Annotated in this window: 48 protein-coding genes, 1 tRNA gene, 2 pseudogenes and 3 riboswitches (1 of these 54 running past the window's edge); of the genes and pseudogenes, 18 read left to right on the top strand and 33 right to left on the bottom strand. The window is 68.1% G+C overall.

Annotated features, from left to right (window positions below):
* The 23 genes and pseudogenes from ahcY to flhD form a co-directional block, all read right to left on the bottom strand.
* Nucleotides 1-217: the start of an adenosylhomocysteinase gene (gene ahcY / locus ACTJKF_RS20080; RefSeq protein ID WP_440625454.1), read on the bottom strand. 1,202 nt of this gene lie to the left of the window's left edge; 217 of the gene's 1,419 nt are visible here — the first part of the coding sequence; it begins with the start codon at nt 215-217; the stop codon falls past the left edge of the window.
* A gap of 34 nt (nt 218-251) precedes the next feature.
* Nucleotides 252-368, bottom strand: a riboswitch (S-adenosyl-L-homocysteine riboswitch).
* Between the two features lie 85 nt (nt 369-453).
* Nucleotides 454-1,188, bottom strand: a complete 735-nt coding sequence (locus ACTJKF_RS20075; RefSeq protein WP_440625452.1) for an RNA polymerase sigma factor FliA — start codon at nt 1,186-1,188, stop codon at nt 454-456.
* 22 nt (nt 1,189-1,210) lie between these two features.
* Nucleotides 1,211-2,029 (bottom strand): nucleotide-binding protein, encoded by an 819-nt coding sequence (locus tag ACTJKF_RS20070; RefSeq protein ID WP_440625450.1) that lies wholly within the window; start codon nt 2,027-2,029, stop codon nt 1,211-1,213.
* Nucleotides 2,022-3,806, bottom strand: coding sequence for a flagellar biosynthesis protein FlhF (gene flhF, locus ACTJKF_RS20065; protein WP_440625448.1), 1,785 nt, complete (start codon nt 3,804-3,806; stop codon nt 2,022-2,024). The genes ACTJKF_RS20070 and flhF overlap by 8 nt, the downstream gene beginning before the upstream one ends.
* Nucleotides 3,803-5,905, bottom strand: a complete 2,103-nt coding sequence (gene flhA / locus ACTJKF_RS20060; RefSeq protein ID WP_440625446.1) for a flagellar biosynthesis protein FlhA — start codon at nt 5,903-5,905, stop codon at nt 3,803-3,805. Before flhA ends, flhF begins: the two co-directional genes overlap by 4 nt.
* The gene (gene flhB, locus ACTJKF_RS20055) at nt 5,902-7,101 is read right to left on the bottom strand and encodes a flagellar biosynthesis protein FlhB (RefSeq protein WP_440625444.1); all 1,200 of its coding nucleotides are present in this window, start codon (nt 7,099-7,101) and stop codon (nt 5,902-5,904) included. Before flhB ends, flhA begins: the two co-directional genes overlap by 4 nt.
* A gap of 288 nt (nt 7,102-7,389) precedes the next feature.
* Nucleotides 7,390-7,770 carry a DUF805 domain-containing protein gene (locus ACTJKF_RS20050; protein WP_440625442.1) on the bottom strand — a complete coding sequence of 127 codons (381 nt, stop codon included), beginning with the start codon at nt 7,768-7,770 and terminating at the stop codon, nt 7,390-7,392.
* A 362-nt stretch (nt 7,771-8,132) separates the two neighbouring features.
* Complete coding sequence (locus tag ACTJKF_RS20045; protein WP_440625440.1) at nt 8,133-8,630, bottom strand: VOC family protein; 498 nt, start codon at nt 8,628-8,630, stop codon at nt 8,133-8,135.
* Nucleotides 8,631-8,801: 171 nt separating this feature from the next.
* Nucleotides 8,802-10,034 carry a DUF3443 domain-containing protein gene (locus ACTJKF_RS20040; RefSeq protein WP_440625438.1) on the bottom strand — a complete coding sequence of 411 codons (1,233 nt, stop codon included), beginning with the start codon at nt 10,032-10,034 and terminating at the stop codon, nt 8,802-8,804.
* Nucleotides 10,035-10,050: 16 nt separating this feature from the next.
* On the bottom strand, nt 10,051-10,554 hold the full coding sequence (locus ACTJKF_RS20035; protein WP_440625437.1) for a DUF2844 domain-containing protein: 504 nt from the start codon (nt 10,552-10,554) through the stop codon (nt 10,051-10,053).
* Nucleotides 10,555-10,827: 273 nt separating this feature from the next.
* The gene (cheZ, locus tag ACTJKF_RS20030; RefSeq protein WP_440625435.1) at nt 10,828-11,559 is read right to left on the bottom strand and encodes a protein phosphatase CheZ; all 732 of its coding nucleotides are present in this window, start codon (nt 11,557-11,559) and stop codon (nt 10,828-10,830) included.
* A gap of 2 nt (nt 11,560-11,561) precedes the next feature.
* Nucleotides 11,562-11,957, bottom strand: a complete 396-nt coding sequence (gene cheY / locus ACTJKF_RS20025) for a chemotaxis response regulator CheY (protein WP_006754880.1) — start codon at nt 11,955-11,957, stop codon at nt 11,562-11,564.
* A gap of 67 nt (nt 11,958-12,024) precedes the next feature.
* Nucleotides 12,025-13,116: a protein-glutamate methylesterase/protein-glutamine glutaminase gene (locus ACTJKF_RS20020; RefSeq protein WP_440625433.1), complete on the bottom strand. Its 1,092-nt coding sequence runs from the start codon at nt 13,114-13,116 to the stop codon at nt 12,025-12,027.
* Nucleotides 13,113-13,866 (bottom strand): annotated as a pseudogene (gene cheD, locus ACTJKF_RS20015) (chemoreceptor glutamine deamidase CheD). The gene ACTJKF_RS20020 and the pseudogene cheD overlap by 4 nt, the downstream one beginning before the upstream one ends.
* The gene (locus ACTJKF_RS20010) at nt 13,863-14,849 is read right to left on the bottom strand and encodes a CheR family methyltransferase (protein ID WP_440625431.1); all 987 of its coding nucleotides are present in this window, start codon (nt 14,847-14,849) and stop codon (nt 13,863-13,865) included. Before ACTJKF_RS20010 ends, cheD begins: the two are co-directional and overlap by 4 nt.
* Before the next feature lie 3 nt (nt 14,850-14,852).
* The gene (locus ACTJKF_RS20005) at nt 14,853-16,814 is read right to left on the bottom strand and encodes a methyl-accepting chemotaxis protein (RefSeq protein ID WP_440625429.1); all 1,962 of its coding nucleotides are present in this window, start codon (nt 16,812-16,814) and stop codon (nt 14,853-14,855) included.
* A 37-nt stretch (nt 16,815-16,851) separates the two neighbouring features.
* Nucleotides 16,852-17,376 carry a chemotaxis protein CheW gene (gene cheW, locus ACTJKF_RS20000; RefSeq protein WP_440625427.1) on the bottom strand — a complete coding sequence of 175 codons (525 nt, stop codon included), beginning with the start codon at nt 17,374-17,376 and terminating at the stop codon, nt 16,852-16,854.
* A gap of 48 nt (nt 17,377-17,424) precedes the next feature.
* Nucleotides 17,425-19,659: a chemotaxis protein CheA gene (gene cheA / locus ACTJKF_RS19995; protein WP_440625425.1), complete on the bottom strand. Its 2,235-nt coding sequence runs from the start codon at nt 19,657-19,659 to the stop codon at nt 17,425-17,427.
* A gap of 33 nt (nt 19,660-19,692) precedes the next feature.
* Nucleotides 19,693-20,070 carry a response regulator gene (locus tag ACTJKF_RS19990; RefSeq protein ID WP_440625423.1) on the bottom strand — a complete coding sequence of 126 codons (378 nt, stop codon included), beginning with the start codon at nt 20,068-20,070 and terminating at the stop codon, nt 19,693-19,695.
* Between the two features lie 161 nt (nt 20,071-20,231).
* Nucleotides 20,232-21,251 (bottom strand): flagellar motor protein MotB, encoded by a 1,020-nt coding sequence (gene motB / locus ACTJKF_RS19985; protein WP_440625421.1) that lies wholly within the window; start codon nt 21,249-21,251, stop codon nt 20,232-20,234.
* A 13-nt stretch (nt 21,252-21,264) separates the two neighbouring features.
* A complete protein-coding gene (gene motA / locus ACTJKF_RS19980; protein WP_440625419.1) occupies nt 21,265-22,125 on the bottom strand; it encodes a flagellar motor stator protein MotA in 861 nt (286 codons plus the stop codon).
* 191 nt (nt 22,126-22,316) lie between these two features.
* Nucleotides 22,317-22,871, bottom strand: a complete 555-nt coding sequence (flhC, locus tag ACTJKF_RS19975) for a flagellar transcriptional regulator FlhC (protein WP_440625418.1) — start codon at nt 22,869-22,871, stop codon at nt 22,317-22,319.
* Between the two features lie 94 nt (nt 22,872-22,965).
* Nucleotides 22,966-23,286: a flagellar transcriptional regulator FlhD gene (gene flhD / locus ACTJKF_RS19970; RefSeq protein WP_440625543.1), complete on the bottom strand. Its 321-nt coding sequence runs from the start codon at nt 23,284-23,286 to the stop codon at nt 22,966-22,968.
* 665 nt (nt 23,287-23,951) lie between these two features.
* On the opposite strand from flhD, the gene ACTJKF_RS19965 reads away from it, so the two are divergent.
* Nucleotides 23,952-25,016, top strand: a complete 1,065-nt coding sequence (locus ACTJKF_RS19965; RefSeq protein ID WP_440625416.1) for a glycosyltransferase family 4 protein — start codon at nt 23,952-23,954, stop codon at nt 25,014-25,016.
* Nucleotides 25,017-25,126: 110 nt separating this feature from the next.
* Here ACTJKF_RS19965 and ACTJKF_RS19960 read toward each other — a convergent pair whose 3' ends face one another.
* On the bottom strand, nt 25,127-25,423 hold the full coding sequence (locus ACTJKF_RS19960) for an H-NS histone family protein (protein WP_006489320.1): 297 nt from the start codon (nt 25,421-25,423) through the stop codon (nt 25,127-25,129).
* 300 nt (nt 25,424-25,723) lie between these two features.
* Between ACTJKF_RS19960 and aqpZ the strand changes: the two genes are divergently transcribed.
* Nucleotides 25,724-26,464, top strand: a complete 741-nt coding sequence (aqpZ, locus tag ACTJKF_RS19955) for an aquaporin Z (RefSeq protein ID WP_440625414.1) — start codon at nt 25,724-25,726, stop codon at nt 26,462-26,464.
* 115 nt (nt 26,465-26,579) lie between these two features.
* Here aqpZ and ACTJKF_RS19950 read toward each other — a convergent pair whose 3' ends face one another.
* Complete coding sequence (locus tag ACTJKF_RS19950; protein ID WP_440625412.1) at nt 26,580-27,413, bottom strand: Cof-type HAD-IIB family hydrolase; 834 nt, start codon at nt 27,411-27,413, stop codon at nt 26,580-26,582.
* 208 nt (nt 27,414-27,621) lie between these two features.
* Nucleotides 27,622-28,503, bottom strand: a complete 882-nt coding sequence (locus tag ACTJKF_RS19945; protein WP_440625411.1) for a BadF/BadG/BcrA/BcrD ATPase family protein — start codon at nt 28,501-28,503, stop codon at nt 27,622-27,624.
* A 141-nt stretch (nt 28,504-28,644) separates the two neighbouring features.
* Here ACTJKF_RS19945 and ACTJKF_RS19940 point away from each other — a divergent pair, with 141 nt between their 5' ends.
* Nucleotides 28,645-29,247, top strand: a complete 603-nt coding sequence (locus tag ACTJKF_RS19940) for a DNA-3-methyladenine glycosylase I (RefSeq protein WP_440625409.1) — start codon at nt 28,645-28,647, stop codon at nt 29,245-29,247.
* A 316-nt stretch (nt 29,248-29,563) separates the two neighbouring features.
* Here the strand turns inward: ACTJKF_RS19940 and rpsU are convergent, their stop codons facing one another.
* Nucleotides 29,564-29,776 (bottom strand): 30S ribosomal protein S21, encoded by a 213-nt coding sequence (rpsU, locus tag ACTJKF_RS19935; protein ID WP_006401410.1) that lies wholly within the window; start codon nt 29,774-29,776, stop codon nt 29,564-29,566.
* Between the two features lie 520 nt (nt 29,777-30,296).
* On the opposite strand from rpsU, the gene ACTJKF_RS19930 reads away from it, so the two are divergent.
* The 5 genes from ACTJKF_RS19930 to vioA all read left to right on the top strand — a co-directional run bounded on the left by ACTJKF_RS19930 (nt 30,297) and on the right by vioA (nt 37,190).
* Complete coding sequence (locus tag ACTJKF_RS19930; protein WP_440625406.1) at nt 30,297-31,454, top strand: flagellin; 1,158 nt, start codon at nt 30,297-30,299, stop codon at nt 31,452-31,454.
* Between the two features lie 133 nt (nt 31,455-31,587).
* Nucleotides 31,588-33,084, top strand: a complete 1,497-nt coding sequence (fliD, locus tag ACTJKF_RS19925) for a flagellar filament capping protein FliD (RefSeq protein WP_440625405.1) — start codon at nt 31,588-31,590, stop codon at nt 33,082-33,084.
* Between the two features lie 25 nt (nt 33,085-33,109).
* Nucleotides 33,110-33,409 (top strand): flagellar protein FliT, encoded by a 300-nt coding sequence (locus ACTJKF_RS19920; RefSeq protein ID WP_440625403.1) that lies wholly within the window; start codon nt 33,110-33,112, stop codon nt 33,407-33,409.
* Nucleotides 33,410-33,665: 256 nt separating this feature from the next.
* Nucleotides 33,666-36,020 (top strand): tetratricopeptide repeat protein, encoded by a 2,355-nt coding sequence (locus ACTJKF_RS19915; protein WP_440625401.1) that lies wholly within the window; start codon nt 33,666-33,668, stop codon nt 36,018-36,020.
* 27 nt (nt 36,021-36,047) lie between these two features.
* Nucleotides 36,048-37,190 (top strand): dTDP-4-amino-4,6-dideoxy-D-glucose aminotransferase VioA, encoded by a 1,143-nt coding sequence (gene vioA / locus ACTJKF_RS19910; protein ID WP_440625400.1) that lies wholly within the window; start codon nt 36,048-36,050, stop codon nt 37,188-37,190.
* A 10-nt stretch (nt 37,191-37,200) separates the two neighbouring features.
* Here the strand turns inward: vioA and ACTJKF_RS19905 are convergent, their stop codons facing one another.
* From ACTJKF_RS19905 to ACTJKF_RS19890, 4 genes are all read right to left on the bottom strand, one after another.
* Nucleotides 37,201-37,863 carry an acetyltransferase gene (locus ACTJKF_RS19905; protein ID WP_440625398.1) on the bottom strand — a complete coding sequence of 221 codons (663 nt, stop codon included), beginning with the start codon at nt 37,861-37,863 and terminating at the stop codon, nt 37,201-37,203.
* A 103-nt stretch (nt 37,864-37,966) separates the two neighbouring features.
* Complete coding sequence (locus tag ACTJKF_RS19900; RefSeq protein ID WP_440625396.1) at nt 37,967-39,901, bottom strand: tetratricopeptide repeat protein; 1,935 nt, start codon at nt 39,899-39,901, stop codon at nt 37,967-37,969.
* Between the two features lie 39 nt (nt 39,902-39,940).
* Nucleotides 39,941-40,684, bottom strand: coding sequence for an acetyltransferase (locus tag ACTJKF_RS19895; RefSeq protein WP_440625395.1), 744 nt, complete (start codon nt 40,682-40,684; stop codon nt 39,941-39,943).
* A 387-nt stretch (nt 40,685-41,071) separates the two neighbouring features.
* A tRNA-Arg gene (locus ACTJKF_RS19890) sits at nt 41,072-41,147 on the bottom strand.
* Between the two features lie 261 nt (nt 41,148-41,408).
* Here ACTJKF_RS19890 and ACTJKF_RS19885 point away from each other — a divergent pair.
* A complete protein-coding gene (locus tag ACTJKF_RS19885) occupies nt 41,409-42,308 on the top strand; it encodes a c-type cytochrome (RefSeq protein ID WP_440625393.1) in 900 nt (299 codons plus the stop codon).
* Nucleotides 42,309-42,402: 94 nt separating this feature from the next.
* On the opposite strand, the gene ACTJKF_RS19880 is transcribed toward ACTJKF_RS19885, so the two are convergent.
* Nucleotides 42,403-44,490, bottom strand: a complete 2,088-nt coding sequence (locus ACTJKF_RS19880; RefSeq protein WP_440625392.1) for a UvrD-helicase domain-containing protein — start codon at nt 44,488-44,490, stop codon at nt 42,403-42,405.
* Between the two features lie 503 nt (nt 44,491-44,993).
* Between ACTJKF_RS19880 and ACTJKF_RS19875 the strand changes: the two genes are divergently transcribed.
* The 7 genes from ACTJKF_RS19875 (at nt 44,994) to ACTJKF_RS19845 (ending at nt 54,435) form a co-directional block, all read left to right on the top strand.
* Nucleotides 44,994-46,046 carry an oxidoreductase gene (locus ACTJKF_RS19875; RefSeq protein WP_440625390.1) on the top strand — a complete coding sequence of 351 codons (1,053 nt, stop codon included), beginning with the start codon at nt 44,994-44,996 and terminating at the stop codon, nt 46,044-46,046.
* Between the two features lie 200 nt (nt 46,047-46,246).
* Nucleotides 46,247-46,615 (top strand): hypothetical protein, encoded by a 369-nt coding sequence (locus tag ACTJKF_RS19870; RefSeq protein WP_440625389.1) that lies wholly within the window; start codon nt 46,247-46,249, stop codon nt 46,613-46,615.
* 132 nt (nt 46,616-46,747) lie between these two features.
* Nucleotides 46,748-46,851: riboswitch (glycine riboswitch) on the top strand.
* A gap of 32 nt (nt 46,852-46,883) precedes the next feature.
* Nucleotides 46,884-47,017: riboswitch (glycine riboswitch) on the top strand.
* An 85-nt stretch (nt 47,018-47,102) separates the two neighbouring features.
* Nucleotides 47,103-48,221: a glycine cleavage system aminomethyltransferase GcvT gene (gcvT, locus tag ACTJKF_RS19865; protein ID WP_440625387.1), complete on the top strand. Its 1,119-nt coding sequence runs from the start codon at nt 47,103-47,105 to the stop codon at nt 48,219-48,221.
* A gap of 136 nt (nt 48,222-48,357) precedes the next feature.
* A complete protein-coding gene (gene gcvH / locus ACTJKF_RS19860) occupies nt 48,358-48,738 on the top strand; it encodes a glycine cleavage system protein GcvH (protein ID WP_440625386.1) in 381 nt (126 codons plus the stop codon).
* Nucleotides 48,739-48,800: 62 nt separating this feature from the next.
* A complete protein-coding gene (gcvP, locus tag ACTJKF_RS19855) occupies nt 48,801-51,728 on the top strand; it encodes an aminomethyl-transferring glycine dehydrogenase (RefSeq protein WP_440625384.1) in 2,928 nt (975 codons plus the stop codon).
* Between the two features lie 151 nt (nt 51,729-51,879).
* Nucleotides 51,880-53,016: an alginate lyase family protein gene (locus ACTJKF_RS19850; RefSeq protein WP_440625383.1), complete on the top strand. Its 1,137-nt coding sequence runs from the start codon at nt 51,880-51,882 to the stop codon at nt 53,014-53,016.
* A 30-nt stretch (nt 53,017-53,046) separates the two neighbouring features.
* Nucleotides 53,047-54,435, top strand: a complete 1,389-nt coding sequence (locus ACTJKF_RS19845; protein WP_440625381.1) for an L-serine ammonia-lyase — start codon at nt 53,047-53,049, stop codon at nt 54,433-54,435.
* Nucleotides 54,436-54,505: 70 nt separating this feature from the next.
* On the opposite strand, the pseudogene ACTJKF_RS19840 reads toward ACTJKF_RS19845, so the two are convergent.
* Nucleotides 54,506-54,712 (bottom strand): annotated as a pseudogene (locus ACTJKF_RS19840) (VapC toxin family PIN domain ribonuclease); the annotation flags it as partial.
* A gap of 84 nt (nt 54,713-54,796) precedes the next feature.
* Here ACTJKF_RS19840 and ACTJKF_RS19835 point away from each other — a divergent pair.
* Nucleotides 54,797-56,500: a thiamine pyrophosphate-binding protein gene (locus tag ACTJKF_RS19835; RefSeq protein WP_440625380.1), complete on the top strand. Its 1,704-nt coding sequence runs from the start codon at nt 54,797-54,799 to the stop codon at nt 56,498-56,500.
* Nucleotides 56,497-57,615 (top strand): glycosyltransferase family 9 protein, encoded by a 1,119-nt coding sequence (locus tag ACTJKF_RS19830; RefSeq protein ID WP_440625378.1) that lies wholly within the window; start codon nt 56,497-56,499, stop codon nt 57,613-57,615. Before ACTJKF_RS19835 ends, ACTJKF_RS19830 begins: the two co-directional genes overlap by 4 nt.
* The last annotated feature ends 56 nt before the right edge of the window (nt 57,616-57,671 follow it).

Raw genomic sequence — 57,671 nt, 5'->3', positions numbered from 1 at the left:
GCGTCTCGATCAGCACGCCGGTCTGGATCGTCATGTGCAGCGAACCTGCGATGCGCGCGCCCTTCAGCGGCTGCTGCGCCTTGTATTCGTCGCGGATCTGCACGAGGCCCGGCATTTCGGTCTCGGCGATGTTCAGTTCCTTGCGGCCCCAGCCGGCAAGCGCCATGTCGGCGACGACGTAATCGGTGGAAGCCTTGGAATCGATAATGGCGTTCATCACGCCCTCCTTTCTAAAAAAGTTCTAGAAATTGGTGACGTGAGCGCCGTTCAGGAAGCGGGGCCGGCGCGAATCTCGCCGCACGGCTGCTTGGTGAAGCTCTCCGAGCCTGGCGGACGCAGGATGGTCCGTCGCAACGCTCCTCGGAAAACGGGAGCGATTGTAGCAAATCGGCGCGGGAATTGTGCGCCGCGCGCGCCACGCGCGGCGTCGGCGCGCGTGGGCGCAAGAAAGGGTCAGTTCTCCGCGCCGACCCACGCCTGTTCGCGCAACCGTGCGCGCAGGCGCGCGACGGCCTGGCTGTGCAGCTGGCACACGCGCGACTCGCTGACTTCGAGCACCGCGCCGATCTCGCGCAGGTTCAGCCCGCGCTCGTAGTACAGCGACATCAGCAGCTTCTCGCGCTCGGGCAGCCGTTCGATCGCTTCGACGAGCGCCTCGCGCAGGTGGTCGTCGAGCAGCGCCGACAGCGGATCGGCGTGATCGACGCGATAGCGGTCGAGGAACGGCTCGTCGTCGGCCGCGCGATCGAAATCCTCGTAGTAGATGAGCTGGCTGCCGTGCAGGTCCTGCAGCATCCCCTGGTATTCGTCGAGCGGCATCTTCAGGTGCTCGGCGATCTCGGTCTCGCTCGCCGAACGGCCCAGGTGCTGCTCGACCTGGTGCACCGCGTGCTCGACCTCGCGCGACGTCTTGCGCAGGCTGCGCGGCAGCCAGTCGTTGCTGCGCAGCTCGTCGAGCATCGCGCCGCGGATGCGCTGGGTCGCGTAGGTCTCGAACTGCGCGCCCTGGTCTTCCTTGTAGCGGCCGGCCGCGTCCATCAGGCCGATCATGCCGGCCTGGATCAGGTCGTCGAGGTCGACGCTCGCCGGCATCTTCGCGACGAGCTGCAGCCCCAGGCGCCGCACGAGCGGCGCGTATTGCGCGAGCACGTCGGCCTGGGTCATTTTTCCCTGAGCGTTGTACATCATGGCTCTCTCCTTCCGGTGGCGCTCACGCGGCGTGGGCCGCACCCGCCTCGTACGACGGCTTGCCGCCCGCATGCACGGCGCGGCCGGCGCCCGAACCCGGACGCATCGGCCAGTACAGCAGGTCGGCGGCAATCTGCCGGTAATCGCGCGCGGCCGCCGACGACGGGAACGCGTCGACCGCGGTATGCATCAGGTCGCGCGCATGCTCGACGAGCGGATCGGCGCTCACGCAGCCGGCGTCGGCGATCGACACCGTCAGGTAGCGGCTCGCGACGCCCGCGAGGTTGTCGAAGGCGGTCTTCGCATCCGCGTGGCTGCCGACGTGATTGGTCAGCACGCGGAACTGCGCGACCGCGTGCGAGAAATGCAGGCGCTTCATGCACGCGTAGGCCTCGGTGATCGCCTGCGCGGCGACCCGCGTGACGATCAGCACGTCGTGCGCCTCGCGCGCGAGCGCGGAGAGCGCACCGTCGGCGCCGAGCTGCGCGTCGACCAGCACGATGTCGGCCTGGCCGTCGATGAAGTCGCTCAGTTGCGAGTCGCTGTAGCCGTCGCGTGCGAGCCGCGCGGCCGCGCACAGGCCGAAGCCGGCGGCGACGCGCGTGCGTTCGCCGTCGCGCAGCCACGCGCCCGCGAGCGTCGCCGCGGCCGACTGCACGTCGGCGCGCTCGTCGACGACGAGCACGTCCTTGCCGAGCGAGGCCAGCGCGGCCGCGACGTTGACGACGGTGGACGTGCAGCCGACACCCGCCGGCCCGCCCGTCACCGCGACGATGCGCGACGCGCGCCCGGCCAGCAGGCGCCGCAGCCCTTCGGCCTGGTCGATGATCCGTTTATCCAAATCGCACCTCGTGCAGCTCGGCGGTGGAACGTGCGGTCAGTGCGGAAAGCAGCGCCGGCATGTCCTCGTCCTGCGGCACGAAGGGCGAGCCGTCGCGCGGCACACAGAACGCGCTCTTCAGCAGGAATTTGGTCGACGCGACGTACAGGTTTTCCGGCACCTTCTGGCCGGTCGACACGTAGTGGACCGGCAGCTTGTAGCGGATCACGGTGTCGAGCACGCCACCGAGGTGGGTCGCCTCGTCGAGCTTGGTCAGGATGCAACCGGCGAGGTCGGGATGTTCGCCCGCGCTGCGGTACGCCTGCACGACTTCGTTCAGCGTGTCGCCGTGGCTCGTCGCGTTGAGCAGCAGCAGGCGCTGCACCGGCGCGTTCGCGCCATGCAGCATCGCGATCTGGTCGGACAGCGCGCGGTCGCGCTGGCTCATGCCGATCGTGTCGATCAGCACGATGTGCTTGTTGCGCAGCTCGGACAGCGCGAGCGCGAGGTCGCCCGCGTCCTTCACCGCGTGCACCGGCACGCCGAGGATCTTGCCGAAGATGCGCAGCTGCTCGTGGCCGCCGATCCGGTAGCTGTCGGTGGTCAGCAGCGCGACCTTGCTCGCACCGAAGCGCATCACGCAGCGCGCGGCGAGCTTCGCGGTGGTCGTCGTCTTGCCGACTCCCGTCGGCCCCATCAGCGCGAACACGCCGCCGCGCTCCATCAGCGCGTCCTCGCTCTCGAGCACCGGCAGGTTTGCCGCGAGCACCGACTGCGCCCAGTCGGCAGCCTGCTCGAAGGTCTGCGTGCCGTCGCCGGACGGCAGGTTGTCGACCAGCATCCGCACCAGCTGCGCGGAGAAGCCGGCCGAAAACAGGTGCCTGGTCAGCGCGCCATGCACCGGGCTGCGGCGCTGGCGGTCGTGCCACATCAGGCTGTCGAACTGCTCTTCCATCATCCCGCGCATCGCGCCGAGCTCGTGCATCACCGTGTCGTTGACGATGCTCTCGACGCGCGCCTTCACCGCGTCGGCCACCGCGGCGGCCGCATCGGCGGACAGGCGCGTGCGTTCGGCCGCGCGTTCGATCGGTCTCGCGGCGCTCGCTTCGCTTGCGCGGGCAGCGGCGGCCGCGCCCGGCATCCGGCGCTCGGCGTCGCGCACGATGTCGCGCGCCCAGCCGGCCGGCGTCGCGGCGGCGGCGTCCGGCTGCGTGCGGGCCGGTGCTTGCGCTGCGGCCGGCGCCGCCTGCGCGCGGGCGATCAGCGCCTCGCGCTGCTGCGTCAGGCGCTTCGCGTGCTCGACGAGCCACGGCGCGGGTTCGGACGATGCGGCCGGCGTGCCTGCCGGCGTTGCATCGGCAGTGACAGCAGGCGTAACCGGCGACGGCGCTGCCGCGTCGAGCGCGTGCGCATCGGCGTCGAACGCGGCCGGTTCCGCAGCCGGCTCCGTCGCTTCGGCACGCGCGCCGAACACCGACGAGAACACGTCCGGAAGTCCACCGTCGCCGGCCGCATACGGATTGACGGCCGGGCGCGCGGGCGCGGCGCCGGGGCGCGACACGATGCCGGGAACGGCGGCGGCCGGCACTGATTCCGGCGTGCGCGACGCGAGCATGCGCGCTCGAGCAGCGGGCGGCGGCGTGACCGCGGCGAGGTCCGAGTCGGCGAGTGCGACGATTTCGACGCTGCCGTCATCGAGCGTGCGGTTCGACAGCACGACGGCGTCGGCGCCCAGTGCCTCGCGAACGAGACGAAGCGCGTCGCGGCTGGTCGCGCCGGTGAATTTGCGAATGTTCAAGCGGAACCCCCGATGACGTTAACGACTTTGATCGTGCGTGTGTCCGGCACTTCGGCGTACGACAGCACTTTCAGTTGCGGCAGGCTGCGGCGCAGGAAACGCGCGAGCATCGCGCGCAGCGCGTGCTGCACCAGCAGCACGGGCGGCAGCCCGAGATTCTGTTGACGCAGCATCGCCTGCTGCGTGCCGGTCAGAAGGTTGTGCGCGAGGCCGGGCTCGAGGCCCGGGTTCGCGCCGGTGGCGAGCGCCTGCGACAGCACGCGCTCGAGATTCGAATCGAGACCCATCACCTGCATCTCGCCCGCGCCCGGATACCACTGCTGCGTGATCGCGCGGCCGAGCGACAAGCGCACCGCGGCGGTGATCTCGTACGCGTCGCCGCGGCCCGCGTGTTCCGACACGGCCTCGAGGATCGTGCGCATGTCGCGGATCGGCACGCCTTCCTCGAGCAGGTTCTGCAGCACCTTCTGCAGCGTGGTCAGCGAGACCGTCTTCGGCACGAGGTCCTCGACGAGCGACGGCGCATCCTTGCCGGTGCGCTCGACGAGCGACTGCACTTCCTGGCGGCCGAGCAATTCGGCCGCGTGCTGGACGACCAGATGGTTCAGGTGCGTCGCGACGACCGTGCTCGCATCGACCACCGTGTAGCCGTACACCTGGGCCTGCTCGCGCATCGCGACGTCGATCCACACGGCCGGCAGCCCGAACGCCGGATCCTGCGTCACGGCACCCGGCAGCGCGGCCGTCACCTGGCCGGGGTTGATCGCGAGCCACTGGCCCGGGAACACTTCGCCCGCGCCGATCTCGACGCCCTTCAGCGCGATCCGGTACGCGTTCGGCCGCAGCTCGAGGTTGTCGCGGATGTGGATCACCGGCGGCAGGAAGCCGATTTCCTGCGCGAATTTCTTGCGGATGCTCTTGATGCGCTTGAGCAGCTCGCCGTCGCTGTTCTTGTCGACGAGCGGAATCAGCCGGTAGCCGACTTCGAGGCCGAGCGGGTCGATCAGCTGCACGTCGTCCCAGGTCGCCTCGTGGCTGTCGCCCGGCAGCGCGGCAGGGGGCGCGATCTCGGTCACGTCGCCGGCCGCCACGCGGGCCGCCGCGCGCTTGGCCTGCGAGCGGGCCAGCCAGATCGCACCGCCGCCGAGCGCAAGGAACGCGAAGTGCGGCATGCCCGGGATCAGCCCCATCAGCACGATGATCGCGCCGGTGATGTTGAGCACGCGCGGGTTGGTGAACAGCTGGCCGGTGATCTGCGTGCCGATGTCCTCGTCGGTCGCGACGCGCGACACGATCACGCCGGCCGCGGTCGAGATCACGAGCGACGGGATCTGCGCGACGAGGCCGTCGCCGATCGTCAGCAGCGTGTAGTTGGTGCCGGCCGCCGCGAAACTCATGTCGTGCTGGACCATCCCGACGATCAGGCCGCCGATCACGTTGATCGCCATGATGATCAGGCCCGCGATCGCGTCGCCGCGCACGAACTTCGACGCGCCGTCCATCGACCCGTAGAACTCGGCTTCCTGCGACACGGCGAGGCGGCGCTTGCGGGCCTGCTCTTCGTTGATGAGGCCCGCGTTCAGGTCGGCGTCGATCGCCATCTGCTTGCCGGGCATCGCGTCGAGCGTGAAGCGCGCGGACACTTCGGCGATCCGCCCCGCGCCCTTCGTGATCACCATGAAGTTGATGATCATCAGGATCACGAACACGACGATGCCGACCGCGAAGTTGCCGCCGACGAGGAAGTGACCGAACGCCTCGATCACCTGGCCGGCCGCGTCCGGCCCCGTGTGGCCCTCGAGCAGCACGACGCGCGTCGACGCGACGTTCAGCGACAGGCGCAACAGCGTCGAGAACAGCAGCACGCTCGGGAACGCCGCGAAGTCGAGCGGCTTCATCGTGTACATGCTGACGAGCAGCACCATCACCGACAGCGCGATGTTGAACGTGAACAGCAGATCCAGCAGCAGCGGCGGCAGCGGCAGGATCATCATCCCCAGGATCATGCAGATGAGGATCGGGCCCGCAAGCGCGCGCAGGTTGGTGCCCGCGAACGGGTTCGGGCGCTTGGCGAACAGGCCGGCGGTCGGGGTGCTCATGCTGCGCTCCCTTGGTTGCCGAGCGCGTCTTCGGCTTCTTCACGCTCGTCGTCGGACGCAACCGATGCGCCCTTGTCGAGTTCGGCCGGCACGTCGAGATCGACCGGTGCGGCCGGGAACGCGCCGCCTTCCGCGCGGAAGCGCTTGAGCTGGTAGACCCACGCGAGCACTTCGGCGACGGCCGAGTACAGCGAGCCCGGAATCTCGCGTTCGATTTCGACGTTGTGATACAGCGCCCGCGCGAGCGGCGGCGCTTCGAGCAGCGGCACGTTGTGCTCGGCCGCGAGTTCGCGGATGCGCGCGGCGACGAGGTTCACGCCCTTCGCGACGACCTTCGGCGCGCGCATCTCGCCGTCCGTGTATTGCAGCGCGACGGCGAAGCGCGTCGGGTTCGTGACGACCACGTCGGCCTTCGGCACGGCGGCCATCATCCGGCGCCGCGCGATCGCGCGCTGCTGCTGGCGGATCCGGCCCTTCACGTGCGGATCGCCTTCGTTCTCGCGATGCTCGCGCTTCACTTCTTCCTTCGTCATGCGCAACTTCTTGTTGTACTGCCAGATTTGGTAAGGCACATCGAGCGCGGCGACCACCAGCATCCCGGCGACCGTCGTGCCGCAGCACACGGCGACCAGATGCAGCGCATCGGCGAGCGCCGAGCCGAGCGGCTGGGTCGCGAGGCCGAGCAGCTCGTCCTTGCTGCGCCAGATCGCGATCCCGCCGATCCCGCCGACGACCAGCGTCTTCGCGAGCGACATGCCGAGCTGGATCGGCCCCTGGATCGAGAAGATGCGGCCGAGGCCCGAGATCGGGTTCAGGCGGTCGAACTTCAGCTCGAAGGTCTTCTGCGAGATCAGCCAGCCGCCCAGCGCCATCGGCGCGAGCAGCGCGGCCAGCCCGGTGAGCGCGAGGAGCGGCAGCAGCGCGGCGAGACCTTCGATGCTCGCGCTGCCGGCCGCCGACAGCATCCGGCGCGTGTCGAACGCGGTGGCGCGGTCGAACGCGAACGCGCCGCGCAGCATCGCCTGCAGATGGTCGCCCGACGGACCCGCGAGCAGCCACGCGCCGTAGAACCCGGCCGCGAGCAGCGCGAACGAAGCCAGCTCGCGCGAACGCGCGACCTGCCCCTCCTCGCGCGCCTTCTCGCGGCGCCTCGGAGTGGCGGCTTCGGTTCTGTCGAGATCGCTCTCGTCTGCCACGGGGCCTCCTGTCGGGTACGGCGAAATGCCGTTTTCCAGTGACACCGATTATTCATGCGCACGTCAAACGCCGATCGGTCGAGCAAAGCCGGGAAAGGGGGGTATTTCGGGGAATCGGGCGAGCCGGTGTGGCGGGAGGCGACGGGCGGGTACGGCGCGCGGAGCGGCGGTGGAAATCGCGTTCGCGGGTGAGGCGGTGAGGTGGTGAGGCGGGGAATCAATGCAGCCGTGAAGCGATCGTCGGCCCGCCCCCGGCGCGACGGCGTCGCGCGCCGGAGCGGGCGGCGCTCAGATGGCCGGAATCGGATCCGTGCCGAAGCGGTTCGGGCCGTCGGTGCCGCGCGAGCACATCCACACGAGCAGCATGATCCCGCCGACGAGCGGAATGAACGCGATCAGCAGGACCCAGCCCGAGCGGCCCGTATCGTGCAGCCGGCGGACGGTGACGGCGAGGCTCGGCAACACCAGCGCGAGCGACGCGACCGCCGCGACGATCATCAGCAACAGCGAGATGGCGCTCGCGTCGCGACCGACCATGGCGATCGCCTGGCACAGGATCGACACGACGCTGGTGAGCAACGCGAAATACCAATATTCCGCGCGGCGCGCGCGCCCCTCGAATGTCGCGTATTGATTGAATGCGGAACGAACAGCTTCACTGAAATTCATTTTATTGCCCTCACGTTTTATATCGGCGACCCCGAAAACAACGCGGGCATTATAAATTTGAATTTCGGCGTGTTGCATCCCTTTTCACGAGTCGGCTGGATCGCATGCCGGCTCTCGCACGTCTGGAATTTGCGCGGTAGCGGGACACCGCATCGTCGATGCGCCTGTCACGTTATTTTTATAATTGGATGCCCCGACAAAAATATCAGCCCGATAATCCACGAATTGATTACACCAGCGTGAAACGCAGCGCGATAAATAATCGAATCCATCATTCCGGGCTCATTTACCGACCGGTCGGGAAACTCGTCGGGTGCCGGACGCCCACGCCGACAACACCCCCACCCCGGCCGGCGCTCGCGCTAGCCGGCCGCCGCCTGCTCCAGCGCGCGCAGGTCGAGCTTCTTCATCCGTATTACCTGCGCCATCACGCGCTCGGCGCGAGCCGGATCGCCCGCCATCAGTTCGGGCATCTGCATCGGCACCACCTGCCACGACACGCCGAAGCGGTCGCGCAGCCAGCCGCACTGCTGCGCGCGCTCGTCGCCGCCTTCGGCCAGCGCGGCCCAGTAGCGGTCGATCTCGCGCTGGTCGCGGCAGTTGACGACGAACGACACGGCCGGCGTGAGCGGAAACGCGGGGCCGCCGTTCAGCGCGAGAAACGCCTGCCCGTCCAGTTCGAACGACACCGTCATCACCGCGCCCTCGGCCTGGCCCGACGCCTGCGCGCCGGATTTGCCGTAACGGGCGACGTGCACGACGCGCGCGTCGTCGAACACCGAGACGTAGAAGTGGGCGGCCGCCTCCGCATCGTGGTCGAACCACAGAAACGGCGTGATGCGTTGAATACGCTGGCTCATGGCGCTGTCTCCTCGATGTCGTGCCGGCACCGGTGCCGGTCTTATATCGTAGGCGCTGAACCGGCGCGGTGCGGCGATCGCGTGCATCGTGCGCGCCGCGGCCGCGCCGCAGGCGGAATAAAAAAGGGGGCGAAACGCTCGCCCCCTTTTTGCTGCCGCGTTCGTGCGCGATCAGAACGCGACGTAAGCCTGCGGGCCGCCGCTCGACGTCTTGTCCATCCCGAAGTAGATCGTCTTGCCGTAAAAGTGCGGCAGGCCGAGGTCGAGCGACGTCAAACTATACGGGCCCGCGATATCGTTAAATGCAAATGTCGACGGATTCGAGAACAACTTGTCTGCATCCTGAACGAGCATCGATACGCCACCTGTCGTGCCGTTCTGTCCAGTCAGCGTCGCCGTATAGGTAGCCGCTGACGTCGGGCAGTAGAAATCCTTGGCAAGCGAGTTAGGCGAGCATGGCGTCTGCTTCGAATCATTGAAGAAATACGCATTCGAACCCGTGTCGAAGAACGCGGCCACGTTATTACCGAGGAACGTCGTACTGACGTCGCCTCCGGATGTCGAGGTCAGCACCGTCGACGCCCCGAGCGCGTTGTTGCTCTGCGTGCCAATCCCAAAGGTCAGCAGACCCGTTGCGCTGCCCTGCCCGCTGTTCGAGATGGCCGGCATCTGCACGATCACGCCGTTGTTGTCGGTCGCGAAATGATGGACCGGGTTGGCCACTTGCTGCGCGACCGGCACCAGCGCCACCGTGCAACTCGAATTGCCGCTCGGGCACGCGTAGTAATTGTTGTACGTCGGCGACGTCAAAGTCGCGCAGTTCGGGCCGCAATCGACCGGTGCCGGCCCGATGCCGAGGATGCCGTTCGCGCCGAGATCGGCTGCCGTATTGGCCGACACGCTACCGTTCGTGCACGAGCTCGGCACGCCGGCCGTGCCGAGGTCCCCGATGATCTGCACCGGCAGCGACCTCGCCTGCTCGGTGCCGATCGACAGGTCGACGGTCCGCACGGAGCCCCACGTGTAGCTCGTCACGAATGTGCCGCACTCGGCGACCGGCGCGCCACCGCTCGTCGTCTGCGGCAGGTTGTTCAACACGCCCGACGACAGCGCGCTGCTGACCAGCCGCAGCCCGTACGACGCGGTATCGACGAGCACGTTGTTGACCACCTGGCAGTTCGACGTGCCCGGCACGCAGATCTTCACGTTGACGGTCGGGATGTTGATCACGCGCGCGACGCCGGTGCCGACCGTGATCACGGCCGTATTCGCGGTATTGCCGTCCGACACGGGGGTGCCGCCATTGTTGTCATCGCCGCCGCCGCATGCGGTCACGAGCAGCACCGTGGCAGCCGCCAGGCCCAGCAGGCCGAGCCAGCGCTTGAAGGTACGAGGAATGTTCAAGATCGCTCTCCCGCGGTCACTGGATGTCGGTGCCGGTCAGGCCGGCCGGCAACGTGGCCGGCAGCCATGCCTGCCCCGCGAAGGCGCCCATGTGGCCGCCGGTGCGAATCACCAGGCCGTTCGTATTGACCGACACGGGCGCGCGCCAGCCGCGCGCCGCATGCGCGGCCTCGACGCCGGCGGTGTACTGCGGGAAATAGCTGCCGAGCAGCGACGCCAGGTCCGGCATGCTCGGCCCGCGCCACGCGAGACCGAACACGGTGCCCGCGGCGGACGTGTATTCGTGGATGACGGTGCCCGATCCGAGCGTGATCTCGCGGACGGTGTAGGCGGCGGTGTTCGCCTGCGCGCCGTCGGCCGAGCGCATCGCGCGCTGCATCGCGCGCACCGACGCGGCGTGATCGTCCGCCGGCGGCGACATCGGCGCGCCGCCCAGTTCGGCCTGTGCGTGGACGCTCCACAGCACACCCATTGCGGCCGTCGCGTGCGCGACGGCCCAGCCCAAGCGTTTCAGCTTCACGTTCCCCCCCAAGGGACTGGCTTCGCTGCCCGGCGGCGCCACCATCGGACCCGGCGCCACGGGGCAACGAATGAAAGTCTTAAGAATGACGCTTCGTTGCTGCCGACGCGTAGTATGCCTGCGGAGTGTATCGGCGTGTCAATCCGTCGCCGCATGACGTGCGAGGGGGCCCGCTCGCGGCGGGCGGACGGAAGGCGGCGCAAGCCGCGCGCACCGGGGCGCTCCGCGACAGGGAGCGGCCGGTGCCGTGCGATGCGATACGACGGACGAGGGTCAGAAGCCGAGGCTCGCGAGCAGATCGTCGACCTGCCCCTGGTCCTGCACGACGTCGGACTTGCCTTCCGGCGCGATCTGCGGCCCGTTCAGCAGCGACTCGGGGCTGCCGGTCGCGCTGATCTGCTCGGCCGCGAGCGCGGCGGCCGTCGCCGCGAACTGCTCGCGCCGCTCGGGCGCGATGTTCTCGACCAGCACGGTGAGCAGTTGCTGCTCGATCAGATAGACCATGTCCATGATCTTCTTGATCACCTGCCCGGTCAGGTCCTGGAAATCCTGCGCGAGCATGATCTCGAGCAGCTGCGCACTCGTCGCCGACGTCGCGGCGGGCAGCGCGTGCAGGAACGCGCGCGTGTCGTCCATCAGCTCGCGCACTTCCGCGTGCTCGATCGGCGCCGCATACCACGTCGACCAGCGCGCATCGAGCGCCTCGGCCTCGTTCTGGATACGCTCCTGCACCGGCTTCGCGATCTCGATCGCGTTCAGCACGCGCTCGGCCGCCTGCTCGGTCATCGTCGCGACGTAGCGCAGCCGGTCGCGCGCATCGGGCACGGCTTCCGCCGCGCGCTCGACATGCTTGTCCAGCCCGAGCTCGCGCATCGAATCGCGCAGCGTGCGCGTGACGTGGCCGATGCGCGCGAGGATCCGGTCGCTCGCGTAATCGGCGCCTTCGGCATGGCCGTCGGCGCTGAACGCCGCGCCGGCGAGCGCCGCATGGATCGGCTCGTTCACGTTCAGCTCCCGGCCTTGGCCATCTTGTCGATGATCTTGTTCAGCTTCTCGTCGAGCGTCGCGGCCGTGAACGGCTTCACGACATAGCCGCTCGCGCCCGCCTGCGCGGCCGCGATGATGTTCTCCTTCTTCGACTCGGCGGTGACCATCAGCACCGGCAGATGCGTGAGCGTCGCGTCCGCGCGGATTTCCTTCAGCATCGCGAGGCCGTCGAGGTTCGGCATGTTCCAGTCCGAGATCACGAAGTCGAAGCCGCCGCCGCGCAGCCGTGCAAGGCCGGCCGCGCCGTCCTCGGCTTCGTCCACGTTGGTGTAGCCCAGTTCCTTGAGCAGGTTGCGGACGATCCGGCGCATCGTCGGGAAATCGTCCACCACCAGGATTTTCATGCTCTTGTCCATCGTCGTTCCTTTGCAGATTCGTTACAGTCGGGCCGCGCAGCATCGCACGCGTCCCGTGACATTTGTTTCAGACGCGCTGCACGCGGTCGCCCATCGTCGCGAGGCGCGCCATCACGCGCCGGCTCATCTCCGCGAGCGGCGCGATCTCGTCCGCGCCGCCGAGCGCGATCGCCTCGCGCGGCATCCCGAACACGATGCAGCTCGCCTCGTCCTGCGCGAACGTGTGGGCGCCCGCGCGCTTCATGTCCAGCAGGCCGGCCGCGCCGTCGCGGCCCATCCCGGTGAGGATCACGCCGATCGCGTTCTTGCCCGCGTGCTGCGCCGCCGAGCGGAACAGCACGTCGACCGACGGCCGGTGACGGTTCACCGGCGGCTCGTCGGACAGCTGCGCGATGTAGTTCGCGCCGCTGCGCGCGAGCAGCAGGTGCGCATGGCCCGGCGCGATGTACGCATGGCCCGGCAGCACGCGCTCGCCGTGCTCGGCTTCCTTCACCGCGATCCGGCACAGGCCGTTGAGTCGTTGCGCGAAGGACTTCGTGAAGCCGGGCGGCATGTGCTGCGCGATCAGCACCGCCGGCGCGTCCGGCGGCAGCGGCGTCAGCACCTCGCGGATCGCCTCGGTACCGCCCGTCGACGCGCCGATGATGATCAGCTTCTCGGTACTGACGAGCGGGTTGTTGATCATCGGCGCGGCCGGCGTGCCGCCCGCCGCGCGTGCGGCGGCTTGCGGCTGCGGCGCCTGGCGCACGCGGGCGCGCGACGCCGCGCGGATCTTGTCCGCGAGCTTTTCCGCGTAGTCCAGCATGCCGTCGCGAATCCCGACGCGCGGCTTCGTCACGAAGTCCACCGCGCCGAGTTCGAGCGCGCGCAGCGTGATTTCCGAACCGCGCTCGGTCAGCGACGACACCATCACGACCGGCATCGGCCGCAGGCGCATCAGCTTCTCGAGGAAGTCGAGCCCGTCCATGCGCGGCATTTCGACGTCCAGCGTCAGGACGTCCGGGTTGTGCTGCTTGATGAGCTCGCGCGCGACGAGCGGATCGGGCGCGGTCGCGCACACCGTCATGTCGGGCTGGCTGTTGATGATCTCCGTCATCAGGCTGCGGATCAGCGCCGAGTCGTCGACGCACAACACTTTGATCTTCTGCACTGCGGTCATGCCTCCTGCTTTCTCGAAAGATTGGCCGCGTACGGGCTGCCGGTCTTCGTATTCGTCGCCGGTGTGCCGGCGCCGGTGCCGCTGCCGGTGCGCGCGCCGAACAGCTCGATGCGCGGGCGCGCCGNNCGCGGCCGGCCGCTGCGCCGCGAACAGCTCGACGTGCGCGCGCGGCCGCGCGGCGCGCACGCGGTCGGCCTCGCGCGCCAGCGCGGCTTCGCGCTCGGTCACGCCCGGCACCTGCAGCCGCAGCTTCTTCACCATCGCGCGGCCCGTGTGCGGCATGAACGCGACCTTGCGCGGATGCACGCCCTGCAGATCCTCGGCGGTGATACGGATGCGTTCGAGCGCGAGATAGCGGCGCACGAAATCCGCGTTGCGGTCGCCGATGTTGATGGTCGTCATCCCGGCCAGCACGGCCGCGCCGCCGAACACCTTCGCCTCGATGCGCTCGCGGCGCCCGCCCGCCTTGATCAGTTCGTTGATCAGCACTTCCATCGCGTACGCGCCGTAGCGCATCGATTCCGACGCGGCCGCGCCGGCATCGGCGCCGTCGTCGGGCAGCATGAAGTGATTCATCCCGCCGATGCCCGCGAGCGGGTCGTGCAGGCACGCGGCGACGCACGAGCCGAGCACGGTCATCAGCACCATGTCCTCGGACGTCGTGTAGAACTCGTTCGGCAGCAGCTTCACGCCGGGGCGTTCGAAGTGGTTGTCGAAGTAGCGATTGGTCGCGATCGGCAGCGCGCTCATCCGCGTTCTCCGTAAGCCGGCGCGGCGCCCGCGGCACGCGCATGGGCGCGCGCCGGCATCGTCGTGGCCGGTGCCGCGCCGCGCGCACGCGCGCCCGACGCGACATCGCGCGTCAGTTCGTACACGGTCTGCCCGCGCAGCCGGAATGCCTGCGTCACGTACGTGAAATTCTCCGAATGGCCGGCGAACAGCAGCCCGCCCGGCTTGACCAGCGGCTCGAAGCGCGACAGCACCTGCCCTTGCGTCGGCTTGTCGAAATAGATCATCACGTTGCGGCAGAAGATCGCGTCGAACGGCTTCGCGATCCCGTAGTCGGCATCGGTCAGGTTCAGTTGCTCGAAGCGGATCATCGCGCGCAACTCGGGGCGCACCTTCACGCGGCCGGCCTGCGCGCCGGTGCCCTTCAGGAAGAAGCGCCTGAGCCGCTCCGGGCTCAGGTGCTTGACCTGGTCATACGTGTAGATGCCGGCCTCGGCCTTCGCGAGCACCTGCGTGTCGAGATCGGTCGCGAGGATCGATGCGCCGCGCGCGGCCGATTCGCCGAGCGCCTCGATCAGCGTGATCGCGATCGAATACGGCTCCTCGCCAGTCGACGCGGCCGAGCACCACACCGATACCGGAGCGGGCCGCGCCTTCACGAAGTCGGAAAGAATCGGGAAGTGGTGCGACTCGCGGAAGAACGCGGTCAGGTTCGTCGTCAGCGCGTTGGTGAAGGCCTCCCACTCGAGCGGATCGTCCTCCTGCTCGAGCAGGTCGAGATAGTCGCGGAACGTGTCGAGGCCGCGGGCGCGCAGCCGGCGCGCAAGCCGGCTGTACGCCATGTCGCGCTTGTGCTCGGACAGCGAGATGCCCGCGCGTTGATGGATCAGCGCGCGGATGCGTGCGAAATCCGCGCCGGTGAACGCGAAGTCGCGCCCCGGCTCGCCCGCGCGGGGCGAGGCTTCCGGTGCATCGGATCGAAACGGTGCGCGCGCGGACGGCATGGCTTAGAAGGTCTCCCAGTCGTCGTCGGACGTGCCGGCGGCCGCCAGTGCGGGCTTCTCGCCGCTCAGCGCCGGACGCACCAGGGCGGCCTTGTCGGCAGGCTTGTGCGCGGGCGCGGGCGCGGCGGCGGTCTTCGACAGACGCGGGCCGTAACCGCCACCCGCGGCCGGGGCTTCCTTCGATGCGCGCGCGGCGGCACCCGCCGAGCGCGGCGCTTCGTGGCTCGTGGCCGATGCCGCGGCACGCGGCGCGGCTGCCGCGCGACGTGCGGCAGGCTGTGCCGCCGCTTGCGGTGCCGGCAATGCGGCCGGTGCGGCGTCGTGCCGAGGCTCCGACGGCAATGCCGGTGCCGCTGCCGGCATCGGCGCGGCCGGGCGCGCGGTGCTGCGCGCCGGCGCGAGCGCGATGCCGCCCGCGACGCGCCACGCCGACACGATCGCCTTCATCTGGCGTGTCTGCTCCTCGAGCGATGCCGCGGCCGCGGCCGCCTGCTCGACGAGCGCCGCGTTCTGCTGCGTGACCGAATCCATCTGGCCGACCGCGCGATTCACCTGCTCGATGCCGGTCGACTGCTCGTCCGACGCGGCGCTGATCTCGCCCATGATGTCGGTCACGCGGCGCACGGCCTGCACGATCTCGTCCATCGTCGAGCCGGCCCGCGCGACGAGCGCCGATCCGCTGTCGACCTTCTCGGCCGAATCGCCGATCAGCTGCTTGATTTCCTTCGCGGCGCTCGCGCTGCGCTGGGCCAGCGAGCGCACTTCGCCCGCGACCACCGCGAAGCCGCGGCCCTGCTCGCCCGCACGCGCGGCTTCGACCGCCGCGTTCAGCGCGAGGATGTTGGTCTGGAACGCGATGCCCTCGATCGTGCCGATGATGTCGACGACCTTGCCCGAGCTCGCCGCGATGTCCTGCATCGTCGATACGACCTGGCCGACCACCTCGCCGCCCTGCGTCGCGATGTCGGACGCGTTCACCGCGAGCTGGCTCGCCTGCCGCGCGTTCTCCGCGTTCTGGCGCACGGTGCCGGTCAGCTGCTCCATGCTCGACGCGGTTTCCTGCAGCGACGCGGCCTGCTCCTCGGTGCGCTGCGACAGGTCGGTGTTGCCGGTCGAGATCTCGCGCGCGCCGACGTCGATCGACTCGGTACCGCGATGCACGGCCTGCACCATCGTCGTCACGGCGTCCTGCATCCGCTTGATCCCGCCGAACAGGCGGCCGATCTCGTTGGTGCTGAACACGTTCACCGGCTGCGTGAGGTCGCCGCCCGCGATGCGCTCGAAGTGCGCGATCGCATCCTCGAGCGGCTTCACGATCAGCCCGCGCAGCGCGAAGCGGATTGCGATCATGACGACGAACGCGATCGCGATGCCGGCCGCGATCAGGCCGATCATCATCGAGATCTGCGACTGCATCGCGGTCTGGCGATTTTCCGCGCGGGTCTGCAGCGCCGTGATCACGGCCGACGCGGCCTGGTCGTACGCGACGAACATCGGGCTGATCTTGGTATCGGCGATCGCGTGATACGCGGCCATGTCGCCCGCGCGCGCCGCCGTGAATTCCGGCTCGACGCCTTCCTTCACGATCGCCGTGTAGCGCGCGGTGAGTTCGTCGACGAGCGCCTGCTCGACGCCGAACTTCGGGGTCGCCTGGAACGCCTGCCAGTTCTGGTTCGACTTCGCGAACAACACCTGCGCGCGGTCGAGCACCTTGCTGGCCTCGGCCGTGTTGCCGGCTTCGGCCAGCGTGCGGAAGCGGTCGAGCGCCACGCGCGCGCGCAGCAGGTGCGCGGACGTGTCGTCGAGCGTGTGGATCGCCGGCAGGTCGACGTGCGTGATCTGGTCGAGCGAGCGGCTCGCGTGACTGAGCGCGTAGAGGCCGAGCCCGCCGACCGCGGCGGCCAGGCACACGAGGATGAGTCCGATCGCCGTGAGCGTCGTGCGGATCGACCAGTTATGCAACATTGCGGATTCTCCCGAAGTTCCCGTGCATGCGGCGCGCTTATGCGCCGAGCGTCTCGATCAGCGCCATTTCCCGGCTCGACATCAGCTTCTCGATGTCCATCAGGATCAGCATCCGGCCGTCGACCGTGCCGAGGCCCGTCAGGTACTCGGTCGTCAGCGTCGCGCCGAATTCCGGCGCCGGCATGATCTGGTCGGTCTGCAGCGTCAGCACGTCGGACACGCCGTCGACCACCATCCCGACCACGCGGTTCGACACGTTCAGGATGATCACGACGGTCTGGTGGTCGTACTCGACGCGGCCGAGATGGAACTTGATCCGCATGTCGACGATCGGCACGATGATCCCGCGCAGGTTGATCACGCCCTTGATGAAGTCCGGCGCGTTCGCGATGCGCGTGACGCTGTCGTAGCCGCGGATTTCCTGCACCTTCAGGATGTCGATCCCGTATTCCTCGTCGCCGAGCGTGAACACGAGGAATTCCTGGCCCGTCGCGTCACCCTGCGCGGCGTCGCGGCGGCCGGGGGTCGCATTGGCCGCGTTCGCCGCGGCCGGATTGATCATTTGGACTTCAGCGGACACGTTTGCCCCCAATCGGTTGAATGGCGAGAGTCAGAAAATGGCAAGCTCGGCGCCGGCTCGGGCGCCGTGCGTCGCACGGGTTTCGCGGTTCAGCGCCGCGACGTCGACGATCAGCGCGACGCTGCCGTCGCCCAGGATGGTCGCCGCCGAGATGCCGTGCACCTTGCGGTAGTTCGTTTCGAGGTTCTTCACGACCACCTGCTGCTGGCCGACCAGCTCGTCGATCAGCATCGCGAAGCGGCGCCCCTCGGTTTCCATGATCGTGACGATCCCCTGGGTCGGATCGGTGCGCGCCTCGTCGACCGAGAACACTTCGTGCAGCGCGACGAGCGGCAGGTATTCGCCGCGCACGCGCACCACGCGCTCGCCGTTGCCGACCGTGTAGATGTCGTCGATCGACGGCTGCAGCGACTCCATCACGAAGTTCAGCGGCAGGATGAAGATCTCGCTGCCGACCTTCACCGACATCCCGTCGAGGATCGCCAGCGTGAGCGGCAGCACGATCCGCGTGGTCGTGCCGCGGCCGGCCTGCGACGTGATCTCGACATGGCCGCCCATCGACTGGATGTTGCGCTTCACGACGTCCATCCCGACGCCGCGGCCCGACACGTCGGTCACCGTCTCGGCGGTCGAGAAGCCCGGCGCGAAGATCAACTGCCAGACTTCGTCGTCGCTGATGTTGTCGGACACCTGCATGCCCTGCTTCGCGGCCTTCGCGAGGATCCGCTCGCGGTTCAGGCCCGCGCCGTCGTCGCTGACCTCGATCACGATGTTGCCGCCGTGATGCGCGGCCGACAGCACGAGCTGGCCGACGCCGTCCTTGCCGGCGGCGACGCGCTTGTCGACGGTTTCGATCCCGTGGTCGAGGCTGTTGCGCACCAGGTGCGTGAGCGGGTCGATGATCCGCTCGATCAGGCTCTTGTCGAGCTCGGTCGCCTGGCCGAACGTGACCAACTCGACCTGCTTGCCGAGCTTGCCGGCGAGGTCGCGCACGAGCCGCGGGAAGCGGCTGAACACGTAGTCCATCGGCATCATCCGGATCGACATCACCGCTTCCTGCAGGTCGCGCGCGTTGCGCTCGAGCTGCGCCATGCCGTTGAACAGGCGGTCGTGCAGCGCCGGATCGAACGCGCTCGCCGTTTCCGCGAGCATCGCCTGCGTGATCACGAGCTCGCCGACCAGGTTGATCAGCTGGTCGACCTTCTCGACGCCGACGCGGATCGAGCTGCCTTCGGCACCCGCGGCGGCGGCGGCCGGGCGCGGACGCTTGTCGTCGTGGTGCGCGGCGGCCTGGGCAGCCTGGGTGGCCGGTTCGGCGTGCGGCTGCGGCGCCGGCTGCGCGGCTGCGCCCGGCTGTCCTTGCGGTACGGCGGCGGCGGCCGGTGCGGCGCCGGCGGCTTGCGCGAATACCTCGACCCGGGCGGCCGGCTCCGGCGCGGCGGCCGGTTCGGCAGCGGCCGGCGCGGCCGGCGCGGCGGCAGGCGCCGCCGGTGCGGCCGGCGCGGTGCCGCGCGCAATGCGGATCTGGCTGTCGTCGATCACGAAGCAGCACACGGCGACGATGTCGTCGGACGACACGTCCGATTCGAGCCACAGCGTCAGGTCGGCGCCCGCTTCCTCGCGGCTGACGATCCGGCCGAGATTGCCGAGTTCCTCGGTGAGCAGCGCCTGGTCCTTCGTGTCGACACCGATGAGCGTGATCTTCAGGTGCGGGCCATCCGTGCCGGCGCCGGCGTCGGCCGCCGGATGCGCGACCGCGACGGCTTGTTCGACCACGTGATCGGGCACGCCGCCGTTGGCGGCCGGCTCGGGCGCCGCCGCGACGGCAGCCGGCGCGGCCGGCGCGGCGTCGACGGCCGCCGGCGCACCCGCGCCGCTCTCGGCCTTCAGGCGCTCGAGCTTCGCGCAGATCGTCGCGGCAGCCGCCGCATCCGGTTCCGCGCTCGCGCGATAGTCGACGAGCTGGTCGGACAGCACGTCCTTGGTTTCGAGAAACGCGTCGACCATTTCCTTGGTCAGCATCAGCTCATGGTTGCGCGCGCGGTCGAGCAGCGACTCGAGGATGTGGGTCGTCTCGGTCAGCGCGGAAAAGCCGAACGTCGCCGCGCCGCCCTTGATCGAATGCGCGGCGCGGAAGATCGCGGCCAGGTCCTCGGGATCCGGCGAATCGACGTCGAGGTTCAGCAGCAGCTGCTCCATCTGCGCGAGCAGCTCGTCCGCTTCATCGAAAAAGGTCTGGTAGAACTGCGTGATGTCGAGAGTCATGCCCGGTCACCGGTTGGATTCGTCGCGTTCATGTCAGGAAGCCGTCTGCTCGGACAGCGTCGCGACCAGGTCGACCAGCACGGCCGGGTCGATCGGCTTTTCGATCCAGCCGGTCGCGCCCGCGTCGCGCGCGGCGTCCTTGAAGGCGTCGCTGCCTTCGGTCGTCAGCACGAGGATCGGCGTGTCCGCGTACGCGGTGAGCTTGCGCAGCGCGGCGATCACCTCGAGCCCGTTCTTGCGCGGCATGTTCTGGTCGGTCAGCACCAGGTCGTACGGCACGGTCGCCGCCATGTCGAAGCCGGCTTCGCCGTCGGGCGCCACCGTCACGTCGTAGCCGGCCTGCGCAAGCGTCGCCTGCAGCAGCGCGCGCATCGTCGCGGAGTCGTCGATGGCGAGAATGGTTCGGATCATGCCGGCCTCCGCAGGACCGCTCCGACGGCATGGCAGGGCATTCGCGGCGCATCGTCGCGCGCGTGCGCAGCCGGCCGCGGGCGGCTGACCGCCCCCTCGGGGGGCAGCGAACAAAGTGAGCGTGGGAGTCGTTTCATGCGTGTCTCGGAATCTTGGAAACGTCAGGGTTTCGGCGCGACGGCGACGGCGCTCGCAAGCGCCGGTCGCACGCCCATCGACGGAGCGCCGAGCTGCTGCGCCAGCTGCTTCGAGCCCGCCGCGTCGGCCGACAGCGTCGTGGTCGTCGCGTCGTCGCGCATCAGCGCGTCTTCGGATTTGCGGTTCAGCACGATCACGCTGATCCGGCGGTTTTCCGGATCGAGCGGATCGGCCTTGTTCAGGTTCTGCGTCGACGCGAGGCCGAGCACGCGCAGCACCTTCACCTCGTCCATGCCGCCCGCGATCAGCTCGCGGCGCGACGCGTTCGCGCGATCGGCCGACAGCTCCCAGTTGCTGTAGCCGCCTTCGCCGCCCGCGTACGGCACCGCGTCGGTGTGACCCTGGACGATGATCCGGTTCGGCACGTCGTTCAGCGTCTTGCCGATCTCGCGCAGGATGTCGCGCATGTACGGCTCGACGTGATCGCTCGACATCGCGAACATCGGCCGCTTCTGCGAATCGACGATCTCGATGCGCAGCCCCATCAGCGTCGAATCGATGCGGATCTGCTGCTTGAACTGGCGCAGCGTCGGGTTCGCCTCGATCGCCGCCATCAGCTTGATCTGCAGGTCGTGCAGGCGCGTCTGCTCGAGCCGGTCCTGCGCGCCCTGCGCCTGCGAACGCGTGTGGTCGTCGCCGGCCTTCGCGACACGGTCGGCGAGCTGTGTCGTGCCGTCGGTGCGGCGCAGCGTGCCGGCGTCGACGCTCGACAGGTCGCGGCCGCCGCCGTTGATGATGCTGGAGTCCTGCGAATTGCGATCGCCGCTGCCGAGCAGCGCGGCCTTCAGCGGCGTGTTGAAGTATTCGGCGATCCCCTTCAGCTGCACCGGCGTGACCGAGCTCAGCAGCCACATCAGCAGGAAGAACGCCATCATCGCGGTCATGAAGTCGGCATACGCGAGCTTCCATGCGCCGCCGTGATGGCCCTTCTTCTGCGGGGCCACCCGTTTCACGACGATCGCGCGATCCTTGCTCTTGCTCATCGAATGCTCCGCGTCACTTCGCCTTCACGCGGCGCACGTGCTCTTCGAGCTCCGTGAACGACGGCCGCTCGGTCGAGAACAGCACCTTGCGGCCGAACTCGACCGCGATCGCCGGCGCATAGCCGTTCAGGCTCGCGAGGATCGTCACCTTGATGCACTGGAACATCTTGGTCGACTCGGCCACGCGTTGCTCGGCGAGGCTCGCGAGCGGCCCGATCAGCCCGTACGACAGCAGGATCCCGAGGAACGTGCCGACCAGCGCCTGCGCGATCATCGCGCCGAGCACCGCGGGCGGCTTGTCGGCCGACGCCATCGTGTGCACCACGCCCATCACGGCCGCGACGATCCCGAACGCGGGCATCGCGTCGCCGACGCGCATCAGCGCGTGCGCGGGGCCTTCGCCTTCCGCGTGGTGCGTCTCGATCTCCTCGTCCATCAGGCTCTCGATCTCGAACGCATTCATGTTGCCGCCCACCATCAGGCGCAGGTAATCGGTCAGGAATTCGACGATGTGACGATCGGCGAGGATCTTCGGGTATTGCGTGAAGATCGGGCTCTTGTCCGGATCGTCGATGTCGGCTTCGAGCGTCAGCGTGCCTTCCTTGCGTGCCTTCGCGAGCAGCACGTACAGGAGCGCCATCAGCTCCATATAGACGTCCTTGGTGTACTTCGAGCCCTTGAAGAGCGTCGGCAGCACGCGCAGCGTCCCCTTGATGGTCTTCATGCCGTTGCCGAGGATGAACGCGCCGACGCCTGCGCCCACGATCATCAGGATCTCGACCGGCTGGACCAATGCGCCCAGATGTCCGCCTGCCAGCGCGTAACCGCCGAAGACGGACAACAGCGTCACGAGTGTTCCCACGATAATCAGCACTGCCTGTCCCTCACGAAAGACCGGCGGGGAGACCGCCGTTAATCAGGTTTACGGCAGTCGGCAGGAAAACTTTCGCGGCCACGCCGCAGCGGCACGGCGGTGTTTACCAGCAAGCCCCGGCCGGTTCGCGCGCCGCGCGGCGGCCGCCCGGCTCCCGTGCGCGCCGCGTCCGGCCCTGCCCGGCCCGGCGTTCAGGCCGCGTCGGCGACCAGCTCGGCGCGCGCGGCGGCGGCCTTGCGGGTCTTGCCCGCGCGCGACGGCGGCTGGCACAGGCCGCACACGAAACCTTGATGCGGATCATGCGCATGCGCGACGAAATGGCCGCCGCAGCGCGTGCACGGGGTCATCTGCAGCATGCCCGAGTCGAAGAAGCGCACCAGCGTCCATGCGCGCGTAAGACTCAGCGCGGCCTCGTCGCCGGACAGGTTCACGTGCTCCAGATAGAGCCGGTACGCCTTCACGATCGACTGGATCGGCTCGCAGCGGCCGTGGTCCTGCATGAACCGGTAGATGTTGTAGAACAGCGACGAGTGGATGTTCGGCTGCCACGTCATGAACCAGTCGGTCGAGAACGGCAGCATCCCCTTCGGCGGCGACGCCCCCTTCAGCTCCTTGTACAGCTTGATCAGGCGGTCGCGCGACAGGCTCGTCTCCGCCTCCAGCAGCTGCAGCCGGGCGCCCAGTTCGATCAGTTCGATGGCGAGGGTGATTTCCTTCACCTCGATCACGACGCTTTTGCTTGCCATGGTGAATAACCGTCCGCTTGACGTTGTTCGGATGAGTGGCCAATACGCCGCCCGCCGGCGCGGCACGCCGGGACGAACGCAAGGCGGGGAAAGATCAGCGGACGCTTTCGACCGGCTGGCCGGCCATCAGGATGGCCGAATGCGCGTGCGTGACGACATCGCCGCGGCCTTTGTCGGCGAGCGAGGACAGCAACGCGTGATCGTCGAAGCGGAAACGGCACAACATCTGGTTCGATGCGGCGAGCTTCACGGTCTGGGCGAGCGTGAGGTTCGCGAGCACGTCGGCGAGTTCCTGGGACACGCCCATGCGGAACATGCCCATCGCCTTGTCTTCCCGCAGCAGGCGTTGCGCAAGCAGGAGGTACGACAGGTTGACCTCTTTGATCTCACTGAGCATTTCACTGGTGGCGCTCATGATTCCCCCGTTAAGAGCTTTGCTTTGGCCTTTCATTTTGTGAAAACGTTTGCTCGATCAGGCACCAGTTGGCACCACGTCGGCACGTTTATCAGTCTTACAGGGCGAATTTTGGCCAAACGGCATTGACGCCGGTATCAGCGAAGTGGCGTATGCCATGCAGGATTTGTCTGTAAACCGTGTAGGAATTTTTCCGACAAGGCGAATTGAAAAGGGGACAAAAAGCGGGGCGTGTGGCGCGCGAATTCGTCGGTGATGGGGTTCCAAATTGGACGAATACGGCTCAGGACCGGCCGGCAAGGCTGCCGGCGAGTGAATCGGTAAAAATTATAGTGGTTTTTCACGATAGCGCAACAATAGTTGCATCTGTCTCGCTTCATGTTTCCGCACCCTTTTTATCCGGGTTTTCGCGTATTTCATGGTGTAACAAGCCTTAAGTGTTTGAAAAAACACTCGAACCCCTCAAGGCGATATCGATAATGGACTCCCATGGGCAGCGGCGGGAGCCGCGCCGGCCCGCCCCGCAGCTTGCCGCCCGGCGTCCCGCGCACCCCGCCAGGACCCGGCCACGCACCGCACACACCGTGCGTCGGCGAGTTCCGCAACCTTGTATCGGACCAGCATCCGCACTCGAGCCCCCCGCTGGTCGACACTGGAGAACGCCCATGCGTATTGCCCAGATCGCGCCGCTTTACGAAGCTGTCCCGCCGAAACTCTATGGCGGCACCGAGCGCGTCGTGTCCTACCTCACCGAGGCGCTCGTCGAACTCGGCCACGACGTGACGCTGTTCGCCAGCGGCGACTCCGTCACGTCCGCCCGACTCGAGGCAGCCTGGCCACGCGCGCTGCGGCTCGACCCTTCGATCCGCGACTCGATGGCGCCCCATATGCGCCTGATCGAGCAGGTGGCGCGTGTCGCGCACGAATTCGACGTGCTGCACTTCCACCTCGACTACCTGCCGTTCGCGCTGATGTCGCGCCTCGACACGCCTTACGTGACGACGCTGCACGGCCGCCTCGACCTGCCGGAACTGCAGCCGGTGTTCGACGCGTTCCCGGACTCGCCGGTCGTGTCGATCTCGAATTCGCAGCGCAAGCCGCTGCCTCAGGCCGCCTGGGCCGGCACCGTGTATCACGGGCTGCCCGACACGCTGCTCACGCCGCAACCGGCCGTGAAACCCGAGTACCTGGCGTTCCTCGGCCGGATCTGCCCCGAAAAGCGCGTCGACACCGCGATCCGGATCGCCGCGCAAAGCGGGCTGCCGCTGAAGATCGCCGCGAAGGTCGACAAGGCCGACGCGGACTACTTCAAGGAAGTGATCGAGCCGCTGCTCGGCGAGGCGCACGTGGAATTCATCGGCGAGATCAACGAGGCCCAGAAGCCGGCATTCCTGTCCGGCGCGAAGGCGCTGCTGTTCCCGATCGACTGGCCGGAACCGTTCGGCCTGGTGATGATCGAGGCGATGGCCTGCGGCACGCCGGTCGTCGCGTTCAACCGCGGCTCGGTACCGGAGGTGATCGAGGACGGCGTGACCGGCTTCATCGTCGAGGACGTGCAGGGTGCGGTCGGCGCGCTGCACCGGATCGACAGCCTGTCGCGCGATGCGATCCGCGCACGCTTCGACACGCGTTTCAGCTCGAAAGCGATGGCGCGACGTTATGTTGAAACCTACGAATCGCTTTGCACGGCGGCAAAACAGCCGACGCTGCGCCGGGTCGCCGGCGCCTGACGTCGAAATTCGCCAGGAAATATTCGGTAAAATTCGCGCGGAAATCGGCGCGTAAAACCCAAAGGCGCGAAAGAGCCGCATCGTCGATGCGGCTCTTTCTTTTTGCGCGGTCATTCGATCAGGAAACGGTCCCGGTTTTTTCCGACGATCCAATTCGGCGGCTTGCCGCGGCCGCTCCAGGTCGCACCCGACTTCGGGTCGCGGTATTTCGGGGGCAGCGGCGCCTTTTTCGGCGGACGGCCGCGCCGCGCTCGCTCCGCGAAGCCCAGGTCCTGGGCCGTCAGCCCATATTCGGCAATCATCCGCTGGACGTCGGCGATCACCGCTGCCACTTCCTGGCGGCGCACGTCATCCGCCTGGGCTTGCAGATCGGCGATCTGCGCCTTGAGTTTCGCGTATTGAGACATTTTTCGACTCCCTTTTTTCCATGATGCGGCTCCGGCGAGTCCGGCCGGAACGCCAACACCCGTTACGTCATCCGCACTGCCGCCCTGCTCTTCGAAATTAATGCTGCCATCTTTAACCGATTCGGCTATATCGAGAATGCGGACTTATTCTAATAAAGGCCATTCGCCGGTCATTCAAATTTAACAATCGTTGACCCTCCGGACGCCGTTTCATTTCCTATAATCCAGACCAATTCGGGGCGACGAAATAAATCAGCCGGTCGTCCGTTAGCCTTCAACCCACTTGAACGAGGTCCTTACATGAATCTTTCTCAGCGCTTGGCTGCAGAGGCATTCGGCACGTTCTGGCTGGTGCTCGGCGGGTGCGGAAGCGCCGTGCTGGCTGCCGCCTTTCCGGGCCTCGGCATCGGCTTTGCCGGTGTTGCACTCGCATTCGGCCTCACTGTGCTGACGATGGCATTCGCGATCGGCCATATTTCGGGTTGCCATTTGAATCCGGCCGTGAGCGTCGGCCTGACGGTTGCCGGCCGCTTCCCGGCACGCGATCTCGCGCCGTACATCGTCGCGCAGGTGATCGGTGCCACGCTCGGCGCGTTCGTGCTGTACCTGATCGCGACCGGCAAGCCGGGCTTCGATGTCGTCGGCAGCGGCTTCGCGACGAACGGCTTCGGCGAGCGCTCGCCCGGCCACTACTCGCTCGGCGCGGCGTTCATCTGCGAAGTCGTGATGACGGGCTTCTTCCTGTTCGTGATTCTCGGCGCCACCGACAAGCGCGCGCCGGCCGGCTTCGCGCCGATCGCGATCGGCCTGTGCCTGACGCTGATCCACCTGATCTCGATCCCGGTCACCAACACCTCGGTGAACCCGGCCCGCTCGACCGGCCCCGCGCTGTTCGTGGGCGGCGAAGCGATTGGTCAGCTGTGGCTGTTCTGGGCGGCACCGATCATCGGTGCGGCAATCGCCGGGATCGTCTACCCGCTGATCGCGGGGCGTGACGATGCCGTCGGCCTGCTGCCCGCATCCGCTCGCACAAGCGAATAAACACTACGGGGTTATGCGAGCAGAGCAGCGAGCCTCACGCTGTCGAACAACATCGAGGCAGATTGTTTGGACGGGCGCCGCTGGCGCCCGTTTTTCATTTCCGCTCGATGTCCGCTCAGGAGGCGGCGACGCCGTCGACGGTGCCCTCGAGCGCGAACAGCGTGCGCAGGTGGCGGGCGACGCCCGCGTCGAAGTTGTTGCCGATCCGCGGGATGTGCGGCAGGTGCGCGACCAGATCGGGATTCGCGTTGTTCATCATGAATGCGTGACCGGCCGTTTCGAGCAGGTCGATGTCGTTCATGTTGTCGCCGAATGCGATGCAGTGGCCGGTGTCGACGCCGAGCCGCGCGAGCACCGCGCGCAGCGCGCGGCCCTTCGACACGTTGGCGGTCATCACTTCGAGACAGTCGGGCAGCGAGTACGTGACGTACAGCGCGTCGCCGAACTGCACGCGCATCTGCTCGGCGACCACCGCCAGATCGGCCGGCTCGCCGATATAGAGCACCTTCGCGATGTCGGCGCCGTCGTGCGCGGCCATGTCGATCACGTCGTAGCGGAAGCCCGAATCCTGGTGGAATTCGAGCAGATGCGGCGCTTCGCGGTCGATCAGCCAGCCGCGGTCGGTGAACAGGTTGACGATCACGCGCCCGTGCGCGCCGGTCACGCCCGGCTGCACCAGGCCGCGGACAATCGCCGGATCGATGTCCTGCGCATGGATCGCCGTGTCGTCCGGCGCATGCACGCGCGCGCCGTTCGACGTGATCAGGTACGGCCGGATGCCCAGCACGTCACGGATGCCGGTGACGTCCGCGTAGTGGCGCCCCGTCGCGATCACGAACTGCAGGCCGTCGCGATCGAGCCGACGGACGGTTTCGATCGTGTACGGATCAAGCTGGTGGTCGCTGTTCAGCAGGGTGCCGTCGAGGTCGGTGGCGATGACTTTGTACATGGGGACGGGTGAATGGCGCGCAGGATGCTGCGGAGCCGCCATTTTAACGTCGTGCCCGGACGCGCGTCGGGCGGTTGGGGATCGGGGCCGGCGAGCTCGGGCCGGGCGTTCGGCCTGTAGTCCGCCGGGGGTTCGGATGGCGCAGCTTGCTTGGTCGGCTTTGCAGATCCGCCCCCCGGCCTGCTCACGACACGCCCGCGAGAACCGTTCACCCTGCTTCAGCTGCCTTCAACGCCTGCAGCGCGAGCGTCAACGCGCCGTGCGCGGAATCGTCGAGCGGCGCGCGCAGCCGGGCCGCGTGACGCGCCGGCACGGCCGGGGCAAGTGCATCGGCCAGCCCACCGCACAGCGCGACCGGCAGCGCCTGCGGCGGATCGAGCGCGTCGATCATCTTGCCGATCTCTTCGCCCGCCTGCGCGATCAGCGCGGCCGCATGAGGATGGTCACGGTGCGCGAACACGATCGGCGCGAGGCGCGCGTAGATCGTCTGGTTCGCATCGCACGACCACTGGACGAGCGCGTCGCGATCGTGCGCCCCCGTTTCCGCGAGCAGCGCGCCGGCGAACGCGTCGCGCGGCGCGCGGCCATCGAGCGCCTGCTGCGCGTAGGCGAGCGCGCGCATGCCGAGCCATGCGCCGCTCGCCTCGTCGCCGGACGGAAAGCCGAAGCCGCCCGCGATGCGGCAGTCGCCCGCCGCGTCGAGCGCCGCCGCGATGCTGCCCGTGCCGAGCGCGACGATGAGCCCCGGCGCGCCGCCATGCGCACCGACGACGGTCGTATAGGCATCACTCTCGATCGCAAGCGCGCCGAGCGGCGCCTGCGCGCGGAACGCGGCGAGCCACGCGGCATTGTTGACGCCCGCGAGCCCGCAACCGAGCGCGCACTGCGACCAGTCGAACGCGAGCCCCGCCCGCGAGAATGCATCGGCGCAGGCCGCGCCGATCGATGCCCATGCGCGCTCGATGCCGAGGCCGAGCCCCGACGGGCCGCCGCGCCCCTGTGCGAGCTCGCGCCCGTGCCGGTCGGCCAGCACCGCGCGGGTGCCGGTGCCGCCGCCGTCGATGCCGATCGCAAAAAGTAATGCCGTCATGCGTTGATCCTGCTGATTCGAACAGGCGCCAAGCTTAACCGGATCGGCGCCGCGCGCCCATCTGCCGTTCGGCCGGCTATCCCGGCGATGGGGCATCCGCTATGCTGGCGCGATCGAATCGACACTGGAACGAGGCTGACGATGTCGCAGCGGTGTAACTGGGTAAAGACGGAAGCGGACGCTCACTATCACGATACCGAGTGGGGCGTGCCGTCGCATGACGATCGCCACCTGTTCGAAATGCTGATTCTGGAGGGCGCGCAAGCCGGGCTGTCGTGGTCGACGATCCTCAACAAGCGCGCCGGCTATCGCGAGGCATTCGCCGACTTCGATGTCGACGTGGTCGCGCGCTTCACGCCGAAGCGTATCGAGAAACTGCTCGAGAACCCCCGGATCGTGCGCAATCGCGCGAAGGTCGAATCCGCGGTGACCAATGCACGGGCCGTGCAGCGCATTCGCGACGATCACGGGTCGCTCGCGGCCTTCCTGTGGTCGTTCGTCGACCACACGCCGGTCCAGAATGCCTGGCAGTCGTATCGCGACGCGCCCGCGTCGACCGCCCAGTCGGACGCGCTCAGCAAGGCGCTGAAGGTATACGGCTGCAAGTTCGTCGGCTCGACGATCTGCTATGCGCTGATGCAGGCAACCGGGATGGTCAACGACCATGAGGTCGGCTGCCCGTGCCATGCGCGATGCGCGACGCTCGGCGGCAAGCAGCCCGCGCGGCAACGCAAGGCGGGCTGACGGCCCCGGAATCCTCCCGGCCGGCCGACTTGCCGCACCGGCGCGCAGAGCGTCAGAGCGTCAGTGCGTCAGTGCATCAGCGCGCCACCGGATGAGCCGCGCACGGTGGGTTCGTGCCGCGCAGATCGATTGCCGGGTGACAATGCCCGCAGCCTTGCACGTTGGTCACCGGCGGCGCCACGCCGCCATCGCCCGACGATGCGCTCGTCACCTTTGCGCCTGGATCGGCAACTTTTTCCGGCCCCGAAAAGCAAAACGGCGGAGCGGCTTCTTTCGAAGCACGCTCCGCCGTTTCGCGGCGAACCGTCAGACGCTCTTAGTGGAGCTTCTTCGGCAGCATCTGGCTGCGCAGGCGCTTGTGCAGGCGCTTGACGGCTGCTGCCTTCTTGCGCTTGCGGACTGCGGTCGGCTTTTCGTAGGACTGGCGTTCGCGCAGTTCAGCGATCAGGCCATTTTTTTCGATAGCACGGCGAAAGCGGCGAATCGCCACTTCGAACGGCTCGTTTTCTTTCAGAAGAATCGTCGTCATGTCGTTCCTAAATTGCTTAAACGGTCAAAAACGTAGCGGCCAAGCGCCACGCACCGGCCATCCGAGCGTCCCCCACAACAGGCGAAACGAGCGGAAATACGGCCTCGGAGGCCGGAAAAGAGAGGCGGAAAGCACCGCGAGTACGCTTCACAACCGCGTGCAGCGCCGCGTTTGACTGCCAGCAAGAATGCCGAGACGGCACAGGCGTGACAGAAAATCTCAATTCAGCCCGCCATCATAGCAGGGAATCACAGACAAAACCACCCTTTTGTCGGTCGCGGGTGCACAGCGTCGCGACTGCATGTTCAGGCCCGTCTCTGCCCCCAGTTAATCCACGGGCGCGCCGGGCCGATCCGAAATGACAAAGAAGGATAAAAAATCGGGCCGAATCTCAACGCGCCCCTCAAGTTTTGTTTTGGGCCGCCGAAATCCTGCTCTGAGGCGGCCAGCAATGAACGAGTGCTTCCGCCGACGCCAAAAACGGCTTTTCAGGGCTTTCGGCTTAAACAGGAGATTTTCCATGCTCGGAATCAACAGCAACATCAACTCGCTGGTTGCACAGCAGAACCTCAACGGCTCGCAAAACGCCCTGTCGCAGGCAATCACCCGCCTGTCTTCGGGCAAGCGCATCAACAGCGCGGCGGACGACGCAGCAGGCCTCGCGATCTCGACCCGGATGCAGACGCAGATCAACGGTCTGAACCAGGGCGTGTCGAACGCCAACGACGGCGTGTCGATGATCCAAACGGCATCGAGCGCACTGTCGTCGCTGACGAACAGCCTGCAGCGTATCCGCCAGCTGGCCGTCCAGGCGTCGACGGGCACGATGTCCACGACCGACCAGGCAGCACTGCAACAGGAAGTTGCGCAGCAGGTCCAGGAAGTTAACCGTATCGCGTCGCAAACGACGTACAACGGCACGAACATCCTGAACGGCAACGCAGGCATCGTGTCGTTCCAGGTCGGTGCGAACGTCGGCCAGACGATTTCGCTGGACCTGAGCCAGAGCATGTCGGCGGCACAGATCGGTGGCGGCGTCGTCCAGACGGGCCAGACGGTCGGCACGGTCACGGGCCTGAGCCTCGACTCCACCGGCAAGTACACGTCGTCGGGCGCAGCGATCACGGCTGTCAACGTGACGTCGGACGGCAAGGGCGGCTTCACGTTCACCGACCAGAACGGCACGTCGATCACGGGCGCAACGGCAGCGGCAATCTTCTCGACGTCGACCGCCGCCGCGACCAACGGCACGACGGTCACGCAGATCTCGATCAGCGCGGGCGCAACCAGCACCAGCATGTCGGCAGCGTCGCTCACCGCGATCTCGAACGCAGTCACGCAGATCGACGCCGTCAACAAGCCGGCAACCGTGTCGGGCCTCGACATCAGCACGGTCAGCGGCGCGAACGTCGCAATGGTCTCGATCGACAACGCACTGCAGACGGTGAACAACCTGCAGGCAGCGCTCGGCGCGGCACAAAACCGTTTCACGGCAATCGCCACGGCGCAGCAGGCAGAATCGACCGACCTGTCGTCGGCACAGTCGCAGATCACCGACGCGAACTTCGCGCAGGAAACCGCGAACATGTCGAAGAACCAGGTGCTGCAGCAAGCAGGCATCTCGGTGCTCGCACAGGCGAACTCGCTGCCGCAGCAGGTCCTGAAGCTCCTGCAGTAATCGCGTAGCAACCGACGGCCGGGCCCGCGCATGACGCGCGGCCCGGCCGCAAGCGCTTGGCACGCGGGGCATCGCCCCGCGGCTAGGTCTTCATCCAGAATTCCACGGACCATCCGCCGCACGGAGCACCACGATGTCGACGATCAATTCCGCCAACAATTCGGCCAACACCCAGCTGCAGCAGGCGGCCCAATCGATCATCAGCGGTTCGACCGGCAACTCGTCGATGGACGTGAACTCGCTCGTGACGGCACTCGTCAACGCGAAGACCGCCGGTCAAGCCGCCGCGCTCAGCGCGCAGCAAGGCAGCGACAACACCCAGATTTCCGCGTTCGGCGCCCTTTCGGCCGCGCTGAGCGCACTGCAGGCCAGCCTCGCGACGCTGTCGAACGGCTCGCTGCAGAACACCTTCACCGCGACCGCGAGCGGCACCGGCCTCACCGCGACCGCGGGTGCCGGCGCAGTGGCCGGCAGCTATTCGGTCGGTGTCACGCAGATCGCGACGTCGCAGTCGCTGTCGTCGGCCGCGTTCGGTTCGTCGACCGCGCTCGGCACCGGCACGATGACGCTGTCGCTCGGCAGCCAGTCGTTCACGGTCGACGTGAACAGCACCAACAACACGCTGTCCGGCATCGCCGCCGCGATCAACAACACCTCCGGCAACCCCGGCATCGTCGCATCCGTCGTCAACGGCAGCGACGGCGCGCACCTCGTGCTCAGCTCGACGCCGACCGGCGCGGCCAGCACGATCAGCGTCGCGCTCAGCAACGTGTCCGGCGACAACGGCCTGTCCAGCCTCGGCGTCACGTCGACGGCCAGCACGACGGGCGGCCAGTCGACGATCACGTCCGCGAACGGGAGCGCCGCCTGGAAGCAGAGCACGGCCGCGCAGGACGCCGCGTTCACGATCAACGGCATCGCCGGCACGAGCGCGAGCAACACCGTGACGAGCGCGATCACCGGCGTCACGCTGAACCTGACCAGCGCCGCCGTCAATGCAACGCAGCCGCAGACGCTGACGGTCGCCACCGACACGAAATCCCAGGCCGCCGCGATCAACAACTTCGCGACGCTCTACAACACGCTCGTCACGACGATGGGCTCGCTGTCGAGCTTCACGTCCGGCGCGGCGTCGCAAGGCCCGCTGCTCGGCGACTCGACACTGAACACGATCAAGAACGCGCTCGCGTCGATCGTCGCGAGCGGCGTGAAGGGCAATGGCTCGACGACCAACCTCGCGTCGATCGGCGTCACGCTGCAGGCCGACGGCACGCTGCAGGTCGACAGCACGGCGCTCAACGGCGCGCTGCAGAACAATCCGACGGGCGTCGCGTCGCTGTTCAACTCGACGAACGGGATCGGCCAGCAACTGACGACCAACATCACGAACTACACGCAGACGAACGGGCTGATTGCCGCGCGTACCACGGCACTCAAAAACGACCTGACGAACGTCTCCACGCAGCAGTCGAACCTGTCGAACTACGTCGCACAGCTGACGACCCAGTACCAGGCGCAGTTCACCGCGCTCAACAAGCTGATGGCGACGATGAACAGCAACTCGCAATACCTGACGCAGTTGTTCGGCGGCGCAAACAGCGCCGGCGCGATGTCGACCAACAAGGGCTGACCGCCAGCCCGCCCGGAGAGTCCAGATGGAACAGACCGAACTGATCGCGCAACTCGAGGCGCTCACCGACGCGCTCGAACACGCAGCCGCGATGGCCGACTGGGTTCAGGCGGCACGCATCGCCGATGCCCGCGCGCCACTCGTCGCGCAGCTCGCGGTCGACCAGCCGCCCGAGGCTGTCGCCGCGATCCGCCGCATGCAGGCCCGCAACGACCGCGTCTTCGCCGACGCGCAACGCGCGCAACAGGAGCTGACCGACGAATACCGGGCGGCGATGGGACGCGTACAGGCCGTCGGCCAGTATCAGAGCATCGCGAGCCGGTAAGCCGCCGCGCGACCTGCGCGCCATCCGGGCGCGCACAACCCGACAACAAGAACTACACGCTGATGTGAGGGCGTGCTCGTTCGCCTCCGCCCGCCTCGCGCGGGCGTTTTTTTTGGCGCGCCGCCGGGTGCGCCGCCCGCGCCGCGGCCGCCCGTTCAATCGGCCAAACTGACCGGGCTTTTACCGTCAACTCGGGGCATCGTCGCGGCGGCACGCTGCCGATAATGGTATCGACCGACTTTCCGCAGATTTCATCATGCTCTCGTTCGAACTGCCCGCCTCCACCCCGCTTACGCCCGAACAGCAGCTTGCGCAGGACATCGCGCTCGTCCTGGACAACGCGCTCGAGCGCCAGCGCGCCGGTGCTTTCGACGACGCGCGCACGCTCTACGAAGCAATCCTCGACGCGGTGCCCGCGCATGGGGCGGCGCACTACAACCTCGCGGTCCTGCTGGTCGATACGGGCCGGCCGATCGACGCTGTGCCGCATTTCGAAGCCGCGCTCGGCGCGGACCCGGCCAACGGTTATTACTGGGTCAGCTACATCCACGCGCTGCACCGCAGCGGACAAGCGGCCGCCGCGTGGATCGCGGTCGAGATCGCGCAGCAGCGCGGCGTGCACGGCCCGGCGCTCGACGCACTGATTGCGCAACTCGCCATGCCCGACTCGGTATTCGCGACTGCCGCGGTTCCGGCTGCCGAAGCGGGCAGCACCGCAACGGCGATCGTCGCGGAAACCGTCGCGAATGCGGCCGCGAGCGACGACGCCGGCAAGTCTCTGCGTCGTGCCAGCCAAACCCTGCTGCAGAAGCATTCTGCCCTGTACGCCAAGGGCAAGTATGCGCAAGCGACTGCGCATGCGCAGCGACTCGTCGCCGAATACCCGGACGACGGCGCCTGCTGGCGCGCGCTGTCCGCCTCGCTGCACCGGGGCGGCCGCTTCGCGGAACTGATCGAGGCCGGGCTGCGCACGGTCGCCCTGCTTCCGGATGAAGTGCTCGTCCGCATCCTGCTCGCCGATACGCTGCGGGTGATGAACCGTCTCGCGGAAGCCGAGGCGCAGTGTCAGCGTCTGCTCCAGCTTCAGCCGGATCACCCGGAGGCGGTGCGGATCCACGGGCTCGTGCTGTTCTCGCTGCGCCGCACCGACGAAGCGATCGCGGCCTGCCGGCGCGCGGTGGAACTTGCGCCCGGCGTCGCGGCACCCTGCGGCTCGCTCGGATTCGTGCTGCTCGAACAGGGGGCGACACAGGAAGCGCTCGGCTGGCTGCGGCGCGCAATCGAAATCGACCCGACGGACAGCGTGACCCACAGCAGCATGCTGTTCTGCATCGCCCACAGCAGCGACTTCGATCCGCAAACGCTCGTCGCCGAACACCGCCGGTTCGGCCAGCGCTACGACAGCCGCAAGCGCAAGCGCACGGCGGCCGCCTTCCCGAACCCGCGCAACCCGGCACGCAAGCTGCACGTCGGTTTCGTGTCGGGCGACCTGTTCGGCCACGCGGTCGCCTCCTATGCGTTGCCGGTGATCGAGCAGCTCGCATCCGATCCCGGCATCGCGATGCACTTCTATCACAATCACGTCGACGAGGATTCGACCTCGGAACGCTTCAAGGTCCACGCGACGAACTGGCGCAATGTCTCCGGAATGAGCGACGAGGCGTTCCTCGAGCGCTTGCGCAATGACGGGATCGACATCGCGCTCGACCTGTCGGGCCACACCGGCCGCAACCGTCTCGTCGCGCTCGCGCAGCGCGCGGCGCCGGTGCAGGCGTCGTGGATCGGCTACCCGGCCACGACCGGCCTCAGCGCGATGGACTACTACCTGACGGACCGCTTCGTCGCGCCGCCCGGCGCATTCGAAGACCAGTTCGTCGAGCGCCTGGTGCGGCTGCCCGCGATCGCACCGTTCATGCCGCCGCCGAACTGCCCGCCCGTGAACGTGCTGCCGGCGCTGCACAACGGCTATACGACCTACGCCAGCTTCAACCGCCTGAACAAGCTGAGCCCGCACGTGATCGAGGTCTGGGCGCGCGTCCTGCACGCGGACCCGACCGCGCGCATGACGCTCGGCGCGATCGGCAGCGACGGCGACCAGCAGACGCTGACCGAATGGTTCGCCGCCGCCGGCATCGATGCCGGCCGCCTGACGTTCCGCCGGCGCTCGAACATTCCGGTTTACATGCAGCAGCATCACGGCGTCGACCTCTGTCTCGACGCGTTCCCGTACACCGGTTCGACGACGACGCTGAATGCGTTGTGGATGGGCGTGCCGACCGTGACGATCCCCGGCGCGACGATGGCCGGACGCGGCAGCGCGGGCTGGCTGCAACACGTCGGCCTCGACGCCTACATCGCGACCGACGAGGACGATTTCGTCGCGAAGGCGCTGGCGCTCGGTCACGACACCGCCGCGCTGCAGGCGCTGCGCGCGGACCTGCGCGCGCGCTGCGGCCAATCGGCCGCGTTCCGGCCCGCCGTGGTCGCGGCCGGGCTGTCGTCGGCGCTGCGCACGATGTGGACCCGCTGGTGCGCGAACGAGCCGGCGACCGCATTCGACACGCCGCTGTTCGAGGACACCGCCACCGCACAGGCTGCGGCCGAGGCCTGAAGCCACGCCAGATCGAGAGAGACCATCATGACCGCCAGCCTGCCCGCGTCGTCCGTCGCGCAATTGCCGCACGAACGCATCTACGTCACGCAACCGCACCTGCCTCCGCTCGCGGAATTCCTGCCGTATCTCGAGCAGATCTGGACGAGTCGCATGCTGACCAACGGCGGTCCGTTCCATCAGCAGTTCGAGCGCGCGCTCTGCGAGTATCTCGGTGTCCCGCACCTGTCGCTGTTCGCGAACGGCACGCTCGCGCTCGTGACCGCGCTACAGGCGCTGCGCATCACCGGCGAGGTGATCACGACCCCGTACTCGTTCGTCGCGACCGCGCATTCACTGCTCTGGAACGGCATCAAGCCGGTATTCGTCGACGTCACGCCCGGCACGCTCAATCTCGACCCGGCACGCATCGAGGCGGCGATCACGCCGCAGACCACGGCGATCATGCCCGTGCATTGCTACGGCAACCCGTGCGACGTCGACGCGATCCAGAAGATCGCCGACAACTACAACCTGCGCGTGATCTACGACGCCGCGCATGCATTCGGCGTGCAGAACGCCACGGGCAGCGTGCTGACCCACGGCGACCTGTCGGTGCTGAGCTTTCACGCGACGAAGGTCTTCAACACGTTCGAAGGCGGCGCGATCATCTGCCCCGACGCGAAGACCAAGCAGCGGATCGATCACCTGAAGAACTTCGGTTTCGTCGACGAAGTCACGGTCGTCGCGCCCGGCATCAACGGCAAGATGAGCGAAATCAACGCCGCGTTCGGGATGCTGCAGTTGCAGCACATCGACGGCGCGCTCGCGCGCCGCCGCGAGATCGACGCGCTGTACCGCACGCTGCTGGCCGACGTGCGAGGCATCCGCTGCGTGCCGCTCGGTGGCCAGACCGTCGCGAACCACGCGTATTTCGCGATCCTCGTCGACGAAGACTATCCGCTCGACCGCGACGCGCTGTACCAGAAGCTGCGCGACTACGACGTGTACGCGCGCCGCTACTTCCACCCGCTGATTTCCGAATTCCCGATGTACCGCGGGCTGCCATCCGCGAGCCGCGACAACCTGCCCGTCGCCACGGAGGCCGCGCGCAAGGTGCTGTGCCTGCCGATCTACCCGGCGCTCGGCGACGACATGGTGCGCCGCATCGTCGAGTTGATCGCCGCCTGACGCGCGGCGCTTACAGGTAGCGCTCGCCGGCCGCGCGCGCGCGGATCCGGCGCGCCGGGTTGCCGTACGCAACCGTGTACGGCTCGACGTCGTGCAGCACGACCGCGCCGGCGCCCACGACGCCGTGCTCGCCGACCGCGATCCGGTGCCGCAGCATCGCGCCGAGGCCGATCGCCGCACCGTGGCCGATCCAGCAGTTGCCGCCGGTGACGACCCCCGGCGCGAGGCTCGAGAAATCCTCCATCACGCCATCGTGGTCAAGCGACGCATTCGTGTTGACGATGCACCCGTCGCCGATCGTGCAGCACGGGTTGATCACCGCGCCGGCCATCACGACCGCTCCCGCGCCGATCGTCGACGCCTTGCCCACCCGCGCAGCCGGATGCACTGCCGAGACGCACGGCAGGCCCGGCACGCGCGCCGCGAGCGCGGCCGTCACGTTCTCGCGTGCGTGGTTGTCGCCGATGGCGACCAGCAGCCCGGCAATCCGGTGCGCGTCGATCAGTTGCGGCAGGTCGCGCTCGGTGCCCAGCACCGCGTAGCCGAGCGTCTCCTCGCCGCGGGCCCGGAACGAATCGATCAGCCCGGCGATCCGGTACCGGCCGGCCTGTTCGACGATGTCGATCACGACCTTGGCGTGACCGGACGAGCCGACGATGACGATGTTTTCCACGAAGGCCTCGATTGACCGGGATTGATCGGAAAAGCAGAAGCGGCATTGCCGCGTTCCCTGCAGTATGCCGTGTCGCCGCGCCCGCGCGGCACGCGCCATCGCATCAGACGGTACGCGCCGTTTCGTTCACGCGAGCGGCTGCAAAATGCGCGGCAAACGCCTCCCGCACACGTTCGGCCAACTGAATCCAGTTGTCGTCGCGCCCGCGCCGGAACAGCCGCACCGTGCCCGGATACCACGGCGAATCCTCGCGGTCGTGCATCCAGCGCCAGTCCACGTCCTGATTCGGCAGCAGCACCCAGCAAGGCTTGCCGAGCGAGGCGGCCAGATGCGCGGTCGACGTGTCGACGCACACCACGAGATCGAGCTGCGCGACGATCGCGGCCGTATCGGCGAAATCGTCGATTTCCGAGCCCAGATGCAGCAGCGGCAGCCCGCCCGGCGGCTGGCGGGCCTCATCCTCGCCCTGCCCCTTCTGCAGGCTCACGAAATTCACGCCAGGCACGCTCCACAGCGGCGTCAGCAATGCCAGCGACGGCAGCGAACGGTGCGCATCGTTGTGATGCTTCGGGTTGCCTTTCCACACGAGACCGACGCGCGGGCCGGCCGGCAGCGCATCGACCCGCGCACGCCAGCGGGCGACGCGGGCCGGGTCGGGTACGAACCGCACCGGCGGCGGGATCGTGTCGAGCGTCGTGCCCACGTGCATCGGCGCGCTCAACAGGCTCGTCCAGTAATCGAATTGCGCGGCCTGCGCCGTGGCGGTCTCGTGATCGAGCACCGCGTCGACGCCGTCGACCGTCTCCATCAGACGATGCAGCGCGGGCTGGCACGCAAAGACCACCCGCGCCGCCCGCCGTGCGCGAAACGCCGAGAAATAGCGGCTGAACTGCAGCATGTCGCCGAGGCCGTCCTCCTGCCAGACGAGCAGCGTCTTGCCGGCCAGCGGCTCGCCTTGCCACTGCGCGCACCGCAGCACCTCGGGGGTCCGGCGGTGCACGAACGTCGACTGCTCGTAGCGGGATTCGTAGCGGCGCCAGCCTTCCTCGAACCGGCCGGCGCCCAGCAGCAGCGTCGCCAGCCCGAAGCGCGCGTCGCCGTAGTCGGCACGCAGGTCGAGCGCGCGGCGGTACGCGCGTTCGGCGTCGCCGACGCGGCCCGCATGCGCGAACGTCGTGCCGAGGTTGTAGTGCGCTTCGGCCATGTCCGGCGCGAGCGCGAGCGCGTCGGCGAACGCGGCCGCCGCTTCATCGTGGCGGCCCTGCGCGCGCAGCACGCAACCGAGATTGTTGCGCGGCTGCGGCAGGCCGGGCCGGCAGCGGATCGCTTCGCGATAGGCCGCTTCCGCTTCGGGCAGGCGATCGAGATTCTGCAGTGCGACGCCGAGGTTGTAATGCGCCTCCGGGTGGTCCGGACACAGTGCCAGCGCCTGCCGGCTGGCCGCCTCCGCTTCCGGCAACCGCTGCATGTCGACCAGGATCGCGCCGAGATTGGCGTGCGCGAGCGCGTGGTCGGCGCGAACGGCGATCGCGAGCCGGTACGCGAGTTCCGCCTCCGCCGGCCGGACAAGGACGCGCAGCAGGTTGCCGAGATCGATCAGCACGTCGGCGGACTGCGGCTCGATCAGAAGCGCCTGACCGAACGCCTGCTCGGCCTCGTCGAGCCTGCCGAGCGCTTCGAGCACCTTGCCGAACCGGTGATGGTGCGACGCGGGCAACGGCGTGACGGACGCGCACTGCCGGCGCAGCATCGCTTCGGCTTCGGGCCAACGGCCTTGCGACACGAGCAGCGCGCCGAGCCCCTCGTACGGCGGATCGAACGCCGGCATCGCGTCGATCGCATGCCGCCACCAGGCTTCCGCGTCCGCCAGCCGGTTCAGGCCCAGTGCGCACACGGCCGCGACATGCAGCGCCGCAACGGCCGGCGCCGGCCCGTCGAGCAGCGGCGCGACCCGCGACAGCGCGTCGGCAAACTGCCCGTCCTGACACAAGGTCGCGGCGTGCTGGACGCGCGCGGATTCGTCTGGAGCAGAGGTCATGTCATGCGGCCATGCGCTGCGCACATCGCGAACGGACGGTCAGACGGCCGCCGGTTTGGCGGCCGGGTGGCCCGCCTTGCCGGTGGCACGGTCCTTGGCTTCCTGGAGCGCGGCGAGCGTGTCGAGCGCACGCCCCTCGTCTGCTTCGAGATCGACGAGAAATGCGTCGTTGTTCTCCTTGATCCAGTCGAGCGGCATGTCCCACCACGCGAGTTGCAGCAGTTGCTCGCGCACTTTCTCCGAGAATCGGAAACGAACCAGGCGGGCCGGCGAACCTGCGTAGATTCCGTAGGCCTCGGTGCGGAAATTGGGCGGAATCACGGCCCGCGCGCCGATCACGCATCCGCTCGCCACTTCACTGCCGCCAAGGAACAGCGCTTCGTCACCGATCCAGACGTCGTTGTGGATCACGGTATCCGCGTATTGCGGCATCAATACGTTGTCGAGCCCATTGCCGTAGATGGCGAACAGCGACGTGGAGATGGTCCGCACTTCATGCTGGCCGTTCAGCAGGAATCGCAGGCGCATGCCGCCGGACACGTTCTTGCCGACCACGAGTTTCTGACATCCCTGGTCGTATTTCGCGATCGAGCCGACACCGAGACTCGAGCACCGGCCGATATGAAACGTACCGGCCTGCGCCTCTTCATCGACCCAGTTACGGAAGAAATTGTTCGGAATCGCCGAAAAGGCGCCGTCCCGGTAGCCCAGCACGATGAAATGCTTCGCCCACGCATGGTCGGACAGCACGCCAATACAATCGTCGGAGGTCGTAACGTTCATATGCGGTCACAGGTTTGCCGGCGCAGCGGCTCGATGCCGAAAACCGCACGGGTCGGAATGGGAAAGCGATGCGGCGCAATGTCCGCGATCATGGACGATGCAGTATAGAAAGCGCGCGGGAACGATCGACGACGAATAAGAACGGCGTTCTGACTTCTGTTCCGCGGATCGGGGTGGCGGAGGGGCGGGGGTGGCGCCACGGCGCGCGGCAGCGGCGGAGATGCTTTCACCGTGCCCGAGAGCAGGCGGCCCATGCCGTGCCGGCCAACGCGCTGACGAGACGACGCAGCACCGGAAGGCGCACGGACGCAACCCATCGCGCAACGCGACGCTTCGGCGAGTTCAGCAAGACAAATCGGGAAATTCAGTGCCTGGAATCAGGCCATTTGGCGCGCCCGGCTGGGATCGAACCAGCAACCCCTGCCTTCGGAGGGCAGTACTCTATCCATTGAGCTACGGGCGCATATGACGGTGACGACAGTGAAACGACCCCGATAAACCGGCCGCCTACCATCGGCAAGACGGCAAGGATACCCGGTTTCCCATGACGCGTCCACCTTGCCCGCCGAATCGTCGTCAGGCCCCCATTCGTGCGGGTAAACACGCGCCTTCGCACCGCTCGCCGTGATGTAAACGTTCCGTCTATAATCGTCCGTGCTTCATTGGACTGCCATTTTGCCGTTGCACCGCGCTCACAATTCCTATTCACGGAGACGAGGCAAGCATGAGCGAAGCACCCCACGAATCTCCCGTCAAAACACCCGGGCAGTTGATTGCCGTCATCATCGCGTCGTTCGCGATCCCGATCGCCCTGATCGTCCTGTTTGCCACCTATGCCAACCACGCGTTCCGTGCGGGCGCCGGCACGGATGCGCTATCCGACCAACAGGTCGCCGCACGGATCGCACCGCTCGCGCAGGTCGACGTGAAGGACGCGAACGCACCCCGCACGTACAAGACCGGCGAGGAAGTCTACAAGGCCGTGTGCGTGACCTGTCACGGCACGGGCGCGGCCGGCGCACCGAAGTTCGGCAACAAGGACGACTGGGCGCCGCGCATCTCGCAGGGCTTCGACACGCTGCTGAAAACCGCGCTGTCCGGCAAGGGCGCGATGCCGCCGCGCGGCGGTACGAGCCCCGACGACGTCAGCGACTATGAAATCGCACGCGCGATCGTCTACATGGCGAACAACGACGGCGCGAACTTCCCCGAACCGGCGGCACCGGCCGCCAACGCGGCGCCGGCAGCAAGCGGTGCGGCGGGCGCGGCAGGCGCATCGGGCGCCGACGCATCGAACGCGCAGGCCGCCGCCGCGATGGCCGCGATCGCCGCGATCCCGAAGGCCGGCGAAAAGCCCGCGGCCGCGCCGACCAGCGCCGACGCCGCCTCGGCCGGCAAGGCGCTGTACACGCAGGTATGCCAGGCGTGTCACGCGGCCGGCGTGCTCGGCGCGCCGAAGTTCGGCAGCAAGGAGGACTGGGCGCCGCGCCTGAAGGACTCGATGGACACCGTCTACAACTACGCACTGCACGGCAAGGGCGCGATGCCGCCGAAGGGCGGATCGAACGCGTCCGACGCCGACGTGAAGGCGGCCGTCGACTACATGGTCAACGCGGCGAAGTAACGGCAACGCCGGCCGGCCAGAAAAAACCCCCGCGACGCACGCGCGCCGCGGGGGTTTTCTTTTGCCGAAGCGGCCTGTCCGGCCACCTCGCCCATCACTTCTGCAGCAACGCCTTCAGGCTCGCGAGCCGGTCCTTCGGCGACATCGGCGCCTCTTCCGGCGTCGGCGGCGGCGCTTCGTCGAGGCCCATCTCGGGGATGAAGCGCGACGGTTCGCACACGACCGTCTCGCGCGCCCGCTTGCGCTTCTTGCACCAGTTCAGGTGCAGGCTGCGCTGCGCGCGCGTGATCGCAACGTACATCAGCCGGCGCTCTTCCTCGATCCGCTCGCTGTCGATCGGGCCGTCGTCCTCGCTGCCGCCGCGGTGCGGCATGATGCCCTCCTCGACGCCGACCAGGAACACGTGCGGATACTCGAGCCCCTTCGACGCATGCACGGTCGACAGCCGCACCGCGTCCGGATCCTCGTCCTTGCCTTCGAGCATCGACATCAGCGCGACGGTCTGGATCAGGCCGAGCAGGTTCTTGCCGGTGTCCGCGAGCCCGTCCGCGTTGTGAAAGCCTTCCGCCTCGCCGTCGACGGCGTCCGTCTCGGGCTTGGTGCCCTTGCGCTTCAGCCATTCGAGGAATTCGAGCACGTTCTGCCACTTCGACTGCGCCTGCCGCTCGTCGAACGCGTCGTACAGGTAGGCCTCGTAGTGGATGGCCTCCATCATGTCGTCGAGCACGACGGTCGCGGGCTCCTTGTCCGCGCGGTCGGTCAGGCGCTGGATGAAGTCGCAGAACATCCGCAGCGGCTCGACCTGCCGTGCGGACAGCCGCGCCTCGATCCCGCCCATGTACACCGCCTCGAACAGCGACACCTTCGCCTGCCCCGCGAACGAGCCGAGCGCTTCCAGCGTCGTGTTGCCGATCCCGCGGCGCGGCGTGGTGACCGCGCGGATGAACGCGGGATCGTCGTCGGCATTCGCGATCAGCCGCAGGTACGCGCACAGATCCTTGATCTCGGCCTTGTCGAAGAACGACTGGCCGCCCGACAGCACGTACGGGATCCGCTCGCGGCGCAGCACCTGCTCGAAGATCCGCGCCTGGAAATTGCCGCGATACAGGATCGCGTAGTCGCGGAACTGCGCGCGCCGCTCGAACTTGTGCGCGGACAGCCGGAACACGACCGATTCGGCTTCATGCTCTTCGTCGTTGCACGGCGTGACGGTGATCGAGTCGCCCATCCCGTGCTCGGACCACAGCTTCTTCTCGAACAGCTTCGGGTTGTTCGCGATCACGTTGTTCGCGGCGGTGAGAATCCGCACCGTCGACCGGTAGTTCTGCTCGAGCTTGACGAGGTGCAGCTTGGGGAAATCCTTGCCGAGCTGCGCGAGGTTCTCGAGCGTCGCGCCGCGCCAGCCGTAGATCGCCTGGTCGTCGTCGCCCACCGCGGTGAACGCGGCGCGCGGGCCGGCGAGCAGCTTCAGCAGCGCGTACTGGCACGCGTTGGTGTCCTGGTATTCGTCGATCAGCAGGTAGCGCAGCTTGTTCTGCCAGCGGTCGCGCACCTGCTCGTTCTTTTCGAACAGCTCGGCCGGCAGGCGGATCAGGTCGTCGAAGTCGACCGCCTGGTACGCATGCAGCGTCGCGACGTAGTTGCGGTAGACCAGCGCGGCCTGGTGCTCGTCCTCGTTGGCCGCGATCGTCATCGCCTCCTCCGGCATGATCAGGCCGTTCTTCCACAGCGAGATGGTGCTCTGGATCTTGCGGATCAGGCCCTTGTCGGTGGTGCCGATCTGCTCCTGGATCATCCCGAAGCAGTCGTCCGAATCCATGATCGAGAACTGCGGCTTCAGGCCGACGTGTTCGGCTTCCTGGCGCAGGATCTGCACGCCGAGCGAGTGAAACGTGCACACGGTGAGCTGGTTGACGGGCACCTTGCGGCCTTCCTTGCCGGGCGTGGTGAGCGTCTTGCCTTCGAGCAGCTTCGACACGCGCTCGCGCATTTCGGCGGCGGCCTTGTTCGTGAACGTGACGGCCGCGATGTGGCGCGGCTCGAAGCCTTTCGCTTCGATCAGGTGCGCGATCTTCTGCGTGATCACGCGGGTCTTGCCGCTGCCCGCGCCGGCGAGCACGAGGCAGGGACCGTCGAGGTAGCGCACCGCTTCGTTCTGAGCGGGGTTGAGGCCTGCGGACATGATGGCGGATGATGTTGCGGTTGACGGCGGAACGCCGGGAGGATGCCGCGCGCTGCAGGCCTGGAATGCAGGCGGATACGCGGAGCAGGACGCGCATGTTAACACGTCGGCGACGCGCTTTTCGGGAGCCCCGCCGGACGGGGCCGCGCGGGCAGCTTGCCGTTTTGTCCCCTTGCGCGGTGCGCGTTCCGCCCTGCGCCGGCCCGCATTCAATCCTCGCGCAACCCGTCGTCCCGCCCCTGTCCGGACGGCCAATCGACCCCCATTCCCGGCCCGATGGTCCACAATGGACGGCCGTCGCACCGGCGAGCTGGCCGGTCGATCGCGGCCGCGCCCGGCCGGCGTCGTGCCAAACGCCTGCCACACCCGCGCACGTGCCGCCTGCTGCCGCGCGTTTTGCCGATCGCGCCGGTGCACGCCGCCGCGCCATGCCAAAATAGCCGGTCGTCCTCGCGCCGCCACGGCGCGCCATCCTTTCGTTTCGTTTGCAGTCAGGGATCGCCATGTCGTCATTGCTCAGGATTGGTTTGATGGGTTTCGGTTTCGCCGGCGCGACGTTCCACGCGCCCGTGATCGCCACGAGCGGCCGCACCGAGGTCGCCGCGATCGCGACGGCACAGGCCGATCGCGCCCGCGCCGCGTATCCCGGCGCGCGCATCGTCCCCGATCTCGATACGCTGCTCGGCCTCGACGACATCGACTGCGTCGTGATCGCCACGCCGAACGACACGCACTTCGCGCTCGCGCGCCAGGTGCTGGAAGCCGGCCGCCACGTGGTCGTCGACAAGCCCGTCACGCTCACCGCCGACGAAGCGCTCGCGCTCGCACGGCTCGCGAACGCGCGCAGCCGGCTGTTCGCGCCGTTCCACAACCGCCGCTGGGACGGCGACTTCCTCACCGTGCGCCGCGTCGTCGAATCCGGCGAGCTCGGCCGGCTCACCTGGTTCGCGTCGCACTTCGACCGCTTCCGGCCGACCCCGCGCACGCGCTGGCGCGAGGAGCCCGCCCGCGGCGGCGGCCTGCTGCTCGACCTCGGCCCGCACCTGATCGACCAGGCGCTCGCGCTGTTCGGGCTGCCGGAAACGGTGAGCGCCACGGTCAAGACGCGCCGCGACAACGGCACGGCACCCGATTTCGTGCACCTGCTGCTCGGCTATCCGGACAAGGACGTCGCGCTGCACGCGAGCGCGCTGTCGGCGATCGAGCCCGCGCGCTTCACGCTGCACGGCACGCGCGGCAGCTACCAGAAGTTCGGGCTCGACACGCAGGAAGACCAGCTCAAGGCCGGCCTCACGCCGGACCACGTCGAGTTCGGCGGCGGCAATCCGCCCGGCGTGCTGCGCGTGCTCGACGGCGACGTCGAGGTCGAACGGCCGGTGCCGACGCTCGATGGCCAGTATGCGGAGTTCTACCGCGCGCTCGCCGCGTCGGTCCACGACGGCGCGCCGTTCCCCGTCACGCCGCAGGACGCCGTCGACGTGATGACGATCATCGAGCTCGCCGCGCAGAGCGAGCACGAAGGCCGCCGGGTACCCTTCGTGCGCCGCACCGTCTGACCGGCCGCCGGCCGGGTCGGTGCCGATCCCGGCCGCGGTCGTCAACCGCCGCCGCGCCCCGGCGGCGGCCACGCGTCGTGCCACGGCCGCTCGATCCCGAACATTCCGTTACAAATGGTGCGGGAACGAAAGTCAGCGGTCGTCCGGTCTGATGCGTTTCTCAAAAAGTCGATCCGACACCAAACCGTCAGGAGAATGTGATGCAACGGTTGATTCGCGCAGCGGCATGCTGCGTCCTGGTTTCCTCGCTCGCGGCCTGTGTCGTGCAGCCGCAGCGGCCGGCCCGTCAGGCGCCTCCGCCCCCGCCGCGGCCGAATCCGCAGGTCGTCGCGAACGATCGCCTGCAGGAAGTTCAGGGCCGGATCGACAACCTGCATCGCCGGGTCGACGCGCGTGTCAACGGCGGCTACTACCCGCCGCCGTACGGCGCGCAGCTGCACCACCGCCTCGACGTGATCCGCCAGGAAGCGAACGACATGTCGGCGCAGCACAACGGCGGCCTGTCCGGCGACGAGCAACGCGTGCTGAACCAGGAACTCGACACGGCGGCGCGCGCCATCGGCGAGTAATGCCGGCCATGTCGGCGCCCGCACGGTGCCGGCCCGCGCCCGTCAAAGCGGCGACACCCCATGCCGCCGCTTGTCGTGAAGCGACATCCTTTTGCTCAAATTGACAATGCCCACCCGCTCGCGTACAGTCGCCCGCACGCGTCGGGAGAGCGTGTGACCGCGTAGCTAGCAACGCCGGTCGCGCCGCCGAAGGGGCACACCCGCAAACTCTCAGGCAAAAGGACCGACCGCGTCGGGGAATCCCGTCCGCGCATTGCGCGGGCCGCCTTCCCCGCACTCTGGAGAGCGGCAGTAGCCCGCTGCGCACATGCTGCGCGGGCAGGCTGCCCACCGAAGGGGCGCGCGTTCGCCGGTTTGTGGCCGCAACGCAATCTCTCAGGTATCGAGGACAGAGGGGCATGTACCGGATCGTACGCAGGCCAAAAGGCCGCGACGGTCGGCACATGGCCGTTCTGACCCGCGCGCAAGCGCCTTGCCTGAGGCCTCGATGACTGCACTGAAACACACCCCGCTCAACGCCGCGCACCGCGCGCTCAATGCCCGCATGGTCGATTTCGGCGGCTGGGACATGCCCGTCAACTACGGCTCGCAGATCGAAGAACACGAAGCCGTGCGCACCGACGCCGGCATGTTCGACGTGTCGCACATGTGCGTCGTCGATTTCACCGGCAGCCGCGTGCGCGCGTTCTTCGAGCACGCGATCGCCAACAACGTCGGCAAGCTCAAGCCCCCCGGCAAGGCACTCTACTCGTGCCTGCTCAATCCGCAGGGCGGCGTCATCGACGACCTGATCGTCTATTACTTCACCGAAGACTTCTTCCGCGTCGTCGTCAACGCCGGCACGGCCGAGAAGGACATCGCGTGGTTCAACCAGCTCAACGAACAAGGCGGCTTCGGCCTGACCATCGCGCCGCGCCGCGATTTCGCGATCGTCGCCGTTCAGGGTCCGAACGCCCGCGAAAAGGCCTGGACGACGGTGCCCGCCGCGCGCGCCGCGACCAGCGAGCTGAAGCCGTTCAACGCCGCGCAGGTCGCCGGCACGCCGTTCGGCGATCTCACCATCGCGCGCACCGGCTACACCGGTGAAGACGGCTTCGAAGTGATCGTCCCGGCCGTGCACGTCGAAGCCCTGTGGAACGCGCTGCAGCAAAACGGCGTGCACCCGTGCGGGCTCGGCGCGCGCGACACGCTGCGCCTCGAGGCCGGCATGAACCTGTACGGCCAGGACATGGACGACAACGTGTCCCCGCTCGACGCCGGCCTCGCCTGGACGGTCGACCTGTCGGCGCCGCGCGATTTCGTCGGCCGCGCCGCGCTCGAGCGCGACGGCTCGCGCGCCGCGTTCGTCGGCCTGATCCTGCAGAAGGAAAACGGCAAGGCGGGCGGCGTGCTGCGCGCGCACCAGAAGGTCGTCACGCCGCACGGCGAAGGCGAGATCACGAGCGGCACGTTCTCGCCGTCGATGCAGGAATCGATCGCGTTCGCGCGCGTGCCGGCGGCCGTTCAGATCGGCGACACCATTCATGTGCAGATTCGAGACAAGCAACTTCCCGCGCGCGTGGTAAAACTGCCGTTCGTGCGCAACGGCAAGGTCCTCGCTGCGTAACGACCAGGAAGCAACCGGGAAGCGACTGCAAGGCCGCCGCCCGGAAAGCCGGGAAATGGCGCCCGGCGCAACCACACCCGGCGCGCCCTGACGGCGCGCCAGCATAACGAACACACACTTTATCCAGGAGCATCCGATGAGCAACGTCCCGGCCGATCTGAAGTACACCGACGAACACGAGTGGATCCGCACCGAAGCCGACGGCACGCTGACGGTCGGCATCACCGATCACGCGCAGAGCACGCTCGGCGACATCGTCTTCCTCGAACTGCCGCAAGTCGGCAAGTCGGTGAACGCGGGCGACGCCGTCGGCGTCGTCGAGTCGGTGAAGGCCGCATCCGACATCTACTCGCCGGTGTCGGGCGAAGTCGTCGCCATCAACGAAGAAGCCGCCGACGCGCCGGAAGAAGTGAACAGCGACGCCTACGGCGTGTGGCTCTTCAAGATCAAGCTCGCGGCCGGCGCATCGACCGACAAGCTGATCGACGCCGACGCCTACAGCAAGCTGATCGACTAATTTTCCTTACCCGAACCGCGCGGCGCCGGCCAGCCGGCTCCGCGCGGGACCAGAGTCACGCCATGAAGCTCGAACACCCGGACCGCCTGATGAACCGCACGCCCCTCTCGCTCGCCGCGCTCGAAACGCACGACGCGTTCGCTGAACGCCACATCGGCCCCGATGCCGCCAGCCAGCAGGCCATGCTCGACACGCTCGGCTTCGCGTCGCGCGCCGCGCTGATCGACGCCGTGATCCCGGCCTCGATCCGCCGCGCCGAAACGCTGCCGCTCGGCCCGTTCGCGCAACCGAAGAGCGAGGCCGAAGCCCTCGCCGCGCTGCGCGCGCTCGCGGACAAGAACCAGGTGTTCCGCTCGTATATCGGCCAGGGCTATTACGACTCGCACACGCCGGCCGTGATCCTGCGCAACGTGCTCGAAAACCCGGCGTGGTACACGGCCTACACGCCGTACCAGCCCGAAATTTCCCAAGGTCGCCTCGAGGCGCTCCTGAACTTCCAGCAGATGGTCGCCGACCTGACGGGCCTCGCGATCTCGAACGCATCGCTGCTGGATGAAGCCACCGCCGCCGCCGAAGCGATGACACTGCTGCAGCGCACCGGCAAACCGGCGTCGAACGTGTTCTACGTCGCCGACGACGTGCTGCCGCAAACGCTCGAAGTGATCCGCACGCGCGCGCTGCCGATCGGCATCGACGTCAAGACGGGCCCGGCGGCCGACGCCGCGCAAGCGAACGCGTTCGGCGTGCTGCTCCAGTACCCGGGCGTGAACGGCGACGTGCGCGACTACCGCGCGCTCACCGATGCGATCCACGCGGCCGGCGGCCATGTGGTCGTCGCGGCCGACCTGCTCGCGCTGACCGTGCTGACGCCGCCCGGCGAATGGGGTGCGGACGTCGCGGTCGGCAACACGCAGCGCTTCGGCGTGCCGATGGGCTTCGGCGGCCCGCACGCCGCCTACATGGCCGTGCGTGACGAATTCAAGCGCCAGATGCCGGGCCGTCTCGTCGGCGTGACCGTCGACGCGCAGGGCAAGCCCGCGCTGCGCCTCGCGCTGCAGACGCGCGAACAGCACATCCGCCGCGAGAAGGCGACCTCGAACGTGTGTACCGCGCAGGCGCTGCTCGCGATCATGGCGAGCATGTACGCGGTCTACCACGGCCCGCATGGCCTGAAGACGATCGCGCTGCGCGTGAACCGCATCGCGGCGCTGTTCGCCGCCGGCGTGAAGCAGCTCGGCTTCGCGACCGTCAACGACACGTTCTTCGACACGCTGACGATCGACACCGGCTCGCGCACCGCACAGGTCCACGAATTCGCGAAGGCGAAGCGCATCAACCTGCGCCGCGTGAGCGACACGCAAGTCGGCGTGTCGGTCGACGAAACGACGACCCGCGACAACCTCGCCGATCTCCTCGCCGTGTTCGCGCAGGCCGCGGGCGGCACCGCGCCGGGCGTGGACGCGCTGGACGCGGGCCTCGCCGGCGTCGCCGCGCTGCCGGCCGGCCTCGAGCGCACGAGCGCGTACCTGACGCACCACGTGTTCAACCGCCACCATTCCGAAACCGAAATGCTGCGCTACCTGCGCAGCCTGTCGGACAAGGATCTCGCGCTCGACCGCTCGATGATCCCGCTCGGCTCGTGCACGATGAAGCTGAACGCGACGTCGGAAATGCTGCCGGTCACGTGGCCCGAATTCGGCCAGATTCACCCGTTCGCGCCGGCCGAGCAAACCGTCGGCTACCGCGAGATGATCGACCAGCTCGAGGCAATGCTCGTCGCGGCCACCGGCTACGCGGCCGTGTCGCTGCAGCCGAACGCCGGCTCGCAGGGCGAATACGCGGGCCTGCTGATCATCCACGCATACCACGCATCGCGCGGCGAAGCGCATCGCGACGTGTGCCTGATCCCGGCGTCCGCGCACGGCACGAATCCGGCATCCGCGCACATGGCCGGCATGAAGGTCGTGGTCGTCGCGTGCGACGCGCAGGGCAACGTCGACATCGCCGACCTGAAGGCGAAGGCCGAGCAGCATTCGAAGGACCTCGCGGCGATCATGATCACGTATCCGTCGACGCACGGCGTGTTCGAGCAGAACGTCCGCGAGATCTGCGAGATCGTCCATGCGCACGGCGGCCAGGTGTACGTCGACGGCGCGAACATGAACGCGATGGTCGGCCTGACCGCGCCGGGCCAGTTCGGCGGCGACGTGTCGCACCTGAACCTGCACAAGACCTTTTGCATCCCGCACGGCGGCGGCGGCCCGGGCGTCGGCCCGGTCGCGGTCGGCGCGCACCTCGCGAAGTTCCTGCCGAACCAGCGTTCGACCGGCTATGCGCGCGAGGAAGACGGCATCGGCGCGGTGTCGGCCGCGCCGTACGGCTCGGCGTCGATCCTGCCGATCTCGTGGATGTACATCGCGATGATGGGCGCGAAGAACCTGACCGCCGCGACCGAAACCGCGATCCTCAACGCGAACTACATCGCGAAGCGCCTCGCGCCGCACTATCCGGTGCTGTATTCGGGCCCGGGCGGGCTGGTCGCTCACGAGTGCATTCTCGACCTGCGTCCGCTCAAGGAAACGAGCGGCATCAGCGTCGACGACGTCGCGAAGCGCCTGATGGACTACGGCTTCCACGCGCCGACGATGAGCTTCCCGGTGCCGGGCACGCTGATGGTCGAGCCGACCGAATCGGAATCGCAGGAAGAACTCGACCGCTTCATCGCCGCGATGATCGCGATCCGCGACGAGATCCGCGCCGTCGAGGAAGGCCGCGCCGACCGCGAGGACAACCCGCTGCGTCACGCGCCGCACACGGCAGCCGTCGTCACCGCGAACGAATGGCCGCACGCGTACTCGCGCGAGCAGGCTGCGTACCCGGTCGCCTCGCTCGGCACGAACAAGTACTGGCCGCCGGTCGGCCGTGCGGACAACGCCTATGGCGACCGCAACCTGTTCTGCTCGTGCGTGCCGATGTCGGAATACGCATAACGCGCGCCCGCGCCAGCGTCCGATCGTGACCACACCGCACGCAGCCACCGGTTGCGTGCGGTTTTTGCATTCGCCGACCGGCCAACCGATGCGCGCTTGCCCGCCAATCCGGCTAACATCACACGCGATCCAGCCAATCAAGGAGTTCCGCATGGTGCGTCCGATGTTTCCGGGCCATGGTGCAACGCAGGAGCGGCCGCGCACGCGCCGCGCCGTGCCGCTGCTCGTCGCGTCGCTGTCGTTTGCCGCCGCCGGCCTCGGCACGGCCGGCAGCGCGCGCGCGGCGATGAATTTCTGCGCGGCGCCCGCGTTGCAGGCGAGCGAGACGACCCAGGCCGAGCCGGGTGTGCAGGCGCTGATTCGCAGCGTCGACGCGCGTATCGGCGAGCAGCCGAAGGCGATGCCGCGCGTGCACACCGAGGGCACGCTGCCGCACGAAGGCATCTACGACCAGAGCGCCGACGCGCTGAAGGACATGGAGCTGATGCGCGACGCCGCGCTCGCGTGGCGCGTGACGAATGCGCCGCGCTACCTGCAGCTCGTCGACCGCTTCCTGTCCGCGTGGGTGTCGACCTACCAGCCGAGTTTCAACCCGATCGACGAGACGCGCTTCGACAGCCTGATCGTCGCGTACGACATGACGGCAAGCGCGCTGCCGGTCAAGACCCGCAACGCGACGGCGACGTTCATCGCGAAGCTCGGCGCCGGCTATGTCGCGCAGATCGACGCGCAGAAGCGCCCGCTCACCGGCACGTGGCGCAACAACTGGCAGAGTCACCGGATCAAGCTGATCGCGCTGTCGGCGTTCACGCTCGGCGACCGCAAGATGATGAACGCCGCGCAGCGGCTGTTCGTCGAGCATCTCGCCGACAACATCGGCCCGGACGGCAAGACCTGGGATTTCGACGAACGCGATGCGCTGCATTACGCGGTGTACGACCTGCAGCCGCTGGTGACGGCCGCGCTCGCCGCGCGCCGCTTCAACCGCAACTGGCTGCGCGAGCGCGGCGCGAACGGCGCGACGCTCGCGGCCGCGCTCGACTGGCTCGTGCCGTACGCGCTCGGCGAGAAAACGCACGAGGAATTCGTGCATTCGCCGGTGCCGTTCGACGCGAAGCGCCGCGAAGCCGGCTTGCCCGGCTACACGGGGCAGTGGGATCCGAAAAGCGCCACGGAACTCTTTCATCTGGCCGCGCGGCTCGACGGGCGCTATGCCCGCGTCGCGCGACAGCTATCCCCCATGCCGCCCGCATGGCTGGCCGCGTGCCTGCCGTTGCAGGCGCGCTAGCACTATTCTTAAAGCAAGGCAGGAATCGAAATGGCAGTCAGCGTGTTTGACCTCTTCAAGATCGGTATCGGCCCGTCCAGTTCGCATACGGTCGGACCGATGCGCGCGGCGCTGATGTTCGCCCAGGGCCTCGAGCGCGACGGGCTGCTCGAGGCGACGGCCCACGTGAAGGTCGAGCTGTACGGCTCGCTCGGCGCGACCGGCAAGGGCCACGGCACCGACCGCGGCGTGATGCTCGGCCTGCTCGGCGACGCGCCCGACACCGTCGATCCCGATACGATCGACGCGCGGCTCGACGACATCCGCAAGACGAAACAGCTCGCGCTGCTCGGCACGCATCCGGTGCCGTTCGTGCTGAAGGAAAACATCGCGTTCTACCGGCAGGCGCTGCCCGAGCATCCGAACGGGATGAAGCTGCGCGCGTCCGACGCGAACGGCGCGGTGCTGGTCGAGCGCACCTACCTGTCGGTCGGCGGCGGCTTCGTCGTGACGGCCGGCGCGCCGAACACGAAGGTGCTGAGCGCGGCCGAGCAGATGACGCATCCGTTCCGTAGCGGCGCCGAACTGCTCGCGCTGACCGAGTCGACCGGCAAGTCGATCGCGCAGCTGATGTGGGAAAACGAGCGCGCGTGGCACACCGAGGAAGAGACGCGCGACGGGCTGCTGAAGATCTGGGCCGTGATGCAGTCGTGCGTGTCGCGCGGCTGCGGGATCGGCAACCCGCAGGCCGAAGGCAACCTGCCCGGCCCGTTCCAGGTCAAGCGCCGCGCGCCGCAGCTGTATCGCGCGCTGACCGGCAATCCCGAGCGTGCACTGCAGGATCCGCTGTCGATGGTCGACTGGATCAACCTGTATGCGATCGCCGTCAACGAGGAAAACGCGGCCGGCGGCCGCGTCGTCACCGCGCCGACCAACGGCGCGGCCGGCATCATCCCGGCGGTGCTGCACTACTACACGCGCTTCACGCCGGGCGCGAACGAACAGGGCGTGATCGACTTCCTGATGACGGCCGCCGCGATCGGCATCCTGTACAAGCTCAACGCGTCGATTTCGGGCGCGGAAGTGGGCTGCCAGGGCGAAGTGGGCGTCGCGTGCTCGATGGCGGCCGGCGCGCTCGCGGCCGTGCTCGGCGGCACGCCGCGCCAGGTCGAGAACGCGGCCGAGATCGGGATGGAGCACAACCTCGGCCTCACCTGCGACCCGGTCGGCGGGATGGTGCAGATCCCGTGCATCGAGCGCAACGCGATGGCATCGGTGAAGGCGGTCAACGCGGCGCGCATGGCGCTGCGCGGCGACGGCTCGCACTACGTGTCGCTCGACTCGGTGATCAAGACGATGCGCGAGACCGGTGCCGACATGAAGACGAAGTACAAGGAAACGTCGCGCGGCGGGCTGGCGGTGAATATCGTCGAGTGCTGATGCGGGCTCCGGCGGTAATGCGGGGCGGATCGGTATCCTGCATGACTGCCGGTCGCGACACCCGGCACTGATCGTTCAGCCAGTTCTCCAGTCGCAATCCCGGATAGCTGACGAAATCCCGCTCGTTGTTGGTCACGAGGACAACATCGAGCGACAGCGCATGAGCGGCGATCAATTTATCGAGGTGATCCTTCTTCCGTTCGCGGGTTGCCTCATGAACCGGGCCATATGCTTGCGCGGCTGCGGCGTCGAACGATGCAACGGGAATATCGTCGATCCGACACTTTTCACCGGCCGGTGCACCGGCGCCCCGCCAACGGGCGTAAGCTGTACGTCCCGCTACCCAGGGAGACGGCAGCCCATGTCGCATTCCAAGGATCTCGAGCCGCGCGCCACCACCGGCGCGCGACTGCTCGTCGATGCGTTGCTCGCCAATCACGTCGAACGCGTGTTCTGCGTGCCGGGCGAGAGCTTCCTCGCCGTACTCGATGCGCTGGCGGACGACACCGCGCGCATCCAGACGGTCGTCTGCCGCCACGAGGCGGCCGCCGCGAACATGGCGGAGGCGGTCGGCAAGCTGACCGGCCGCCCCGGCATCGCGTTCGTCACGCGCGGGCCCGGCGCGACGCACGCGTCGATCGGCGTGCACACCGCGTTCCAGGATTCGACGCCGATGATCCTGTTCGTCGGCCAGTGCGCGCGCGAACACCTCGACCGCGAAGCCTTCCAGGAAATCGACTATCGCCGGATGTTCGGCCAGATGGCCAAATGGGTTGCGCAGATCGACGACCCGCGCCGCCTTCCCGAATACCTGAGCCACGCGTTCCACGTCGCGACGTCCGGCCGGCCCGGCCCCGTCGTGCTCGCGCTGCCGGAGGACGTGCTGTCCGAAGCGTGCGCGCCGCAGCCCGTCGTGCCTCCCGCGAAACGCGTCGCGGCGTCGCCGTCGGCCGCGCAGGTCGACGAGCTGCGCGAGCGGCTCGCGCGCGCCGAGCGGCCGTTCGCGATCGTCGGCGGCAGCGGCTGGACGCCCGACGCCTGCGCGAACCTGCGCAGCTTCGTCGAACGCTGGCAACTGCCGGTCGCGTGCGCGTTCCGCTTCCAGGACACGTTCGACAATGCGCACGCGAACTACGCGGGCGACGTCGGCCTCGGGATCAATCCCGCGCTCGGCAAGCGGATCCGCGAAGCCGACCTGCTGCTGGTGCTCGGCCCGCGCCTGGGCGAGGCGACGACGGGCGGCTACACGCTGCTCGACATCCCGAAGACGCGCCAGACGCTGATCCACGTGCACCAGGGCGCGGACGAGCTCGGCCGCGTGTATGCGGCCGACCTGCCGATCGTGTCCGGCATGCCCGAGATCGCGGCGCCGCTCGCCGCGCTCGACCCGCCGGCACAGCCCGCGTGGGCCGGCACGGCCGCCGACGCGCATCGCGCGTACCGCGAATGGCATGCGCCGCTGCCGATGCCCGGCGACGTCCAGCTCGGCGACGTGATGGTGCAGTTGCGCGAGCGCCTGCCGCACGACGCGATCCTGACCAACGGCGCCGGCAACTACGCGATCTGGCTGCATCGGCACTTCGCGTACCGGCACTTCCGCTCGCAGCTCGCGCCGACCAGCGGCGCGATGGGTTACGGGCTGCCGGCCGCGCTCGCCGCGAAGTCGCTGTATCCGGCGCGGACCGTCGTCGCGCTCGCCGGCGACGGCTGCTTCATGATGGCCGGCAACGAGCTCGCGACCGCGATGCAGTACGGGCTGAACATCGTCGCGATCGTCGTCAACAACGGGCATTTCGGTACGATCCGCATGCATCAGGAGCGCAATTATCCGGGGCGCGTGCACGGCACCGGGCTCACGAACCCGGATTTCGCCGCGTATGCGCGCGCGTTCGGCGCGCATGGCGAGACGGTCGAGCGCACCGCCGAATTCGCGCCGGCACTGGAGCGCGCGTTGACCTGCGGGCTGCCGGCACTGATCGAGATCCGCATCCCGCAGGACGCCAGCACACCGGCCGCCACGCTCGAGCAGATCCGCGAGCAAGGCCGCCGCGCGCGCGGCGCATGACCGTGGAAATGCGCGGCGCGCCGGCCGGCCTCGCCGTGTCGCTGTCACACGACGACGCGCTCACCCACCCTGGCACGCTGCTCGCCCCCGACCGCACGCTCGTCGCGCCGTACGACCTCGAGCACGGCAGCGGCCCCGCGGACCATCACGTGCCGGCCGCGCCGGCGCTCGGCCTGCTGCACGCCGCACACCAGCCGTTCCGGCTCGACTACGGCCACGCGACGCACGTACACGTGATCAACGGGATGGGCGTCGCGCTCGGCGACTCGGTGATCGGGCTGACCGCGCTCGCCGCGCTGCGCGCGATGCATCCCGGTCTGCACTTCACGCTGTACCGGCCGGCCCGCGCGCCGCGCCACGTCGCCGCGCTGTACGCGCTCGCGGCCGATGTCGTCGCACCGTCGCGGGCGCTGCCGTACGCGGCCGACGCGCTGCCCGCGCACGCGCCGTGCATCGATCTGGGCAATCACCTGTACTGGCCCGCGTTCGCGCGGCAGCCGATGATCGACTTCTTCCTCGACGCGCTCGGCGTGGATCCGGCCACGGTGCCGGCCGCCGCGAAGCGCAATCGCTGGCTCGCGCGGTTGCGGCTGCCCGCGCTGCCGGCCGAATGGCAGCGGCCGTACGCGCTGTTCTGCCCGACCGCGAGCACCGCGGTGCGCAGCGTGCCGCCCGCACTGCGCGCGGCGTTCGTCGAGCAACTCGCGCAGCGTTACGGGCTGCCGGTGGCCGGGTTCGGTCCCGTCGCGCATCCCGCGTACGTCGACGTGAGCCGCGACGCGGCCGACACCGCGCATTTCATGGCCTGGGTAAAGGGCGCGAGCGTGCTGTTCGCGCCCGACACGGCGGCGCTGCATCTCGCCGACGGCTTCGACGTGCCGACGCTCGGCTGTTTCACGACGATCGGGCCGGCGCTGCGCGTGCGCGACTATCCGCACTGCGTGCCGGTCGCCCTCGACCTGCCGGCCGAATTGCACGGACTGCATCGCAGCGAACGGCAGGACGATCTCGCCGCGGTCGAAGCCGCCTATGCGGCGATCGACTGGGATGCGCTGCCGTGGCCGGCACCGCGCGACGCGGCCGCGACGGCCGGAGCGCAACGCACAACGCGCTAGGGCCTGTTCACGCTAATAACGGGCTTGCGCTGGCCCCCAGAAGGGCCGAGCGCAAG

Origin of the sequence: Burkholderia sp. 22313 (assembly GCF_052045245.1) — a bacterium.
In the GTDB taxonomy this organism is placed as follows: domain Bacteria; phylum Pseudomonadota; class Gammaproteobacteria; order Burkholderiales; family Burkholderiaceae; genus Burkholderia.
The sequence above is the reverse complement of the archived record's forward strand: the minus strand, read 5'-3'. Positions and strand labels throughout refer to the sequence as shown.

Bases quoted from the DNA above. Each gene is read 5' to 3' on its own strand.
- ACTJKF_RS19960 (WP_006489320.1), bottom strand. From the start codon at position 25,423: ATGTCTCAATACGCGAAACTCAAGGCGCAGATCGCCGATCTGCAAGCC.
- ACTJKF_RS19940 (WP_440625409.1), top strand. From the start codon at position 28,645: ATGTCGCAGCGGTGTAACTGGGTAAAGACGGAAGCGGACGCTCACTAT.
- ACTJKF_RS19945 (WP_440625411.1), bottom strand. From the start codon at position 28,503: ATGACGGCATTACTTTTTGCGATCGGCATCGACGGCGGCGGCACCGGC.
- ACTJKF_RS19930 (WP_440625406.1), top strand. From the start codon at position 30,297: ATGCTCGGAATCAACAGCAACATCAACTCGCTGGTTGCACAGCAGAAC.
- gcvH (WP_440625386.1), top strand. From the start codon at position 48,358: ATGAGCAACGTCCCGGCCGATCTGAAGTACACCGACGAACACGAGTGG.
- cheY (WP_006754880.1), bottom strand. From the start codon at position 11,957: ATGGACAAGAGCATGAAAATCCTGGTGGTGGACGATTTCCCGACGATG.
- cheW (WP_440625427.1), bottom strand. From the start codon at position 17,376: ATGATCAATCCGGCCGCGGCGAACGCGGCCAATGCGACCCCCGGCCGC.
- ACTJKF_RS19900 (WP_440625396.1), bottom strand. From the start codon at position 39,901: ATGACCTCTGCTCCAGACGAATCCGCGCGCGTCCAGCACGCCGCGACC.
- gcvT (WP_440625387.1), top strand. From the start codon at position 47,103: ATGACTGCACTGAAACACACCCCGCTCAACGCCGCGCACCGCGCGCTC.
- ACTJKF_RS20050 (WP_440625442.1), bottom strand. From the start codon at position 7,770: ATGAATTTCAGTGAAGCTGTTCGTTCCGCATTCAATCAATACGCGACA.
- ACTJKF_RS19895 (WP_440625395.1), bottom strand. From the start codon at position 40,684: ATGAACGTTACGACCTCCGACGATTGTATTGGCGTGCTGTCCGACCAT.
- ACTJKF_RS19885 (WP_440625393.1), top strand. From the start codon at position 41,409: ATGAGCGAAGCACCCCACGAATCTCCCGTCAAAACACCCGGGCAGTTG.
- flhD (WP_440625543.1), bottom strand. From the start codon at position 23,286: ATGAGCGCCACCAGTGAAATGCTCAGTGAGATCAAAGAGGTCAACCTG.
- fliD (WP_440625405.1), top strand. From the start codon at position 31,588: ATGTCGACGATCAATTCCGCCAACAATTCGGCCAACACCCAGCTGCAG.
- ACTJKF_RS19880 (WP_440625392.1), bottom strand. From the start codon at position 44,490: ATGTCCGCAGGCCTCAACCCCGCTCAGAACGAAGCGGTGCGCTACCTC.
- ACTJKF_RS19870 (WP_440625389.1), top strand. From the start codon at position 46,247: ATGCAACGGTTGATTCGCGCAGCGGCATGCTGCGTCCTGGTTTCCTCG.
- ACTJKF_RS19845 (WP_440625381.1), top strand. From the start codon at position 53,047: ATGGCAGTCAGCGTGTTTGACCTCTTCAAGATCGGTATCGGCCCGTCC.
- gcvP (WP_440625384.1), top strand. From the start codon at position 48,801: ATGAAGCTCGAACACCCGGACCGCCTGATGAACCGCACGCCCCTCTCG.
- ACTJKF_RS20075 (WP_440625452.1), bottom strand. From the start codon at position 1,188: ATGATGTACAACGCTCAGGGAAAAATGACCCAGGCCGACGTGCTCGCG.
- ACTJKF_RS19850 (WP_440625383.1), top strand. From the start codon at position 51,880: ATGGTGCGTCCGATGTTTCCGGGCCATGGTGCAACGCAGGAGCGGCCG.
- vioA (WP_440625400.1), top strand. From the start codon at position 36,048: ATGACCGCCAGCCTGCCCGCGTCGTCCGTCGCGCAATTGCCGCACGAA.
- ACTJKF_RS20045 (WP_440625440.1), bottom strand. From the start codon at position 8,630: ATGAGCCAGCGTATTCAACGCATCACGCCGTTTCTGTGGTTCGACCAC.
- flhC (WP_440625418.1), bottom strand. From the start codon at position 22,871: ATGGCAAGCAAAAGCGTCGTGATCGAGGTGAAGGAAATCACCCTCGCC.
- ACTJKF_RS19990 (WP_440625423.1), bottom strand. From the start codon at position 20,070: ATGATCCGAACCATTCTCGCCATCGACGACTCCGCGACGATGCGCGCG.
- cheA (WP_440625425.1), bottom strand. From the start codon at position 19,659: ATGACTCTCGACATCACGCAGTTCTACCAGACCTTTTTCGATGAAGCG.
- ACTJKF_RS19920 (WP_440625403.1), top strand. From the start codon at position 33,110: ATGGAACAGACCGAACTGATCGCGCAACTCGAGGCGCTCACCGACGCG.
- ACTJKF_RS19965 (WP_440625416.1), top strand. From the start codon at position 23,952: ATGCGTATTGCCCAGATCGCGCCGCTTTACGAAGCTGTCCCGCCGAAA.
- ACTJKF_RS19950 (WP_440625412.1), bottom strand. From the start codon at position 27,413: ATGTACAAAGTCATCGCCACCGACCTCGACGGCACCCTGCTGAACAGC.
- motB (WP_440625421.1), bottom strand. From the start codon at position 21,251: ATGAGCAAGAGCAAGGATCGCGCGATCGTCGTGAAACGGGTGGCCCCG.
- ACTJKF_RS20010 (WP_440625431.1), bottom strand. From the start codon at position 14,849: ATGCCGTCCGCGCGCGCACCGTTTCGATCCGATGCACCGGAAGCCTCG.
- rpsU (WP_006401410.1), bottom strand. From the start codon at position 29,776: ATGACGACGATTCTTCTGAAAGAAAACGAGCCGTTCGAAGTGGCGATT.
- ACTJKF_RS19835 (WP_440625380.1), top strand. From the start codon at position 54,797: ATGTCGCATTCCAAGGATCTCGAGCCGCGCGCCACCACCGGCGCGCGA.
- ACTJKF_RS20020 (WP_440625433.1), bottom strand. From the start codon at position 13,116: ATGACCGCAGTGCAGAAGATCAAAGTGTTGTGCGTCGACGACTCGGCG.
- ACTJKF_RS19830 (WP_440625378.1), top strand. From the start codon at position 56,497: ATGACCGTGGAAATGCGCGGCGCGCCGGCCGGCCTCGCCGTGTCGCTG.
- flhA (WP_440625446.1), bottom strand. From the start codon at position 5,905: ATGAGCACCCCGACCGCCGGCCTGTTCGCCAAGCGCCCGAACCCGTTC.
- ACTJKF_RS19915 (WP_440625401.1), top strand. From the start codon at position 33,666: ATGCTCTCGTTCGAACTGCCCGCCTCCACCCCGCTTACGCCCGAACAG.
- ACTJKF_RS20005 (WP_440625429.1), bottom strand. From the start codon at position 16,814: ATGTTGCATAACTGGTCGATCCGCACGACGCTCACGGCGATCGGACTC.
- aqpZ (WP_440625414.1), top strand. From the start codon at position 25,724: ATGAATCTTTCTCAGCGCTTGGCTGCAGAGGCATTCGGCACGTTCTGG.
- ACTJKF_RS19875 (WP_440625390.1), top strand. From the start codon at position 44,994: ATGTCGTCATTGCTCAGGATTGGTTTGATGGGTTTCGGTTTCGCCGGC.